The 57,671-nt window shown below is 41.4% G+C and carries 50 protein-coding genes and 1 tRNA gene (1 of these 51 running past the window's edge); 25 read left to right on the forward strand and 26 right to left on the reverse strand.

What is annotated here, in order from left to right:
- Positions 1 to 275, forward strand: a 275-nt coding sequence (locus tag N518_RS16050; protein ID WP_034593493.1) for an integrase core domain-containing protein, incomplete at its 5' end; no start/stop codon positions are given.
- 36 nt (positions 276 to 311) lie between these two features.
- On the opposite strand, the gene N518_RS0101150 is transcribed toward N518_RS16050, so the two are convergent.
- Entirely contained in the window at positions 312 to 1,292 is a 981-nt protein-coding gene (locus N518_RS0101150; RefSeq protein ID WP_026443920.1) for a hypothetical protein, read from the reverse strand.
- A gap of 86 nt (positions 1,293 to 1,378) precedes the next feature.
- On the opposite strand from N518_RS0101150, the gene N518_RS0101155 reads away from it, so the two are divergent.
- From N518_RS0101155 to N518_RS0101165, 3 genes are all read left to right on the forward strand, one after another.
- Positions 1,379 to 1,606, forward strand: coding sequence for a helix-turn-helix transcriptional regulator (locus N518_RS0101155; RefSeq protein WP_017400743.1), 228 nt, complete (start codon positions 1,379 to 1,381; stop codon positions 1,604 to 1,606).
- A 285-nt stretch (positions 1,607 to 1,891) separates the two neighbouring features.
- Positions 1,892 to 2,980, forward strand: a complete 1,089-nt coding sequence (locus tag N518_RS0101160; RefSeq protein WP_017400742.1) for a YagK/YfjJ domain-containing protein — start codon at positions 1,892 to 1,894, stop codon at positions 2,978 to 2,980.
- A gap of 71 nt (positions 2,981 to 3,051) precedes the next feature.
- A complete protein-coding gene (locus tag N518_RS0101165; RefSeq protein ID WP_026056625.1) occupies positions 3,052 to 4,056 on the forward strand; it encodes a hypothetical protein in 1,005 nt (334 codons plus the stop codon).
- 161 nt (positions 4,057 to 4,217) lie between these two features.
- On the opposite strand, the gene N518_RS0101170 is transcribed toward N518_RS0101165, so the two are convergent.
- Complete coding sequence (locus N518_RS0101170) at positions 4,218 to 5,108, reverse strand: hypothetical protein (protein ID WP_004842547.1); 891 nt, start codon at positions 5,106 to 5,108, stop codon at positions 4,218 to 4,220.
- A 214-nt stretch (positions 5,109 to 5,322) separates the two neighbouring features.
- On the opposite strand from N518_RS0101170, the gene N518_RS0101175 reads away from it, so the two are divergent.
- The gene (locus tag N518_RS0101175; RefSeq protein WP_000541018.1) at positions 5,323 to 5,544 is read left to right on the forward strand and encodes a hypothetical protein; all 222 of its coding nucleotides are present in this window, start codon (positions 5,323 to 5,325) and stop codon (positions 5,542 to 5,544) included.
- Here N518_RS0101175 and N518_RS0101180 read toward each other — a convergent pair.
- The 5 genes from N518_RS0101180 to N518_RS0101200 form a co-directional block, all read right to left on the reverse strand.
- Complete coding sequence (locus N518_RS0101180) at positions 5,537 to 6,736, reverse strand: tyrosine-type recombinase/integrase (protein WP_004890115.1); 1,200 nt, start codon at positions 6,734 to 6,736, stop codon at positions 5,537 to 5,539. The two genes, N518_RS0101175 and N518_RS0101180, sit on opposite strands and share 8 nt — an antisense overlap.
- 448 nt (positions 6,737 to 7,184) lie before the next feature.
- A complete protein-coding gene (locus N518_RS0101185; RefSeq protein WP_026443921.1) occupies positions 7,185 to 9,254 on the reverse strand; it encodes a putative bifunctional diguanylate cyclase/phosphodiesterase in 2,070 nt (689 codons plus the stop codon).
- A 589-nt stretch (positions 9,255 to 9,843) separates the two neighbouring features.
- Positions 9,844 to 10,860, reverse strand: coding sequence for a ketol-acid reductoisomerase (gene ilvC, locus N518_RS0101190; RefSeq protein WP_005016389.1), 1,017 nt, complete (start codon positions 10,858 to 10,860; stop codon positions 9,844 to 9,846).
- A gap of 34 nt (positions 10,861 to 10,894) precedes the next feature.
- The gene (gene ilvN / locus N518_RS0101195; protein ID WP_005016393.1) at positions 10,895 to 11,386 is read right to left on the reverse strand and encodes an acetolactate synthase small subunit; all 492 of its coding nucleotides are present in this window, start codon (positions 11,384 to 11,386) and stop codon (positions 10,895 to 10,897) included.
- Complete coding sequence (locus N518_RS0101200; RefSeq protein WP_005016394.1) at positions 11,383 to 13,110, reverse strand: acetolactate synthase 3 large subunit; 1,728 nt, start codon at positions 13,108 to 13,110, stop codon at positions 11,383 to 11,385. The genes ilvN and N518_RS0101200 overlap by 4 nt, the downstream gene beginning before the upstream one ends.
- A 641-nt stretch (positions 13,111 to 13,751) precedes the next feature.
- On the opposite strand from N518_RS0101200, the gene N518_RS0101205 reads away from it, so the two are divergent.
- The 7 genes from N518_RS0101205 (at position 13,752) to N518_RS0101235 (ending at position 23,309) form a co-directional block, all read left to right on the forward strand.
- Positions 13,752 to 14,156: a DUF4124 domain-containing protein gene (locus N518_RS0101205; RefSeq protein ID WP_005023440.1), complete on the forward strand. Its 405-nt coding sequence runs from the start codon at positions 13,752 to 13,754 to the stop codon at positions 14,154 to 14,156.
- A gap of 116 nt (positions 14,157 to 14,272) precedes the next feature.
- A complete protein-coding gene (leuS, locus tag N518_RS0101210; RefSeq protein WP_005023438.1) occupies positions 14,273 to 16,894 on the forward strand; it encodes a leucine--tRNA ligase in 2,622 nt (873 codons plus the stop codon).
- Positions 16,895 to 16,921: 27 nt separating this feature from the next.
- Positions 16,922 to 17,437 (forward strand): LPS assembly lipoprotein LptE, encoded by a 516-nt coding sequence (gene lptE, locus N518_RS0101215; protein WP_005023436.1) that lies wholly within the window; start codon positions 16,922 to 16,924, stop codon positions 17,435 to 17,437.
- Positions 17,438 to 17,456: 19 nt separating this feature from the next.
- Complete coding sequence (gene holA / locus N518_RS0101220; RefSeq protein WP_005023431.1) at positions 17,457 to 18,452, forward strand: DNA polymerase III subunit delta; 996 nt, start codon at positions 17,457 to 17,459, stop codon at positions 18,450 to 18,452.
- Positions 18,453 to 18,563: 111 nt separating this feature from the next.
- A complete protein-coding gene (locus tag N518_RS0101225; RefSeq protein ID WP_017400738.1) occupies positions 18,564 to 19,904 on the forward strand; it encodes a MacA family efflux pump subunit in 1,341 nt (446 codons plus the stop codon).
- Positions 19,905 to 19,906: 2 nt separating this feature from the next.
- Positions 19,907 to 21,895, forward strand: a complete 1,989-nt coding sequence (locus tag N518_RS0101230) for a MacB family efflux pump subunit (protein WP_026443922.1) — start codon at positions 19,907 to 19,909, stop codon at positions 21,893 to 21,895.
- 10 nt (positions 21,896 to 21,905) lie between these two features.
- Complete coding sequence (locus N518_RS0101235; protein ID WP_005023424.1) at positions 21,906 to 23,309, forward strand: efflux transporter outer membrane subunit; 1,404 nt, start codon at positions 21,906 to 21,908, stop codon at positions 23,307 to 23,309.
- Positions 23,310 to 23,593: 284 nt separating this feature from the next.
- On the opposite strand, the gene N518_RS0101240 is transcribed toward N518_RS0101235, so the two are convergent.
- The 3 genes from N518_RS0101240 to N518_RS0101250 form a co-directional block, all read right to left on the reverse strand.
- Positions 23,594 to 24,397, reverse strand: a complete 804-nt coding sequence (locus N518_RS0101240; RefSeq protein ID WP_005023422.1) for an enoyl-ACP reductase FabI — start codon at positions 24,395 to 24,397, stop codon at positions 23,594 to 23,596.
- Between the two features lie 147 nt (positions 24,398 to 24,544).
- Positions 24,545 to 25,276, reverse strand: coding sequence for a Bax inhibitor-1/YccA family membrane protein (locus tag N518_RS0101245; protein WP_005023419.1), 732 nt, complete (start codon positions 25,274 to 25,276; stop codon positions 24,545 to 24,547).
- A 211-nt stretch (positions 25,277 to 25,487) separates the two neighbouring features.
- Positions 25,488 to 25,919, reverse strand: a complete 432-nt coding sequence (locus N518_RS0101250; RefSeq protein ID WP_005023417.1) for an RcnB family protein — start codon at positions 25,917 to 25,919, stop codon at positions 25,488 to 25,490.
- Positions 25,920 to 26,083: 164 nt separating this feature from the next.
- Between N518_RS0101250 and N518_RS0101255 the strand changes: the two genes are divergently transcribed.
- Entirely contained in the window at positions 26,084 to 26,530 is a 447-nt protein-coding gene (locus N518_RS0101255) for a hypothetical protein (protein ID WP_005016416.1), read from the forward strand.
- Between the two features lie 52 nt (positions 26,531 to 26,582).
- Here the strand turns inward: N518_RS0101255 and N518_RS0101260 are convergent, their stop codons facing one another.
- Positions 26,583 to 28,046 carry a phospholipase D family protein gene (locus N518_RS0101260; protein ID WP_005023413.1) on the reverse strand — a complete coding sequence of 488 codons (1,464 nt, stop codon included), beginning with the start codon at positions 28,044 to 28,046 and terminating at the stop codon, positions 26,583 to 26,585.
- Between the two features lie 102 nt (positions 28,047 to 28,148).
- Positions 28,149 to 30,248: a zinc piracy TonB-dependent receptor ZnuD gene (znuD, locus tag N518_RS0101265; RefSeq protein WP_005023410.1), complete on the reverse strand. Its 2,100-nt coding sequence runs from the start codon at positions 30,246 to 30,248 to the stop codon at positions 28,149 to 28,151.
- Positions 30,249 to 30,378: 130 nt separating this feature from the next.
- On the opposite strand from znuD, the gene N518_RS0101270 reads away from it, so the two are divergent.
- From N518_RS0101270 to N518_RS0101290, 5 genes are all read left to right on the forward strand, one after another.
- Positions 30,379 to 31,143, forward strand: coding sequence for a DUF4184 family protein (locus N518_RS0101270; RefSeq protein ID WP_026443923.1), 765 nt, complete (start codon positions 30,379 to 30,381; stop codon positions 31,141 to 31,143).
- 206 nt (positions 31,144 to 31,349) lie between these two features.
- Positions 31,350 to 33,128, forward strand: a complete 1,779-nt coding sequence (gene aspS / locus N518_RS0101275) for an aspartate--tRNA ligase (RefSeq protein ID WP_026443924.1) — start codon at positions 31,350 to 31,352, stop codon at positions 33,126 to 33,128.
- A 138-nt stretch (positions 33,129 to 33,266) separates the two neighbouring features.
- Positions 33,267 to 33,485 (forward strand): hypothetical protein, encoded by a 219-nt coding sequence (locus N518_RS0101280; protein WP_001251491.1) that lies wholly within the window; start codon positions 33,267 to 33,269, stop codon positions 33,483 to 33,485.
- Positions 33,485 to 34,423, forward strand: a complete 939-nt coding sequence (locus N518_RS0101285; protein ID WP_001170031.1) for a CgeB family protein — start codon at positions 33,485 to 33,487, stop codon at positions 34,421 to 34,423. The genes N518_RS0101280 and N518_RS0101285 overlap by 1 nt, the downstream gene beginning before the upstream one ends.
- Positions 34,424 to 34,460: 37 nt before the next feature.
- Entirely contained in the window at positions 34,461 to 35,480 is a 1,020-nt protein-coding gene (locus N518_RS0101290) for a glycosyltransferase family 2 protein (RefSeq protein WP_000498151.1), read from the forward strand.
- Between the two features lie 27 nt (positions 35,481 to 35,507).
- On the opposite strand, the gene rfbC is transcribed toward N518_RS0101290, so the two are convergent.
- The 12 genes from rfbC to N518_RS0101350 form a co-directional block, all read right to left on the reverse strand.
- Entirely contained in the window at positions 35,508 to 36,059 is a 552-nt protein-coding gene (rfbC, locus tag N518_RS0101295; RefSeq protein WP_001195721.1) for a dTDP-4-dehydrorhamnose 3,5-epimerase, read from the reverse strand.
- Positions 36,049 to 36,939, reverse strand: coding sequence for a glucose-1-phosphate thymidylyltransferase RfbA (gene rfbA / locus N518_RS0101300; protein ID WP_000054001.1), 891 nt, complete (start codon positions 36,937 to 36,939; stop codon positions 36,049 to 36,051). The genes rfbC and rfbA overlap by 11 nt, the downstream gene beginning before the upstream one ends.
- The gene (gene rfbD / locus N518_RS0101305) at positions 36,936 to 37,829 is read right to left on the reverse strand and encodes a dTDP-4-dehydrorhamnose reductase (protein ID WP_000698332.1); all 894 of its coding nucleotides are present in this window, start codon (positions 37,827 to 37,829) and stop codon (positions 36,936 to 36,938) included. Before rfbD ends, rfbA begins: the two co-directional genes overlap by 4 nt.
- Positions 37,830 to 37,831: 2 nt before the next feature.
- Positions 37,832 to 38,899, reverse strand: coding sequence for a dTDP-glucose 4,6-dehydratase (gene rfbB / locus N518_RS0101310; protein ID WP_000670932.1), 1,068 nt, complete (start codon positions 38,897 to 38,899; stop codon positions 37,832 to 37,834).
- Between the two features lie 135 nt (positions 38,900 to 39,034).
- Positions 39,035 to 40,078: an ELM1/GtrOC1 family putative glycosyltransferase gene (locus tag N518_RS0101315; protein WP_000193719.1), complete on the reverse strand. Its 1,044-nt coding sequence runs from the start codon at positions 40,076 to 40,078 to the stop codon at positions 39,035 to 39,037.
- A 12-nt stretch (positions 40,079 to 40,090) separates the two neighbouring features.
- The gene (locus N518_RS0101320) at positions 40,091 to 41,074 is read right to left on the reverse strand and encodes a glycosyltransferase (RefSeq protein WP_000705222.1); all 984 of its coding nucleotides are present in this window, start codon (positions 41,072 to 41,074) and stop codon (positions 40,091 to 40,093) included.
- 2 nt (positions 41,075 to 41,076) lie between these two features.
- Positions 41,077 to 41,886 (reverse strand): polysaccharide deacetylase family protein, encoded by an 810-nt coding sequence (locus tag N518_RS0101325; RefSeq protein ID WP_000639362.1) that lies wholly within the window; start codon positions 41,884 to 41,886, stop codon positions 41,077 to 41,079.
- A gap of 13 nt (positions 41,887 to 41,899) precedes the next feature.
- Positions 41,900 to 42,790 carry a mitochondrial fission ELM1 family protein gene (locus N518_RS0101330; protein ID WP_005023403.1) on the reverse strand — a complete coding sequence of 297 codons (891 nt, stop codon included), beginning with the start codon at positions 42,788 to 42,790 and terminating at the stop codon, positions 41,900 to 41,902.
- Between the two features lie 63 nt (positions 42,791 to 42,853).
- Positions 42,854 to 43,780 carry a branched-chain amino acid transaminase gene (locus tag N518_RS0101335; RefSeq protein ID WP_026443925.1) on the reverse strand — a complete coding sequence of 309 codons (927 nt, stop codon included), beginning with the start codon at positions 43,778 to 43,780 and terminating at the stop codon, positions 42,854 to 42,856.
- Between the two features lie 26 nt (positions 43,781 to 43,806).
- Positions 43,807 to 46,557, reverse strand: a complete 2,751-nt coding sequence (gene glnE / locus N518_RS0101340) for a bifunctional [glutamate--ammonia ligase]-adenylyl-L-tyrosine phosphorylase/[glutamate--ammonia-ligase] adenylyltransferase (RefSeq protein WP_026443926.1) — start codon at positions 46,555 to 46,557, stop codon at positions 43,807 to 43,809.
- A 63-nt stretch (positions 46,558 to 46,620) separates the two neighbouring features.
- The gene (locus tag N518_RS0101345) at positions 46,621 to 47,898 is read right to left on the reverse strand and encodes a sensor histidine kinase (protein ID WP_005023400.1); all 1,278 of its coding nucleotides are present in this window, start codon (positions 47,896 to 47,898) and stop codon (positions 46,621 to 46,623) included.
- 202 nt (positions 47,899 to 48,100) lie between these two features.
- Positions 48,101 to 48,187: transfer RNA gene (locus N518_RS0101350), tRNA-Leu, on the reverse strand.
- A gap of 173 nt (positions 48,188 to 48,360) precedes the next feature.
- Here N518_RS0101350 and queA point away from each other — a divergent pair.
- The 7 genes from queA to secF all read left to right on the forward strand — a co-directional run bounded on the left by queA (position 48,361) and on the right by secF (position 55,677).
- Positions 48,361 to 49,401: a tRNA preQ1(34) S-adenosylmethionine ribosyltransferase-isomerase QueA gene (gene queA, locus N518_RS0101355; RefSeq protein ID WP_017400726.1), complete on the forward strand. Its 1,041-nt coding sequence runs from the start codon at positions 48,361 to 48,363 to the stop codon at positions 49,399 to 49,401.
- A 6-nt stretch (positions 49,402 to 49,407) separates the two neighbouring features.
- Positions 49,408 to 50,439 (forward strand): hypothetical protein, encoded by a 1,032-nt coding sequence (locus N518_RS0101360; RefSeq protein ID WP_017400725.1) that lies wholly within the window; start codon positions 49,408 to 49,410, stop codon positions 50,437 to 50,439.
- A gap of 21 nt (positions 50,440 to 50,460) precedes the next feature.
- On the forward strand, positions 50,461 to 51,027 hold the full coding sequence (locus N518_RS0101365; protein WP_017400724.1) for a LemA family protein: 567 nt from the start codon (positions 50,461 to 50,463) through the stop codon (positions 51,025 to 51,027).
- A 154-nt stretch (positions 51,028 to 51,181) separates the two neighbouring features.
- Complete coding sequence (gene tgt, locus N518_RS0101370) at positions 51,182 to 52,312, forward strand: tRNA guanosine(34) transglycosylase Tgt (RefSeq protein ID WP_017400723.1); 1,131 nt, start codon at positions 51,182 to 51,184, stop codon at positions 52,310 to 52,312.
- A gap of 105 nt (positions 52,313 to 52,417) precedes the next feature.
- Positions 52,418 to 52,747 (forward strand): preprotein translocase subunit YajC, encoded by a 330-nt coding sequence (gene yajC, locus N518_RS0101375; RefSeq protein ID WP_005016486.1) that lies wholly within the window; start codon positions 52,418 to 52,420, stop codon positions 52,745 to 52,747.
- A 54-nt stretch (positions 52,748 to 52,801) separates the two neighbouring features.
- Positions 52,802 to 54,703 carry a protein translocase subunit SecD gene (gene secD, locus N518_RS0101380; protein ID WP_005016490.1) on the forward strand — a complete coding sequence of 634 codons (1,902 nt, stop codon included), beginning with the start codon at positions 52,802 to 52,804 and terminating at the stop codon, positions 54,701 to 54,703.
- 8 nt (positions 54,704 to 54,711) lie between these two features.
- The gene (secF, locus tag N518_RS0101385) at positions 54,712 to 55,677 is read left to right on the forward strand and encodes a protein translocase subunit SecF (protein ID WP_100222127.1); all 966 of its coding nucleotides are present in this window, start codon (positions 54,712 to 54,714) and stop codon (positions 55,675 to 55,677) included.
- A gap of 49 nt (positions 55,678 to 55,726) precedes the next feature.
- Here the strand turns inward: secF and N518_RS0101390 are convergent, their stop codons facing one another.
- A complete protein-coding gene (locus tag N518_RS0101390; RefSeq protein WP_017400721.1) occupies positions 55,727 to 56,359 on the reverse strand; it encodes a 4'-phosphopantetheinyl transferase family protein in 633 nt (210 codons plus the stop codon).
- Positions 56,360 to 56,465: 106 nt separating this feature from the next.
- Positions 56,466 to 57,671, reverse strand: partial view of a ribosome biogenesis GTPase Der gene (gene der, locus N518_RS0101395; RefSeq protein ID WP_017400720.1) — the 3' portion only. Its footprint extends 204 nt past the window's final position; 1,206 of the gene's 1,410 nt are visible here — the last part of the coding sequence; its start codon lies beyond the right edge, outside the window; the stop codon is at positions 56,466 to 56,468.

The raw sequence follows: 57,671 nt of genomic DNA on the forward strand, positions 1-57,671 counted from the left end.
ATATTGATCACACGAAGACAAAAGCAGCTTCGCCGCAAACAAATGGTATCTGTGAGCGTTTCCATAAGACGATTTTGCAGGAGTTCTATCAAATTACGTTTAGGAAGAAGCTTTATAGCTCATTGGAAGAATTACAAGTTGATCTAGACGATTGGCTGAAATTCTATAATACTGAACGGACTCATCAAGGAAAAATGTGCTGTGGTCGTACACCACTTGAAACTTTACTTGATGGAAAACGGATTTGGGCTGAGAAGAATTTAGCTCAAATTTAACCTGACAGGCACAATAAAAAATGGGTAACTGTCAGATCAGGTTTGAGCTAGTACATCTAATTGGAATGGAATATGCTCTAAATTACCTTCACTAAGCTGTCGCCCCAAAATACTGTGCACATCAAGCAAAGAGAAATACATTGCATCATAGAATGAGAGCCCTTTATCTAGTGCAACTTGAAACGTTAATTTTATTTCTGGAATAGTGGCTGTATTCTCATCAATTTCTTCACCATTTAAAATACGCTGTGCTAATTTATTTTTTGGTTGTGCCCATACTTTATTCTGATCTTTTCTCAATGTATCCAACGGTGTCAAAAAATTAATCAATGAATGATAATGAATTAGTGACTCATGCTGAAAAGGTAATCGGGAAAAAGTTGTATGAAACTCTAAACACAGTGGCATTAAGAATTTGAGCGGATCAAATTGCATTCTAAAACTTAAAGCAGCTAAATCATAAATATCTGTAAGTGAGAATGCGCTCTCAAATAATTGATTATATTCTTTATCACCTCTAATAAAGTTCAAAGTTTGAAAGGCTCTGTCTCTAAATTCTTGATTCGAAATAATCTGAAAAAAATCTAAAATGGGTGATTTAAAATCAGATCCATATTGAGTATCCCCCCAAAATACAGCCAATAACTCTAACTCAAAAAACTTTTTGGAATCAAATTTCATAAAATTTGCAACAAACTTCATTTCAGGATGTTGTGCTAGAAAATCATTATATAAACTAGATTCTTCTAATTTTTTTTCTAGAGTCTCTTGATTCAATTCATTTTCAACAAACTTTTCTGATTCAATTTTCCTTTCAGAATGATGTGGTAAAAAATTACCAACCGCACCGATCTTTTGAGACATTCTCTCTACGATTAATTGATTTAATTCATTCAAGTCATTTAACTGTTTCTGATAGCGATGCATGAATGCATAACGCTCAAATTCCTGATCAATGAATTGTTTGGTACGAATGAAACATGCCGTTTTAAGAAATTCTATTGAATTTTTTTTCATACTTCCCCGTTTGGAATTACATTCGCTGTTTTTTTTCCAAAGATACGTTGTTAATTTTGGCTTATTCAATCACGGAGTCAAATCTTATGCAATCTAATACATTACAACCACCTACAATCCATCGACTAAAAAAGGTCATTGAAATTACAGGTGTAAGTCGTTCTGTCATATATGAAAAGATAAATGAAAAATCGAAACGTTATGATCCAACGTTTCCAAAACCTATCAAGCTTAGTTTGAACGCTGTAGGTTGGTTTGAGCATGAACTCATTCAATGGCTTGAGCTTAAAGCTGAGCAACGTTTTACCTGCTAACTTTCCAAATCGACTTTCGATTATGAAAATCGATATTACTGAGGAAAAGATGAAATGGATTATTGAAATCATCGTTGTCATATTTTTCAATAATTTAGGATTTTATATTTAATTAATAAGTACTAATAATCAATATATCCTATTGATAAATATTACATTAATTAGATTCATTATTCATCGTACAACTCTTCTAAAACCTATATCAAACTTATCACGACTCATACCAAGGCTACCAATGCCTTGGTAGGGATTCGCTTACTTAAAATTTACCTAAAAGAGAATTATATGAACACAGATCTAAATGACTATCATGATGATTATTATGAAAAGTATTCTATATGTGAAATAGATGAAGAGAATATTGTAATTATTGATGATGATGAAGCAATACACAAAAATACTATCATTCAACTCATTAAAAAGATGTCAACGTATGGAAATAACGATGTATATAGATCTCATCCAAAAAGAAAACAATCTTATCTAATAGATCATTCGGCAATACATAATACGTTTAAAAGAATTGACCCAAGATTTATATATGATGTCACGTACACAAGTGCTGAGACAGATCTATTTCGTAAGATCTGCGTGGAATACCTGCCTTCACATATTGTAAATGATACTTCTACAAACTTTTGGCAACTTGCTCACAACGAACCAATAGCGATCAGTACAGCTCATTACAAGCTCAAGGCTCAAATTTTAAACGAGTTCTACCAACATCTCTTTGAGGCATTATCGACTGATGCAGACTATAAAAAAGCAGTGCAACTACGCAAAGAAAAAAGCCTAAATCAGAACAAGAAAGCCAAACGGCTTATCAATAAATTAATTAGTAAATTCAGTAAATTACTAGTACTCAGGATTGATTTTTCAATTGATCGAAAATTTAACATCACACTTGAACTAATGAAAACCTACATGAGCATTTTCTTAAAAAAACTCCATACACTAAATGACAATGTACCTGCCATTGTCGGCTATATTTGGAAATTAGAATACGGAATAAAAAAAGGCTATCACTATCATTTTATCTTTTTCATGGATGGCAATATCCATAAAAAAGAGACTTTTTTTATAGATCAACTCGCTAAATTATGGAATGACATTACTCTAAATAAGGGTACTTACCATAGTTGTAACCACAACAAGAGTTCTTACAGAAAACTCGCAATTGGCACACTTATTCATGATGACCAAGAAAAAATCAACGCACTGTATATGGTCGTGGATTACATAACCAAAGTTGACCAATTCATCATTGAGAAAACGCTTAAGAACCATCGTACTTTTGGCTATAGCACTCGCAAGCTTGAAAAAAGCAAAGCAGGAAGGCCTCGTCAGATCACCGCAGGATCAATATTAGTCTAATTCAAAACATCCCACAGATGCTCTTCAACCTTAGAGAGCACAATACCCATATTTAAAAAAACGAGACCATTATGAACATGCTAATGCAACCTACGAATACTACAGAAAGCACCAATCTACCTTATTTTTGTATGGGTGAGTTGAACCTATCCATCATGCAAAAAGTTTCAGAAATCATAACCAATCCCAACTACCAGCCTTTCAAAAGAAAGACCAAAAAAAATGCTCAAACCGTTATCCAATACTATGTTAGTAATAGCCCACATACGGATCATGCTTTTTATTATTTGCAATCTATTCACCCCATCAGTACTCCGTTATTACAACATACTGCTTTCAACATCAGTCAGAGTGTCAAGGCTATAAATCAGGCATATACAAACTTGGGTTACGTTTCAGATGGACCTATTAATCCAACGCTATTACACAATGAACATTATGTTGAGCAGATAAAATCAGTTGTAGATGCATTCGTATATGAATTGAAAAATCATTCAACCAGTAAAAGTGCAATCGCTGATCGTGATAATCGTATTGCATTAATCAAAGAAATACGTACAGCCAATGTACCTGTAATGAAAAAGCTGTTTAAAACTCAACAACGATTTAATCTTAATCACTTTATCTATACATTTAATATGGAGAAATGTGAGTTGCATGATAAAGCATTTTTGGAACGAGAACTTGCAAAACAAATTTCAAATATGATTGAACAATTTCATGAAAATCATCAATCTGAAATTTTAGCTTTATTTTTTTGCGTACAACGTAATTTATCAAACAATTATGTTTTAAACGTATATTGTGCGACAGATCTTGAATATGAAAAGCTTTCTATGAAAGATTGCATTCAATTACGAAATGGCAATTATATGATTGTTGCACCAACTTCCAATATTTCGTTAAGTACTGAGGAATTCAACTACCCAATGGATCTTCAAGGCGCAGACGGCATAAATGAAAAGACATGGAAAGCAATCTTCGGAGAAATACTTTTTAAATACAACTATTTTTATTACGAAACTGAATACGTATCACCCAAATTTATTTACAGAAAATGTGACTCCAACCACTGAATTATATAAAGCTTAATTGACCATTATTTGAATCTGCATATTATATAAAAAACATATTTAATAGACTTCTTGCGTTAGTCAAAATTTAAATAGCCTAAAGCTACATTTAATAAGGTTTTAGCCAGTTCAAAAATTAGGTAAACGATACTTTCGCAAGAGGTCTAATCTTTATTAAATAAAATTTCCTTTAATATTTCAGGCTGATTTCTTAACTCATGGATGATTGTTTCAGCAATGTATCCACCACTGTAAGGCATCTTATACCCAAACTCCTCCATCTCTTTAGAGGGATATTTTGCCTTCAATATCTGTTTAAGATTGTTAAGTTGCAGCTGTAATTTTTCTATTTTTTTCGCAATTGATGCTGGCTTTCTTCGCAGGCCATCAGACTGAGCTTTAGCGTACAACCGCTTACTCTCCTGCTCTAATTCACTGAGCATTTTTTGCTTAAGCACAAGTTCAGACTGAAGCCATTCAATATCGTAAACCTCAAAAGCTTTGACTAGATCATCAAGCACAAAATTAACTGCTTGATTCAAATTATCCCATTTGCCACGACGCACCATCTGCTCTCTTAAAGTGCGATATAAAATTTCCCGTCTTGGATATAAATGCTTGTCGTAACGAGCTTTGACTGCAATGATTGCCTTTGCACTTTTGGCAAGTGTACGGTTCTGAATAAACTCCACCCCACCAAGCATTTGCACATAAGCAATTAAAATATCTGAATATTGCCTTTGGAAAATTTTGGCAGGCAAGTTATTCACCTCAGGTCTTAATGTATTTATCTGCATTAAAAGCTGTGCAATCTGGAATGGCTTGAAAGGGATTGAAACCACATCCCCCATCATTTCTAAATGAAAAGCTGACTGCTCACTCAATGGAAAATCATTCTGCTGCATTCTTTTTATGATTTTTTCTTTTTGATCAATATATGATTGATTCTCCGTTTCTATTAATTCATTATTCAATTCACACTGATAGTAGTAACAAAAGTTTAACCATATATCCTGCTCAAGCTGCTCTAACCTTGATAATTTTTTATCAATCATAATTCATTAAAATACAGACAATTACATAGCATAATACTACTATATTTTTAAAAGCTAGTACCAATCTACTTTTACAATTTTTTAAATTTTATAGTTACCCCATCAATGAACTGATCTAATAGTTTTAACATTATAGGTTGATCTCCAGCCAATATTTAAGGTTAAAAAATTAGTTCTTTTATCTAATTGCGATAATCACAAAAGGATCAAAGATATGGGCTACTTAACATCTAAAGAAATTCGCCACAAACTCAAAAATTGCTCTGCATCGACTTTATGGCGTTACCAACAACCTAATCAAAAAATGTTCGAGCAACCAATGCCTCAACCTATTAAGAAATGCGCTGGCTCTACTAGCCTTTGGGATGAAGAAACGTTTAACGAATGGCTAATCAAATATTTCAATAACAACCAAATGAGTAATCTGTCTAGCTAGACAGATTACTTAATTTTTTCCACCATTTTTTATAAGCCTTCGACATCTCTTTTTGATAATCATAATAGTCATATGTCCCCTGTTCCCCAGGCATCACATGACCAACCATCAGTTCCGCAACATCCCTACTTGTAAACGCACTGAAATTTGTCCTTGCTGTACGCCGTAAATCATGCATAGACCAATGATCCATTTCAATTTTATAATTCTTCCTTGCAAACTGCATGAAGTTATAAGGGGTATCTGTTGGCCCACTACGCCCCATTGGCTCTTTGCCATTTTCATGTGGGAAAATGTATTCAGAATTACTCAAATCCATTGCAGACTGAAGCCACGGTTTGATCTCATCAATAATAGGTCGAACAATGTCCCCTTTACTTTCTCCTGTCTTATGATTTTCATACGGTACTGTCCATGTATTTTTACTAAAATCGAAATCTGATTTCCGTGCAAGCCTCAACTCACTATATCGATTACCATAAAACAAACATAACTTGAGAAATAAAACATTCCTTAATGATGTTCTAGACTCATCACAAATCTTAAAAATTAAAGACAACTCATCATCTTGTAATACTCGAACAGTTTTATTTTTCTTAATATTCAAGTCACGCTTTCCAGTGATATGTCTTATGGGATTTTGCTCAATTAATTTTCGATTAATCCCCCAATCCAAACACTGCTTTGTATTCGTAAGAATGCGATCAGTTATCGATGGCGACTGTTTAAATTGCTCTTCTAGTAAATCTAACCACATATGTAATGTGATTTGCTCAGCAGGTATGCTACCTAACTTTGGGAAAACATAAAGTTCAAATGATCTTAAATATTGATCTGCATTCTTTTTATTAGGAATACTATATTTCGCATGCCACTCACGAAATAACGCTTCAAAAGTTATAGCCTCTGTGATCTTGTGAAGCTCTACTTTTTTATGAATACGGGGGTCATGTCCCTTTTCTAAAATTGCTTTCATTTTCTGCAATTCAATACGAGCCTCTTTAAGGCTCATATTTGGATAAGTTCCCAAGTCTAAACGAGCTTGCTTATCGTTATATCGAAAACGCATCTGAAAAGTGAGTTTTCCTTTTTGCGATACACGAACGCTCAATCCATCTTGATCAGACTCTGTATGTATAGCTGAACGTTCACGATCTAGATTCTTCTTAAGCCACGTATCTGTTAAAGGCATTTTACTCCACCTGTGTACATATTTTTTTCAAATAGAAAATTCTAGAAAATGTGTACACACATATGTACACAAACATACTGACTAGACTTGAAATCTATTGAATGGGGTTGAAAGATATACCAGATAAAGAATATCAATATTTTTATATTTTTACAGCACTTACAATGCTTTTATTATTATATTTGAAATAGGTTGAATGGGCTTGAATAGATATCAAATATTTGGGTGGGAAATGATGGCAAAAGTCCTGCGCGCCTTTACCTGACTGATTAATTCATCTTTAAACATTGATAAAAATCTGCATTTGTACACATCCTGTCTAAAACATCAACGTGATGTTCTGAAAGCATGTGAGAGAAAAATTTGAAATTGGCGCAATTGTAGCAGATCAAGACTGCTTTTAAATCGGTAGTTGTATGGCAGTTTTATTTTTGAGAGTTTTTATCTTTTAGAGTTGAACGCTTTGTTTATAAACTTTTAAGCGCTCAACCTCAACAGGCGCACCTAATAGATAACCTTGTAATTGCTGACAACCTAAACGTGTCAGAATTTCCGCCTGCAGTGGTGTCTCCACACCTTCGGCAGTGACAATCAAGCCAAGTTTTGTCGCTAACTGAATAATACTTTCTAGAATAATTTCTTCTTTATTCCCCGGCTTTAACCCGACAATAAAACCCCGGTCAATCTTCAATTCATCTACAGGTAAATCTTTTAAATACAGCAGACTTGAATGTCCGGTACCAAAATCATCAATCGCAAGACGAATTCCCATTTTTCTGAGTCGCTCAAAACTACGAATACTCAGTTCAATATGATGCATGGCAGTAGATTCAGTAATTTCAATAATCAGGTTATTTGGCTGGATCCTGTACTTTTCCAAGAGGTTTTCCAAGGTATCAAACAGCTTCTGATGCTCGAACTGGATTGCAGAGAGATTAACAGCAACCGGACAGAGGCTGATTCCATTTTGTTCCCAATACTGGATCTGTTTGCAAGCTTCCTCAAGCGCCCAATATCCCATCGGAATAATCAGACCGGTTTTTTCAGCCCCTTCTATAAACATATTAGGGCTAAGCAGGCCCAAGGTAGGATGCTTCCAACGAATTAAAGCTTCTACCCCACAAACTTCATAGGTTTTAGCTGAAAATTTGGGTTGATAAAACAGGATAAATTGCCGCTCTTCTACAGCTTTATACATATCATTAATCAGTTTAGACTGACTTTGAGCTTCATACTGATGCACAGAATAACTAAAGACAGCATAGGTATTGCGACCCTGTTCTTTCGAAGCCAGCATAGCAGCATCTGCATTGATCAACTGATCCTGCAAATTAGTACCATGCTCTGGATAAATCGCAATACCGATACTGCACGAAATATTGATTTCCTTGCCCGCGATCAGATAGCTTGCCTGAATCAGGCTTAAAACTTTTTCAGCATAATAAATGGCACGTTTACGCCCAGTATTTTCAATGATCAGGAGAAATTCATCTCCCCCTACACGTAACAGTTTAGCTTCAGGGCCAAGATTTTGATGAATACGAGCGGCTACCTGAATCAATAACTGGTCACCTACCTGATGGCCGAAAGCATCATTTACTGCCTTGAAACGGTCCAGATCAATATATAAAAAGGCAAAACTCTTTTTATTTATTTTATGCTCAATAAATAAACATTGGGCATAATCTAGCAGAAAAAGGCGGTTAGGAAGCCGGGTCAAATTGTCCTGAACAGCCAGATTGGCCAGTTCTTTATTAATTTCCATAAGGCGCCGGTTACGCTCTTCCAGACGCTCTTCCAGAATCGCTACCAGAAATGCTGTCATGAGTACCAGACAGGTAATAAAAACAATAGTAAATAATAAGAGTGTACGTCCTGCCTGGTAATGTTCCAGAACTTCAATCTGTCCACCGGTATAGAAAACGACACCAGCCATGGCAATATAATGAACACTGGAAATACTGAGTGCAAATACCAGTGCTACGCCCAGTTTAATCCAGAACCGATATTTAGTGGCATGCTGATATTTAAAAGCCAACCAGAATGATAATCCTGTTCCCAGTATTCCCACCAATACTGAAAGAATTACCAGCAAAAGCTGGTAATAGATCATATAGCCATGCAGGATGAGACCCATCATCCCGGTATAATGCATACCAGAGATTCCAAGTCCCATCACTACTGCAGCAAGTACCAAACGTGGTAGGGACAGAAATTCACGAGAAGTTAACCAGAGTGCAAAGATAGAAGCAGCGGAAGCAACTAAATATGAAACGATGGTTAAGGCAGGGTCAAATACTGACTCTTGGGAAAGATGCACAGCGAGAAGCCCGGCAAAGTGCATTGAACAGATCGCCAGGCCTAAAAACAAACCGCTCCCGGCAAGAACTACATTATGATACTTAGGAAAAGTATTTTGAATTAAAAGTTCACGTAGCGAGATTGCAATATAACAGACGGCTACGGCCACCAAGACCGAGCCTAACACCAGTATGCTGTTATAATGCATATGAACCATAAACAATCCAAAACAAAATGATAATTATTCTTCTTGCAAGTTAAGTACCTTAAAGCATACCTGTTATGTGTAGCGTAAAGAATTGGTAAGATTATTTATTCCTGCATTTAGGTTAATTCTTTTTATTTTCATTATCAATTAAATAATTTCTTAAATAATGCTTTAAAAATTACCTTTTATCTGGAAAATTCTATAGAACGTTAAAATAAAAATAAATGACCAGAAAAACAGCACGAAATAATAGATGATTTATTTTCCAGTCCTTTTTAGCTCATCATTTTAAAACTCATAATAGCCATACATCCAATATGAAATATGTATTCTGGAATCCGGTAAATTTTTTCCTTAACTTGGCCTGAAGTTATTTTTAAATTTGGTAGTTTATAAATCTTGAGAACAATTAAAACAGATCATTATTTAACAATTTTAAGCATCAAGATTTTTATCATGAAGTAGAATTTAAGAAAGAGTACTTAATAAAAAATTAAAAACAGAATATTTAATAATCACTAAATAGATATTCTGATTTTTTCACTCATAAAATAAAAACCCTACATAATGCAGGGTTTTTATAAATAAAGACAGAAACTTAGTTTTTTTCTTTATCAACAATCTTGTTAGCTTGAATCCACGGCATCATTGCACGAAGTTTATTGCCTGTTACTTCAATACCATGAGCAGCATTTTGACGGCGACGTGCGGTCATGGACGGATAGTTTAAGGCACCTTCCTGAATAAACATCTTCGCATATTCACCTGACTGAATACGTTTTAATGCATTACGCATTGCTTCACGAGATTGTTCATTAATAACCTCAGTACCAGTCACATATTCACCATACTCAGCATTATTTGATACTGAATAGTTCATATCTGCAATACCACCCTCAAACATCAAATCTACGATCAGTTTAAGTTCATGCAGACATTCAAAGTAAGCCATTTCTGGTGCATACCCTGCTTCAACCAGCGTTTCGTATCCCATTTTAACCAGTTCAACCGCTCCGCCACAAAGTACAGCTTGCTCACCAAACAGGTCAGTTTCAGTTTCTTCGCGGAAAGAAGTTTCAATGATACCAGTACGGCCACCACCTACACCCGAAGCATAAGACAGCGCAACATTACGTGCATTACCTGAAGCATCCTGATGGATCGCAATCAGATCAGGAACGCCTGAACCACGCTGGAATTCTGAACGTACGGTATGGCCTGGTGCTTTCGGTGCAATCATGATGACATCAAGATCTTTACGCGGAACAACCTGGTTATAAAGAACAGAGAACCCGTGGGCAAATGCAAGTGTTGCACCCTCTTTAATATTTGGTTCAATAACATCACGATAAAGTTGTGACTGGAATTCATCTGGAGTGAGGATCATAACCAAATCAGCCTGTTTGACTGCTTCAGGAACTTCTGAAACTTTAAGGCCAGCATTTTCTGCTTTTTTCCAAGAGGTAGAACCTGCACGCAGGCCAACCGTAACGTCTACTCCAGAATCTTTCAGGTTCAGTGCATGTGCGTGGCCTTGTGAACCGTAACCAATAATCGCTACTTTTTTGCTCTGGATGATTGATAAATCACAGTCTTTATCATAAAAAATTTGCATTTGTTATCTCCACTATAATGCTTTTTAAATTTAGTTAGATGGTTAAAACTTTTTCGCCACGCGCGATGCCTGATACACCAGAGCGAACCACTTCAAGAATGGTATTCTCTGCAAGTGCATCAATAAAACCATCTATTTTTTCTGTTGTCCCTGCAATCTGGATGGTATAGGTGGTCGGGGTTACATCCACTACCTGGGCCCGGAAGATGTCTGCGGTACGCTTGATCTCGGCTCGCGCTGCACCTAATGCTTTGACTTTAATCAGCATCAGCTCACGTTCAATATGAGCACCTTCAGACAGGTCGACCACTTTTACTACTTCAACCAGCTTATTCAACTGCTTGGTAATCTGTTCGATCTTATGGTCATCACCATAAGTTGTTAAGGTCAAACGTGACAAGGTTGGGTCTTCAGTTGGTGCCACGTTAAGGGTTTCAATATTGTAGCCACGCTGACTGAACAAACCGACCAGACGGGAAAGCGCGCCGGCTTCGTTCTCTACGAGTACAGAGATAATATGTCTCATTTCGTGCGCTCTCCTTTTGTCAACCACATATCTTGCATAGACTGACCTGCAATCAGCATAGGATATACATGCTCAGTACGATCTACCATGACATTGATGAAGACACACTTGTCATTGATCGCCATCGCTTCGGCTAGTTTAGACTCCAGTTCATCTGCATGATCAATTTGGATTCCAACATGACCATACGCTTCCATCAGTTTTGGAAAATCAGGTAAGGACTCGACATAAGAACTAGAATGACGACCTTCATAATTCATATCCTGCCACTGTTTTACCATACCAAGTGCACGGTTATTCAGGCAGAGAATTTTGACATTCAGGCCATACTGTTTACAGGTTGATAATTCCTGAATACACATCTGGATAGAAGCTTCACCAGTAATACAAACCACCTGCTGTTCTGGACAGGCCAGTTTGGCAGCCATGGCATATGGTAAACCTACGCCCATGGTACCCAGACCACCAGAGTTGATCCATTGACGTGGCCGCTTGTACTTATAATAAAGTGCAGCAAACATCTGGTGCTGCCCTACATCAGAAGTAATAATGGCATCTCCATTGGTCAATTTGCACAGGGTTTCTACTACCTGTTGCGGTTTCATTGAACCATCATTAGCCATTTGATATTTCAGGCCGTGTACCTTGCGCCATTCATTGATCTGGCTCCACCAGTCAGCAATTGCTTCAGGATTCGGCTTGGAAACATTCATCTGCTTCAACTGGGCCAGCATTTCCTGTAGTACCGGCTCTACTGCGCCTACAATTGGAATGTGCGCCATAATCGTTTTTGAAATGGTCGCAGGGTCAATATCAATATGAATAACTTTAGAATTTGGGCAGAATTTTGCCGGATTATTGGTAACACGATCATCAAAGCGCGCACCAATCGCCAGAATTACATCAGCATTATGCATCGCCATATTGGCTTCATAAGTTCCGTGCATACCTAGCATACCAATAAACTGAGGGTCATTACCCGGGAATGCTCCCAGTCCCATCAGGGTATTAGTTACCGGATAACCCAGAGTATGTGCCAGTTCAGTCAGCAGATGAGAAGCATTGCCCTGTACTACGCCACCGCCAGTATAAATTACTGGACGTTTAGCCGAGATCAGTTCGTCAATTGCTTTACGGATCTGACCTGCATGACCACGTGAAGGCGGCTGATAAGAACGCATCTTCACTTTTTCCGGATACTCGTAGGCAAATTTTTCAGCCGGATTGGTCGCATCTTTAGGAATATCAACTACAACAGGACCCGGACGTCCAGATGCTGCAATATAGAATGCTTTTTTAATAATTGCCGGAATTTCACTGGCATGACGGACCTGGAAACTGTGTTTTACGATTGGACGGGAAATACCGACCATATCTGTTTCCTGAAATGCGTCTTCACCGATGAGATGGCTTGCAACCTGGCCAGACAGAATGACCATTGGAATTGAATCCATATAAGCAGTTGCAATTGGAGTTACAGTATTGGTTGCGCCTGGACCTGAGGTAACCAGAACTACACCAGTTTTACCGGTAACACGTGAATAAGCATCAGCCATATGACCTGCAGCCTGTTCATGGCGCACGAGGTAATGCTTGACTTTGTCTTGTTGAAATAGCGCATCGTAGATATGTAAAACTGCGCCGCCTGGATATCCAAAAACATGTTCAACGCCTTCATCCGCGAGTGCGCGAACGAGCATTTCACCACCAGATAAAAGTTCCAACGTGATTCACCCTAATCTTATTTGCATTATCATATGGAAGGCATAGATAAGTGCTTAATTCATTAACTGTCTGCACTGTTATAGCACACATATTTCATAGTTTTTGCCGCAATAGGAAAAAATTCTGATCGGGCTGCTGTTTGAGCGGCACAGTGATCTAAAACATGCTGGGATAAACATATTTTACGGTTTTGTACATCTCCTCGGCTAGAGGAAATGCCCATTGCGTATCATGTCATTTATTCGAAGGGTGATCGAACAGATGCATATAAAACCTGAGCAAGCATTTTTCTTGTTTCAGACTGTAAAGTCAAGATGAAAGATTGGCTTTTTTTGCTCAATAAATAGTTCGAACAATTTTTCTACTATTTTCTTAAAAAAATTATAAATATATTTTTTAACAAATAGAATCAGTATTTTAATTATAAAAAAAAGTTTAAGCTCTCTTAAAAAAATTGAATATAAAAAGTTATATGTATAATTCTCTGTATAAAAAATTACCCATATTCTTCTTTCTAAATTAAATATAATGAGGCAGATTAGTCACTGATAATTACTACCTATTTAAACAGGTGTATTTTAATAGTATCTATTGCTTGGAAACGCTAAACCCTTCTCTGATTTTTATAAGGATGAAAGCCATGGTATTGAGTTCATTAAAGCGTAAAAGTTTGATACATCTAATTATTATCAGTATGGGTGCAGGCCTTAGCCAACCGTTATTAGCACAGCAATATTATAAATGGGTAGACCGTAAAGGGACAACTCACTATACGACCACTCCACCGCCCAAAACAGCCAAGAAAAAAGGCAAAGTGGAAACTTATGGCTGGCATAATTCAGCCCCACTCAATACAAACCAGCCTAATACTCAAGATAGCCAAGCTGTCGCATTGCCGCAGAATATGCAGACGCCACAAGTTAATTCTGTACCATCCAGTAATTCTCAGCAAAATGGACAAACGCAGGCTATTCCAGTCCTTCCTGCTGCTGCCCCTCAAACACTGGCAACTCCTTCAGAAAATGTGAATCAGCAGCCTCGTTAAGCCAATCTTTGATTAAAGTACAACTTTTCATAAAGAAAGCATCTGCAAAATTCACATTTAGGTATATTTTGCGCTATGCTTTCCACAAAATTTTTATTGCTGTTCATTAGACGTTTATGACTACTCACATTGACCCTGAATATCAAGCGAGCGCGATTGAACCTCAAGTCCAACAAGACTGGGATAATCGTAAAGTATTTAAAGTTGCCGATACGGTTGAAGGTAAGCACCGTTACATCCTTTCGATGTTCCCTTACCCAAGTGGCAAACTCCATATGGGTCATGTGCGTAATTATACGATTGGCGATGTCATTAGCCGATTTTATCGTCTGAAGGGTGAAACCGTGCTTCAGCCTATGGGTTGGGATGCGTTTGGCCTACCTGCTGAGAACGCGGCAATTGCACATAAAGTTGCTCCAGCAAAATGGACATTTGAAAATATCGCTTATATGCGAGACCAATTAAAAAAACTCGGCCTGTCTGTAGACTGGGATCGTGAATTTGCAACGTGTACACCAGAGTACTATCACTGGGAACAATGGTTGTTCGTTCAGCTTTATAAAAAAGGTTTGATCTACCGTAAGCTTTCAACAGTAAACTGGGATCCGGTTGACCAAACAGTTTTGGCCAATGAACAGGTAGAAAATGGCCGCGGCTGGCGTTCTGGTGCATTGGTTGAAAAACGCGATATTCCAATGTACTACTTCCGAATTACGGATTATGCACAAGAATTACTAGACGATCTGGACACGCTCAAAGACGGCTGGCCTCAACAAGTGTTGACCATGCAACGTAACTGGATCGGTCGTTCTACAGGTATGGAAATTACTTTCCCATCTGCCAATACCGAAATTTATGCTGACGGCCTAACTGTTTATACAACACGTGCTGACACGCTTATGGGCGTGACATACGTGGCGGTTGCAGCAGAACACCCTCTTGCGCTTAAAGCTGCTGAAAATAACCCTGAATTGGCTGCATTTATTGAAGAATGCCGCATGGGTTCAGTTGCAGAAGCTGACTTGGCTACAGCCGAGAAGAAAGGTATGACAACAGGTTTGTTTGCAAAACACCCTGTAACTGGCGAAGAGCTTCCTGTCTGGATTGCGAACTACGTATTAATGTCTTACGGTTCTGGCGCAGTGATGGCTGTACCAGCACATGACGAACGTGACTTTGAATTTGCTAACAAGTTCAACTTGCCAATTAAGCAAGTGATTGATGCCAAGGGCACTGATGATGCAGAGTATTCTGCAACTGAATGGCAAGAATGGTACGGTTCTAAAGAAGGTAAACTTGTTAACTCTGGCGAGTTTGATGGTTTAGAATTCCAGGCTGCATTTGATGCATTCCTTGCGAAATTAGAGCCACAAGGCTTAGCAAATTCTAAAGTTCAATTCCGTTTACGTGACTGGGGTGTTTCTCGTCAACGTTACTGGGGTTGTCCAATTCCAATGATTAACTGTGATACTTGTGGTCAAGTCACAGTTCCAGAAGACCAACTTCCGGTTGTATTACCAACTGATGTTGTTCCAGATGGCTCAGGTAACCCGCTTAATAAAATGCCTGAGTTTTTCGAGACCAAATGTCCTTGCTGTGGTGGCGATGCACGCCGTGAAACAGATACATTGGACACATTCGTAGAATCATCTTGGTACTACGCACGCTATGCATCTCCAGATTTTACTGGCGGTATGGTTAAACCTGAAGCTGCTCAAAACTGGCTTCCAGTCAATCAATACATTGGTGGTGTTGAACACGCGATTCTTCACTTACTTTATGCACGTTTCTTCCACAAGTTAATGCGTGATGAAGGTGTTGTACAAGGTAATGAGCCATTTACCAACTTGTTAACTCAAGGCATGGTACTTGCAGATACTTTCTATCGTGAAGCAGAAAATGGTAAGAAAACTTGGTTTAATCCTGCTGATATCGAACTCGAACGTGATGAGAAAGGCCGTATCATTTCTGCAAAATATACAGGGGATGGTCAAGAAGTGATTATCGGCGGACAAGAAAAAATGTCCAAGTCAAAAAATAACGGTATCGACCCGCAAGCGATTATTGACCAGTACGGCGCAGATACAGCTCGTGTATTCATGATGTTTGCTGCCCCACCAGATCAGTCACTTGAATGGTCGGATGCAGGTGTTGAAGGTGCAAACCGCTTCCTGAAACGGGTATGGCGTTTAGCCACTGGCTTCCTTGAAAAAGGTAACAATGCATCAAACATCGACAAAACTGCATTGTCTGCTGCCGCGCAAGACTTGCGTCGTAAAACACATGAAACCATCCAGAAAGTTAGTGATGATATTGAACGTCGTCATGCATTTAACACAGCCATTGCGGCAATGATGGAACTGTTGAATGCCAATAACAGGTTTGAGGCAAAAGATGATAATGATGTGGCAGTTGCACGTGAATCTATCATGGCACTGCTTACATTGCTTGCTCCTTTCGCGCCACACTTAAGTCAGACATTACTGGCCAAGTTTGGAAGTGATTTAACCGCTGCACTGTTCCCTGTTGTGGATGAGTCTGCATTGGCTCGTAATACGCAGACTATTGTGGTACAAGTAAACGGTAAACTTCGTGGCAAACTTGAAGTTGCTGTCGATATTTCTAAAGAGGAACTGTTGGCTCAGGCCAAAGCCCTGCCAGATATCCAGCAGTTCCTGACAGGACCAACCAAAAAAGAAATTGTTGTGCCAAACAAACTGGTTAACTTGGTCGTTTAATTAAATATATAGCAAAGGGGAAATGGCATGCACCTGGCCCAACGTTTAGCAGCAATTGTTTTAACTTTAGGCTTAAGTGCAGGCCTGGTTGGCTGTGGGTTTCATCTCAAAGGAACAGAACCTACAGCAATGCCTCTGGCCTATCAAAAATTAAGTCTTGTCTTGCCTGCAAATGCTGAAGAGCTACAGAGTCAGTTAAGTATTTATCTGACTGCCGCAGGCATTCAGCTGACCAATTCACCAAATGCTTATGTACTTCGGGTAGTAGAATATACACCAAGACGCCAACTGCTTAATGGTAAGCTCACGGAGGTTTTACTGCGTCTGACTGTCACCATCCAGATTGAAGATCATCAGGGTAATCCGGTCACCGAACCACGTACCCTTACTGCATCACGCAGCTACCAGTATGATGTGGAAACTGTAAATACAGATAATCAGGAAGAAGGCTATTTACAGCGGCTACTAATTGATGATATTGTCCAGCAAATCAGTCGCCAGATCAGCTCTAACCGCTTGCCGCGTATACAGAATGTATCCTGACAGCCTGTAAATACAGTTTATGAAAATTGATTACCTCCAAGCTTTAAAACGTGTCACGGATGCTCGCGGTACGTGGATCCTGCACGGGCAGGAACCATTACTGGAACAGAACCTGCTTGATGCATTTCGCCAGTCATGGCAGGTACAGGAAACTGAACGGCAGCGTTATGATATTTCCAGTGTTTCTGACTGGAAGCATGTCTTTAACGCACTTAATAGCCTGTCATTATTTTCACAGCATCTTGCCGTTGAAGTACACGGCAATATCAAACCAGATGCTGGCGCCCTCAAGCAGCTGAAAAACTATATCCAGCATAATGAGTCTAACCTACTGTTAGTGGTGATGCCAAAGCAGGACAGTAGCAGTCTCAAATCTGCCTTTTTTCAAGTAGTTGAGGCAAATGGTGTAGTGGTGCCACTAGTGGCGAATTATCCTAAGGAACGCCAGCAGATTTTAAGTATTGAGGCAGAAAAGCTAGGTATCCAGCTGGATCAGGAAGCCTGGCAGTGGCTCATGCAGCACCATGAACATAATCTGCTTGCTGCAAAAAACAGCCTGATGCGTGTTAGTGATACGTTTCCCGAACAGCGGTTAATTCTCACTGAACATTTATATGCCTGTTTACAGGACCAGTCACGTTATAGCACCTATGATCTGAGCGATGCTTTGTTAGCTGGCAATCTGGCACAGTCAATCCGTATTTTCCAGTATCTGCTGGCCTCAGGTGAACCCATGAGCCTAATACTCTGGACTATTAGCCGTGAAATGCGGCTATTGATGCAGTTATTTGAGCAACCACAGAATGCACTGCAACTGGGCATCTGGAAGACTAAAATCTCCAGTTACCAGCAGGCTTTACGCCGTCTTAATCCGAGACAGTTTTTAACCTGGCCGGGTTTGCTGTTGCACATTGATGCTGCAATTAAGGGCATGAGTGAAGAAAATGCCGAGCATCTCTGTCAGCAGGCAATTGCCGAACTATGCGGTGTTAGCCTATTTGAATACTCAGCCTGATTAAAACAGTTGAGTAAATGTAACTCATTATCAGATATTTAAAAAAATTCAATATTTATCCTCATTTTATTCTTATACTTAAACAAATTTTTTCCCTTAACCTGAATCATCATGCGAAAAATAAAGCCAACCAAAGCGATTATCATCGCAGTCAGTATTGCCATAATTGCAGCCCTTGCCTGGTATTTTCTGAAGCCGGAACCTGAACAGCCGCAATATATTACCGCTGAGGTCACACGCGGCAATATTGAAGATTCGGTACTGGCAACAGGTATCCTGGAAGCGACTCAAATGGTTAATGTCGGGGCCCAGGTTTCTGGTCAGGTCAAAAAAATGAATGTGAAACTGGGAGATCAGGTAAAGCAAGGCCAGCTGATTGCACAGATTGATTCGATTCGTCAAGAAAATGAAGTTAAGACTGCTGAGGCGAATATCAAAAACCAGCAGGCGCAGCTGGCGGTCAGACAGGCCAATCTGGCTAAAGTTGAAGCTGAGTACCAGCGCCAGCGGAACATGTACGCACAGGATGCTACCTCACGTGCTGAATATGAATCTGCTCTCGCCAGTTATCGTACTGCTCAGGCAGAAATTGCAGCAATTAATGCCCAGATTGAACAGTCGCGTTTAACCTTAGCTACTGCGCGTGAAGATTTAGGCTATACCCGCATTGTAGCACCAATGGATGGTACTGTCGTTGCGATCGTGACTGAAGAAGGTCAGACCGTAAACGCAAACCAGAGTGCACCTACCATTGTTAAGCTGGCAAAACTCGACAATATGACTATCAAGGCTGAAATTTCTGAAGCTGATGTAATGAAAGTAGAGCCTGGCCAAAAAGTCTATTTTACGACACTAGGTGATAGTGAAACTAAACACTATGCCAGCCTGCGTCAGGTTGAGCCTGCGCCAACCTCAATCAATTCAGAAACTACCAATAATACTTCAAGCTCATCCAGTACTGCGGTGTACTATAACGCACTATTTGATGTGCCCAATGAAGATGGCAAGCTGCGTATTGATATGACTGCACAGGTCTACATTATTCTGGCAGAAGCCAATAACGTGTTAACTGTACCGGCTTCTGCCCTTACAACTGCCAACCGTCCACAACGTACACGTGGTGAAGGCAGTAGCGCAGCAGGCGGTGATAAACGCCCAGATAGAAATACTGATAGTAAATCTGCAAACCCGAACCGCCCGCAACGTCTTAACCTGACTGCCGAGCAGCGTCAACTGGTGGCACAAGGTAAGGCCAAACTCTCGAGTGTCAGGATATTACAAGCTGATGGTAGTAGCCGTCCACAACAGGTACTGGTGGGTCTGAATAACCGAGTCACTGCAGAAATTATTGCAGGGCTCAAACAGGGTGATCAGGTCATCATTGCAGATGGTTCCGATAACTCGAATGAAAATGCCAAACGCAGTAATCGTGGCGGCCCAATGAGAATGTAAGCATGAGTCAGAATCAGCAGCAACCTTTACTGGAGGTCAGCCAGCTCACTCGTGAATTTCCGGCGGGTGAAGGCACTGTCCAGATTCTTAAAGGCATTGATCTAAAAATTTATCCAGGTGAACTGGTGGCTATTATTGGTCAGTCCGGTTCCGGCAAGTCGACCTTGATGAATATTCTGGGATGTCTGGACAAGCCCACACAGGGTAGTTACAAGGTCAATGGTAAAGAAACCCGTAAACTGGAACCAGATGAGCTGGCTCAGTTGCGCCGTGAGTATTTTGGCTTTATTTTTCAGCGCTACCATCTGCTGGGTGATTTGAGTGCAGCAGGGAATGTAGAAGTTCCAGCAATTTATGCAGGTGCAGACAGCACTGAACGGCATGAACGCGCACAGAAATTACTGACAGATTTAGGCTTAGGAGATAAGACCCAAAACCGTCCAAGCCAGTTATCTGGCGGACAGCAACAGCGTGTTTCAATTGCCCGTGCGCTCATGAATGGCGGTGATGTCATCTTGGCTGACGAACCAACTGGCGCGCTAGATAAGCATAGTGGTGTAGAAGTAATGCGCATTTTGCGTGAACTGAATGCCAAAGGCCATACGATTATTCTGGTAACACACGATATTAATGTTGCCAAAAATGCCACACGAATTATCGAAATCAGTGATGGACAGATTATTGATGACCGGCCAAACATACCGGAATATCAGGAAAATGAAGCAGCGCTAGAGCCAGTACAAACCTTAGTAAAAGAACCACAAGCAAAAATTTCATCTTGGCGCTCGGCCTTGGACCGTTTAGGTGAAGCATTTCGTATGGCCTTACTGGCCATGAATGCGCACCGGATGCGGACCTTTCTGACTATGCTGGGTATTATTATCGGGATTGCTTCGGTAGTTTCAGTGGTAGCACTCGGTAATGGTTCACAAAAACAGATCTTGGAAAATATCAGCAGTCTGGGTACCAACACTATTACCATCTATCAGGGTCGTGGATTTGGCGATAATTCGCGCTCTTCTCAGGTAAAAACCCTGATTCCGGCTGATGCCGATGCATTAGCAGATCAGCCTTATGTCCAGGGTGTTTCTCCGACAGTCAATAACAGTGTCACTGGCCGTTTTAAGGATACTGAGGCTTCGATTACTGTAAATGGAGTCAGTGATCAGTTCTTTGATGTGCGCGGTTTAAATTTCACTGCAGGGCAGGCATTTGACAAATTTGCTATTAATGAACGCTCGCAGGATGTGGTCATTGATAGTAATACTCAAAAGACCCTGTTTGCAGTTGGTTCCGATCCGATTGGACAGGTCATTTTGCTCGGAAGCGTACCAAGTCGAGTGATTGGTGTAGTCGAAGCCAATGCCGGTATGTTTGGTTCCGACAGTTTGAATGTATACCTGCCCTACTCTACTGTAATGAGCCGGATGCTGGGTCAGTCCAATGTACGTAGTATTATTGTACGGGTAAAAGATGAATATTCCAGTTCGGCCGCTGAAAATGCCATTCTATCTTTACTGGAACAGCGTCATGGTGCTCAGGACGTTTATAGTCAGAACTCGGATAGCATCCGCGAAACCATTGAGAATACAACCAAAACCATGACCCTGCTGGTGTCTGCAATTGCAGTAATCTCTCTGGTCGTGGGCGGAATAGGGGTTATGAATATTATGCTGGTTTCAGTCACCGAACGTACCCAGGAAATCGGGGTACGGATGGCGGTAGGAGCACGCCAGAGTGATATTCTGCAACAGTTCCTGATTGAAGCCATACTGGTCTGTATTCTGGGCGGGATTCTGGGCGTTTTGCTTTCCCTCGGTTTAGGCCAGCTGGTTACCAAGCTCTCTAACGGGTCTTTCCAGATGGCTTACTCCACCACCTCCATGATTGCAGCCTTTGTCTGCTCCAGCATGATTGGTATTGTATTTGGATTTTTACCGGCACGTAATGCTGCACAGCTTGATCCTGTTGCCGCCCTTTCAAGAGAATAAGGAGAATTTCATGTCTTTGCAGTTGACTAAACTTGCTGCCGCACTTTTTCTGACAAGTTCTCTGGTCGGCTGTGCGGCAATGGTAAAAACACCATATGAGCAGCCAAATATACAAATTCCGGGCAGCTTTCAGAACAGCCCGGTAAATGGCAAGCAAATTCATGCCAATGTTTATGCAGATCAATGGTGGACACTGTTTGGAGACCAGCAGTTAAACACTCTGGTAAATCAGGTTTTAGCCAGCAACACAGATTTAGCTGTCGCGGGACTAACTCTACGTCAGGCGCGTTTACGTGCCGAGCTGGCACGTAATGCCGAGTTACCCCGGGTAAATGCGGGTGTCTCGACAGGACATCGGATTGATCTGAATTCAGGCGATGACCAGTCGCAGGGGGTATCACTCAGCAGTGGAGTGAGTTATGAAGTGGATCTGTTTGGTCGCTTAGACCGGCAGACTGAAGCTGCACGCTGGGAAGCCGCAGCAACGGCTGAGGATTTACAGGCTACTGCCCAAAGTCTGATTGGTAACACAGCAAATCTTTACTGGCAGTTAGGCTATCTGAATGAGCGCCTGGTTGTACAGAACCAGAACCTGCAAAGCTCACAAAAGCTTTTAGATCTGGTCCGGGTACAATACCGTGCAGGTGCTGTATCTGGACTGGAAGTAGCCCAGGCAGAACAGGCTGTACAAAGTCAGCGGGCCAGTTTGAGCCAGTTACAACAACAGCTGGTGGAGACACGCACTGCACTCGCTATACTTCTACAGATTCCGGTACAGCAGTTAAATATTCAGGAACCGCAGCGCTTGCCTGTCATCCGCCTGCCTGTTCTTGGCGCGGGTCTACCTGCAGAAATTTTAGCGCGTCGCCCAGATTTACGCGCTGCCGAGTTACGTTTACGTCAGGCATTGGCAACCAAAGATGCAACTCGAGCCAGCTATTATCCTTCAATCAGCCTGACTGGAAATCTGGGTTCAACCAGTACTTCCCTGACCCAGCTTTTACAAAATCCTGCGCTAACGCTGGGAGCGAATTTAAGCCTGCCTTTTTTGCAGTGGAATGATATGAAGCGTGATTTAGCTATCAGTGAACTGGATTATGAAAAAAGTATCTTGAACTATCGACAGACTCTTTATCAAGCTTTCGCTGATGTAGAAAATGCACTCTCAGCCCGGACTGAACTGGATAAACAGGTTCGCTATCAGGAACAGAATCTGGCTTTGGCGGAACGGACTGAACGTTTATATGAGGTACGTTATCGCAATGGTGCTGTGGCTTTAAGCAACTATCTGGATGCTCAAGAAACTACTCGTAATGCTCGTATTGCCTTGGTTCAGGCTAAACAGAACCAATATAATGCTTATGTTACCTTAATGCAGGCTTTAGGCGGCAGTCCCATTCAACAGCTTCCTTAAACAGAGAAAAACTTTAAAAAAGCTCATTGTTGGGCTTTTTTACTGCTTAATACCTGTTGTTTTGAATTTCGTTAATAATCAGTTTTTAATTTCTCAAGTATTTATATATTATTCAGTATTTAAACTTAGCCATAAATTTTTATTTCATCAGCCCGTTCGATTCTAGAAAAACTTACTTTTATAAACGCCCTTAAGAACTTAAGACTAGCCCTTTTTAGATTTAATGAAAATAGGACTATAAAAATAAAAACGGCCTGTAATGGCCGTTTTTAAGTGAATATTTTTTATTCAGTTTCTAGTAAAGCCTGGCTCATGCCAACTGTATTAAAACCAGAATCAACATACAGGATTTCGCCAGTGATACCAGATGCCCATGGAGAACACAGGAATAAAGCCGCATTTCCGACTTCTTCAATAGTGACATTACGGCGTAATGGCGCAACACGTTCATTAGCATCTAGCATTTTACGGAAAGATTTAATTCCGGAAGCTGCCAGTGTACGGATTGGACCGGCAGAAATGGCATTGACACGAATACCTTTAGGACCCATGCTTGATGCCAAGTAACGAATACCAGCCTCTAATGAGGCTTTAGCCATACCCATGACATTATAGTTAGGCATCACGCGCTCTGAACCTTGGTAGGTTAGCGTGAGTACACAGCCCTGACGTGCCTGCAGTAAAGGCTTGGCAGCACGTGCCATGGCAATCAGGCTGTAAGCACTAATGTCATGTGCAATACCGAAACCTTCACGGTCTGTAACCTCGGTAAAATCGCCATCGAGTGTATGTGCCGGAGCAAAGCCAATTGAATGCACTAAACCATCCAGACCATCCCAGTGCTTTGCCAGCTCGGTAAAGGCTGTTTCGATTTCAGCATCATTCGCCACATCACAAGGAAATACCAGTTGAGAACCGAACTGTTCAGCAAAATCATCCACACGTTTTTTTAATTTTTCATTCGGATAGGTAAAAGCCAGCTCAGCCCCTTCACGATGCAGTGCCTGTGCAATACCAAATGCAATCGATAACTTACTCGCAATACCCGCAATTAAAAAGCGTTTACCTGCCAATAATCCTTGTGCCATGGGATTCTCACTTTAAATAATTTGTCTGCATAATGCCAAGTCTTGAATAATTGTGAAATTGCATAAAGCACCTTTTTTTATATTTTTTCTTTTTATAAAAAATTGCCTCAATACATGAGGCAATTTTTGCAAATTTTATAGAGAAGATCAGTCATTCGATAACAGACCGATCAAACGCAGGAATGATATATACATCCAGACTAGAGTAGCCAGTAAGGCAATACCACACAGCCATTCCATGGATTTTGGTGCACCTTGGGCTGCGGCTGTCTCAATCAGGTCAAAATCCAGAATCAGGTTTAATGAAGCAATGACTGCAACAAATACGGCGAAACCAATACCTAGCCAGTTACTCTCAAACAGGTAAGGAATGGCCGAGCCAAAGGCAAACTGCATGATGAGCTGAATGACGAAGACAATACACAGCGCCAAGGTTGCAGACATCACCACTGCTTTAAATTTTTCAGTCGCACGGATAATCTGCATACGGTACAGGGCAAACATGACCAGTGTAGTCACAAAGGTAGCCAGTAAGGCCTGAAGTGGTGCGCCTGGGTATTTCAGTTGAAATACAAAAGAAATACCACCCAAGAAAGCACCTTCAAATAAAGCATAAGGAACGGCCAGTGTGGGAGCAGTATTAGGCTTAAACGTTGTCACCAATGCCAGAATCAGCCCCCCGAACATACCGACCAAGGCTGCTGAATAGGCTAGGTTGGCATTGGCAGTCATAGCGCAGTAAAAGAACAGCGCAATACCGACTACAGCAGATACAACAGTCAGCATCACTGATTTTTGAATTGCGCCACGGATGGTCATAGGCCGGTTGAAATCACTATAGGTTTCAACCCGGGTTAATACAGGGTTATTACTTTGCATAATTGAACTCAACATTTATTGTAATTTAGAGATAATCAAATTTTAAACCGAATTTCTTTTGTGCCGATGAAGAGCTTGCTTCTTTTTGTTAATTTAAGCTATTTCATTATAAATAGATTTATCTTTTATTAAAGTTATCAAAATAAGCACTTGAATTACTTATCTCTATTTAATACTCATAAAAACTACTGGTCTCTGAATTTATACACAGTTATTGAACTGGAACCAGCTGATAGTAACCAGAGGATAGCACCCAGCGGTAACCTCTTGGTGGAGCAGGTAATTTCGGCTCACTTCCCTCATCAATAGTATATTGGCTTCCCTGATACTGAGTTGGAAATTGACTATTCAAGATCACCTGTCGCTGATTACTGTATTCATAGTGTCTCGGTAGCTCATAACGGTACTCAATATAAGGCCCTCTCTGCTGTGGATAAGAATATTGAGGATAAGGCCGATGTGGACCTGTGCCCCATTGTGGAGGTCTTTGATGAGGCGGACGGTACTGTGGCGGAGGCAATGGCTTGACAGGGCGCTCTACACCGCGATAATTTCCCCAGCGGTTACTGCTGTCAGCAAAAACAGATAATGCCATTCCCAGACACAGGCTGCCAAGGACAGCTAGACGCAATAAGTTATGCATGGCAGTACTCCAGATCCATATATTTCTATCTTAGCCCTAAAACATGAATAAAAAATAAACATTTTTTAAAAATCTTATGCTCCAAACTGAAAGAACTAGCTGAAATCGGGTAAAAGCAAAAATATGCTAAGATGCGTTTTTGTTTTGCTATGGGAAACAGGTCTGTGTCTGACTTAAGCTTTGAACGGCTCTATCAATTTTTCAGTAGGGTTCCATGTGTACAGGAACAGCGAATTGCAGCACATGGAAATGATGGTGAACATGCCTGGTGGTTCAAATTTTACATCGATATTGAACACCCGCTAGCTTGGCAAACCGTACAGGAACTGGGCCATGTTTTGAATTATCTATCGACCAATGAACGCCTGCCCACACAGTTTTTACCCGTTTCACCTCCACCTTACATGAATGGAGCAGCCAAGGACTTTCTCGCTTGGGTAATTCAATGTAATCATGTAGATTTTCCGCCTGATGTGGTTTGTGACTGGCTAGAAGCCCGCTTGCCGAATCCAGTGGATGATGAAAGTCAGTGGCATATTAAAACTGACCTGAGTGAACTGGAGAATTTGACACCTGCCGAACTTGATCAGTTGATCCCCCCCACTCACTGATTATTTTATCGGGCACGAGATTATATAAACCTCCTGCCCTTCTTAGAATATTCTAAAAAGTGGATATACCACTCCACTCCATAAAACGATATGTCCAGTATTTTAATTTTGAGTGATCAGCATATTGAGAATAAGGCACGCTCATAGACCGTCCATTCAGATTAGACCAAGCTGTATCAAAATAGCGTTGAGCATCAACAAAAACCTGTGCTTGCGGCTGACCAACTACTCTTAAATCTGTTTCCAGATTATAATTTTTCAAATTTCTTGCAGTAAAGTTAGCAGAGCCGGCAATTATTTCACTTTGATTCTCACCACGTTTCAACAGTATTTTGCTATGACATTGCTCGCCTTGGGTATTACACCAGCGTAAAGGAATCCCCACCTGATGCAGCTCCATTGCTACTTGACGGTTAGGTATACCATTTTTCTGGCGGCCAAAAGCATCTTTATTCGGATCAAGTAGTATCCGCAATTTTACCCTCCGCTCATGGGCAGCAATTAATGCCTTAATAATATGCCGTTCCGAAAGGTAGAACATGGCCAGATCAATCTGTTCATTAGCCTTGGCAGAATTGATTAAATCCAGAGCTTTCCGGTAAATTGCTTCTTCTGTAAGAACTTGAACCTGAGGATAATTTGAATCCTCTTCAAACTCACCGACTACTACAACTGGCGCTTCTCCTTGAGACATTCCGGCTACAGCCTGCTCAGTTTTCAGCACATCCATAGCAGTATTGCCTGTTACGACCAGTCCAATGTTGGAGTGACGTGAACTGCCATCATGCGGATTGGCTGAAGTAACCAGTGCTTTCCAGCCAGCTTCAGTGTCAACCACCAGTGTTTTACGATGATTGGCTTTAAAATTAATGAGATGCAAATAGCTGCGTAAAGTTACCTTTTCCTGCCCGAACGGGTTGGGAAGCCAGCCTTTCTCTGGATTATTCCCTAATCCCTGACAACAGATATACCAGAAACCTGACCATAATGGATTAGAAGCCCGCAATGGTGTTAAGTCAGTTTCTATAACCTCAATACCACTTTTACGCAATTGTCGGTAATGTTCAGGCGCAATTCCCCCATAGACTGAATTTATCGGGTCAGTAATCACGGTAATATCAATACCCGGAATTTGTCGGCGCTTACTGATCAGCGCATTGGTGAGTTCTTGGGTGAGAGGACGGTGCGTAGTCTTGGCGGCACCAATTTCGGGATTATATAAAAACATATCCAGCACAATGGTCGTGCGGGCTTCCTGAATCAGTTTCAGCATTTCATTGAATATCTGCTGGTCCGCCTGCTGCCGTCCCTGAATATCAATATAGGTTTCATCGGCAAGAAACTTAATATTGGCATGGCGCAACCGGCCTTCGAAGTCCAGTCCTTCTGGTAGAGGTTTATAAATATGATAAATGGCTGAAGCGAAGTACCCTACAGCCATTAAGGCTATAATCGTAGCGATATAACGGCGGCCTGACCAGTTCAGTTTATGATGAATTCGATGAAAGATACGCATATGATAAAACCTAACCCAATCGGTTCAGGCTAGGTTTTATCAGCTGATTTTTCAAGAGCTTTTTCGTGAGCCATTTTTATTTAAATAGCTCAAGCCTTTTATTTAAAAGTTAAAATCCAGCCCGACAGTAAAGTTACGGCCAACCTGTGGAATATTTGAAAGGAAAGAAGCGTGGTTATAAACCGTTTCATCCAGCAGATTATTGGCTTTCACATAGATGCGGTAATCGGTTTTATCTGTCGCTCGTGCCGAATAGGCCAAGCCCAGATTGACCATATTATAGCCTTCTGTTTCAGTTTCATACGCAGCAATTTTGTCTTGGGTAAAGACATGGTAATACTCAGCCATACCAGAGAAACCATGACCAAAGTCCGCATCAATCTTGCTACCTAGACGTCCGCCCGGAATCCGTGGTGCATTACCTTCTGTTTCGATCTTGCCACGAACATAATCACCAAATAGACTGGCTTTATAGCGTGGCGACAGCTGATAGGACACTTCACCTTCAGCACCATAAAAACGTGCTTTATCTTGTGTATATTCAACCAGGCGGAAGTTTTCGAAGCGGTCCAGTGTCTGAGCATAAATATAGTCATCAAACCAGTTATGGTAAGCATGAACATGATAATTCAGCTTGTCGCCCTCATAATGAAAACCCAGTTCGATGTTATTTGATTTTTCTATGTTCAGATTCTCATTACCGATTTCATAGGTATTGGTGGCCAAATGCTTGCCTTTGGCATAAAGTTCCTGAGCCAGAGGTAAACGCTCCTGATGCGAGGCAACCAGTGACAGTTTATAATCAGGCAAGAATTCCCAGTTAGCAGCGCCTGAATAAGAAAAGGCATGATCATCATAATTTTTTTGTGGTGAATCAATCTCAATCTTTTGCTGATCAAAACGCGCTGCCAGCTCAAAATGTACATCATTCCACTGGGTGTGTTCTAAAGCAAACAGGCTCCACTTATCTGTTGTGGTTGGCCCGGCAAATAAAGATTCTTCACCAGTAATATTCAGCTTCTGACGACCAAATTGCGTACCGATGACGCCTTCCCATGCTGCGACCGGCTGATGCACCATTTCCAGACGCGCATCATAACCCGTACTTTTAAATGTGGTAGCTGCTTCACCCTCTTCAATTTCATCATGTTTATAGTCGGTATAGCTGGCTTGAGCACGTAATTTTTTAAATCCGGCAAAAGGATCATCCAGCTCGGTTCTAAAATCATAGCGTTCAGACTTCAAATCAACCCAAGGACCGGCATGATCATGATCCTTTTCATGACTGTGCTCGTGTTCATGTCCCTCTTCATCATGATGATGTTCATCACCACAATGTAGATGAGGCCTACCGGATAAATAGGCTTCACAGCTTTCATATTCATGACTATGTCCAGGTAAACCATACTGGTCCTGGCGGTTCGTATAGGAAAGGCCGGTAAACCCGCGATCATGAATCCAGGAAAGTCCGACGCTGGCTGTATCGGATTGTGCGAAGGTATTATCAACCCTGCGTTCTTTTACCAGATGGCTGTGGTCGCCGTGGCTATGCTCATGATAATAGTCTGGCGCAATATAATTGTTGGCATCACGTTTTAGCCCTTCAACCCGAAGTGCCACCTGTTCTCCCAAAGCTAATGTCACACCTGCTGTTTCAAGCTTCTCATCATTACCACTGTTGTAACGCAGCCCTGCACGACCTTCATAACCATTATCAGGTATGCGTGTCGGAATTTTACTATCTGTAACATTAACCAGCCCTCCCACTGTACCGGCACCATACAGCAAGGTAGATGGCCCACGCACAATCTCTACCTGCTTGGCAAGCGCAGGGTCAACCATAACAGCATGATCAGGCGACAAGGTGGAGACATCCATGGTTTCTGAGGCATTTTGCAGTACCTTCACTCGTGCCCCCTCCTGCCCGCGAATTACAGGGCGGCTAGCACCGGGTCCGAACTGGTTGGAATATACCCCCACCTGATCACTTAAAGCTTCACCAATTGTTGTACCGCCCTGGATCAGTTGCTCTTTTTCAATAATATTATCTGCCGCCACGTAATCTACAGCGCTTTGTACCAGCGGATGAGCTGTTACCTGTATTGTTTCCAGCTGCTGAACAGAGCTATTTTCTTCAGCAAAAATTACCGGAGAAACCACCGCCATAATCGATAAAGTTAGAAAGTTCTTAGAAAACTGCATCTTGTTGACTCAAGTGTACTTTTAATAAAATGTTATATTATAACATTTCACTATTTTTGCAATAAAAAACATTCTAATAAAAAGTTTTAAGTAAACTGTGGTTCATTATTTTTAGTCTTTATCAGTTTTCATGCCTTTTACGCTCTCTCATGCAGTTTTGGCGCCACCACTAGCAAAACTTAGTGGTAACCGCCTGCCTCTGGCTGCATTAACCATTGGCTGCATGGTGCCTGACCTGATCCGTTTATTTGTTGCAGATGCTGCAGGTTATACTCACCAGTGGGCCTCAATACTGCATCCTAATTTATGGATTGGCCTAGCTTTCACGCTGGTTTGGTATCTGATTTACCGGCCTGCGTTATACCGTTTTTTAGGTATCCAGAAACCTCTAAATATTCATAGCCCTCTGCAAGCGCTTATTTTTTTAGTAAGCTGTAGTATTGCCATTTTACTGGGCACAGCAACGCATATCCTTTGGGACGGGCTAACTCATGCTGACTACAGAACTTTTGCCTTCTATAATTTTTTAAGTCAGGACATAACTCTTTTTGGTAATACTTATCCTGTCCATCTAGTGTTGCAGATTGGTACTTCAATATTGGCATTACCTGTTCTGTTTTGGTTTTCCTGGCGTTATTACCTGCATTATCGGCAGCACTTGAAAGTGTCTTCTAAAATTAAAAATTATTTTTGGATATTATTTGGTTTGGCATTCCTAGCTGGTGCATGGTCTGTTTATGACTACCTGAGCTATTTCAAGCCAGAGTTAATCTCATCTGAGCTTTATTTTTTTACTGGTAAATCTATTAACGAGTTCAGTCAGGCCTCACTGGCTATTTTCAGCTTGGGATGTATCCTGTTTTTAATTATAGATCGGCAACATCTTATGGATTAGTCATATTTTTTCTCTTAAATATTACTAATCTGACCAGAACCGATCCAAGATATTTCTCTTAAAAGCTATAAGCACAATTTATCAGGGTTTTTTGATCTAGTTCTTGTGACAGAATCTTCTAAGAGGCATAATCTCCCATTACCTTAAGGCGGTACGCTGTTTACGTATACGCTTTCACTAACCCATATAGTTGGATTTTAGACGCTATGATGCGAACTCATTACTGCGGTTCTTTAACCGAAGCTCAAATTGACCAAACCGTAACTCTGTGTGGCTGGGTACACCGTCGCCGTGACCACGGTGGTGTGATCTTCCTTGATATGCGAGACCGCGACGGTCTAGTTCAAGTGGTTATTGACCCAGATACACCTGAAGCGTTTGCAACAGCGGACAAAGCTCGTTCTGAATATGTATTGAAAATTACTGGTCGTGTACGTCGCCGCTATGCGGGTACAGAAAATGCCAATATGATCAGTGGCCAGATTGAAGTATTAGGTAAAGAAATTGAAGTTTTGGCTCAGTCTGAAACACCTCCATTCCCGTTGAATGATGAAAATACGAATATCTCTGAAGAAATTCGTTTGAAATACCGCTTTTTAGACATTCGCCGTCCGGAGATGCTGGACCGTTTACGTTTCCGTTCTAAAGTTACCAATCTGATCCGTAATTATCTTGATGAGAATGGCTTTCTTGATGTTGAAACTCCAATTTTAACTCGTGCAACGCCTGAAGGTGCACGTGATTACCTGGTACCAAGCCGTGTTTCAAATGGCAGCTTCTATGCCTTGCCACAATCTCCACAGCTATTCAAACAGTTATTGATGGTGGGCGGTATTGACCGTTACTACCAAATTGCAAAATGTTTCCGTGATGAAGACTTGCGTGCAGACCGCCAGCCTGAATTTACTCAAATCGATATTGAAACATCGTTCATGAGTGACGATGACATCATGGATTTGATGGAAGGTATGACTGTTAAGATGTTCGACGAACTTCTGGGCATCAAATTCGACAAATTCCAACGTATGCCGTATAGCGAGGCAATGCGTGACTACGCGTCTGATAAACCAGACTTGCGTATTCCCTTGAAACTCGTTGACGTTGCAGATTTAATGCAAGACGTTGAGTTCAAGGTATTCGCAGGTCCTGCAAAAGATCCGAAAGGCCGTATTGTCGCACTTCGCGTCCCAGGCGCAGGCTCACTTCCACGTAGCGCAATTGATGAATATACCAAGTTTGTTGGCATCTACGGTGCAAAAGGCTTGGCTTATATCAAGGTCAACGAACTTGAAAAAGGTATTGAAGGCCTTCAATCTCCAATCGTGAAATTCATTGAGCCAATCGTGCTGGATCTGTTGAAACGTGTTGGTGCTGAAAATGGTGACATCGTATTCTTCGGTGCGGATAAAGCGAAAGTCGTCAATGATGCAATGGGTGCACTTCGTGTGAAAATTGGTCATGACTTGAATCTTGCGACATGTGAGTGGGCTCCGCTTTGGGTGGTTGATTTCCCAATGTTCGAAGAAACAGATGATGGCAAATGGACCTCTGTTCACCACCCATTCACGCTGCCTAAATCAAGTGTTGAGGAAGTGAAGAACAATCCAGGTGAAGCATTATCTGTTGCTTATGATATGGTATTGAACGGTACTGAAATTGGTGGTGGTTCACTTCGTATTTATACTTTAGAAATGCAAAAAGCGATTTTTGAGGCTTTAGGCATTGAAGAAGAAGAAGCCGAAGAGAAATTCAGCTTCTTACTAAATGCGTTAAAATACGGTGCGCCTCCGCACGGTGGTTTAGCATTTGGTTTAGACCGTTTGGTGATGTTAATGACAGGTGCATCGTCTATTCGTGATGTAATTGCCTTCCCGAAAACCAAGACAGCTGAATGTCCATTGACTCAAGCACCAGCACCTGTTGAAGCAAACCAGCTTCGTGACTTGGGCATCCGCTTACGTGAACAACAAAAGAAAGAAGCTTAATTGCTCTTTAATAAAAAACCCTGCAATTGCAGGGTTTTTTATTAGAAATAAGATATATATTCGACTTACCTAAGCTATGCTTTGCGAATAAGCTGGTCAGTGGCATAATAAGGAGCTTTTAATTTAGAGGTCAGCTTTATGGCTATGCGCCCAGATGTACGACGACATGCTTTAGTCGTGATTGTATTCTCCCTCGCACAATGGTTTTTCATGCGCTACATCCTTGCGAATGAATTATTTAACCTCACGACGAACCAACGTATTCTTTATTTCTGTGTAAGCAGTTTAGTCGGTGCATTACTTATCTTTGTTGCACTGATTTATATGGTGCTCAAAGGTAATGCGGATAAAAAGTAATGCAAAAGAAACTGCTCATCATTGGTAAACGCAGCGGTATTTTGCAGTGGTACGAAAATATTCTTGCTGCTGCCCATCAAAGCCCTGATTATGAAATCCAAGGCTTTGCCTTAAATCATAACAATACCACCGATCGGTTTCTGAAAAAGCTATTACCAAACAAAGATATATATACGGCAAATTTACTCAAAAAGAAACTGCAAACGTTTCAGCCAGATTTGATTCTCATTGCCGATCTTTTTTATTTTAATGATCATTTACTGCAAGTTTTGGCAGACTTTCCATGCAAAAAAGCACATTGGATTGGTGACTTTTTTGATGAACGCTTATTAAAATCTAAAGACGTCATTGATTTATATTGCTTTACCGATTCTAGCTTTATCGAAGATGCGAGAGCAATGGGACTAAATCATGCCATTTATCTGCCTCTTGCTTATAATCCAAATGTCTTCTTTTCTAGCAATGAACAAAAAGATGATCGTCTTTTATTTGTAGGCGCATGGTCGCCTGATCGACAAGAGCTCATTGAACAGATTCCCCTTCCCCTCACTGTCTATGGGAAAGGATGGGATAAACTCAGCAAATCAAACAGTATTGTTCACCCTCACAATATTCCTTTGACTGAAGTTGCCGAACTCTACAGAACGCATCGTTACATCTTGAATGTCATTAACAAGAAAAATATTCGTCAAGGTATGAATATGCGTTGTTTCGAAGCTCCGGCTTGTGGTTGTATTTTGGTAAGCGAGTATGTTGAAGATCTAAACTATGCTTTTGATATCAAAAATGAAATTATTTCATTTGAGAATCCGCAAGAATTGCAATTGAAGTTAAAAGATCCAATAATCAGCGCTGAAGCAGCCATGTATAAAGTTCAACAGAGTCATACTTATAAAAATAGGATAGAGACCGTCGTTGACTTATTGCTTCAAGCTTAAGTTTTAGCTTTTTTAATTTTGTATAGGCCACCCTCACGTGTTTGTTAGTGTTATTGTTCCAAGTTATAACCATGACCAATATTTAGAAGACAGAATTGAGAGCATTCTTAACCAAAGCTATTCGCAATTTGAAGTGATTCTTTTAGATGATCTATCACCCGATCATAGTGCCGAAATTTTAGCGAAATACAAAAGCCATCCGAAAGTTTCACATTGCATCATCAATGAACAAAATTCAGGCTCAACATTTTGCCAATGGAACAAAGGCATGCATCTAGCAAAAGGCGATCTGATCTGGATTGCAGAGTCTGATGATGTTGCCGACTTACAATTTTTGGAAAAATTAGTCCCTCATTTTGAAAAAAATCCTAAGCTTGTTCTTGCCTACAGCCAATCTCATCGAATGAATGCACAAGGTGAAGTCACGGGTTCATGGAAAGATTTTACTGATCAAGTTGATTCAAAATTATTTGAAAATGATTTTGAAATGAATGGTCTCGAATATATCGAAAGATTTTTAAATGCTCAAAACACCATTCCAAATGCCAGTGGTGTCATTTTTAAAAAACAGACTTATTTCGATGTAGGTGGAGCTAATCCAAGTCTACGCTTTATTGGTGATTGGGAAATTTGGGCAAAAATCGTATCGCAAGGTGACATCTTCTTTACGCATGAGTGTTTAAATTATTTCCGCTACCATGACACCAGTGTTATTGCCCAAGCCAAAAAGAAAAAAGATCATTTTGAAGTAAGACGGCAAGTGATTTTGCTCCGCCAAAGCATGTCTCAATTCTTAAAAGACTATTCCAAGACACATCCAGAAGCCAAAAAGGCTTACTGTATTAACCAGCAGAGCTTATCTAAAGAATTGAGAAAAAATGCTTCTTTGGCAATTCGTCGTCGCTATTATGATCGAATTATTCCAACGAGTATCACTGCACTACAGACTCTACCTTTTTATGTTGTCCCTTTTTACATACTCAAATTACTTATTCAGTTCATTTTATCAACCTGTTTAGTCGCACCATATAAAATAATATTGAAACAGCCTCGATAAAAAAAGAGGAGATAAACTCCTCTTTTTTTATGCTTTAAATGCATCTGCAATTTGATCTTTATCACTCACCAACACCTCACCAACCTCATCAAGAGGCCAGTTAATCGCTAGTGTTGGATCATTCCAAATAATAGCGCCTTCACTTTCTTTATTGTAGTAATTGGTGGTTTTGTACAAAAACTGGGTATTGTCTTCAAGTGCGATAAAGCCATGAGCAAAACCTTCCGGTATCCAAAACATGGTTTTATTTTCTGCACTCAGTTCAACACCAACCCATTCACCATAAGTTTTTGAGTCAGGTCGAATATCTACCGCAACATCCCAAACACGACCTTGTACAACACGTACCAGTTTTCCTTGCGCATAAGGTGCATTTTGATAATGCAACCCACGTAACACACTCTTTTGAGACAATGAATGGTTATCTTGTACAAAAGTTGGAACAGGCAAGTTTAATTGTTCAAGTGCTTGTGCAAAACGTTGCTGATTAAAGCTTTCCATAAACCAGCCGCGATCATCACCAAATACATTTGGATGTAGAATCAAAAGCCCTTCTATTTTAGTCGTTTCAACCTGCATTTGACTCTTCCCAGATTTTTTTCAAATATTGACCATATTCTGTTTTTTTCAAAGCTTCAGCACTTTCTAAAAGTTTCTCTTTGCTAATCCAACCTTGATTGAAACCAATTTCCTCTAAACATGCGACTTTTAATGACTGACGCTTTTCTACAGTATAGATAAAGTGACCTGCTTCTAAAAGCGATTCATGCGTGCCCGTATCCAACCATGCAAACCCTCGCCCTAAAAGCTCCACATTCAATGAACCATCTTTCAGATATGCATTATTGATGTCAGTAATTTCAAGTTCGCCACGTGCAGATGGCTTCACTTGTTTAGCAAACTCTACAACACGATTGTCATAGAAGTACAAACCCGTCACGGCATAAGGTGATTTTGGCTTTAATGGTTTTTCTTCAATGCTGAGAACTTTTCCAGTTGGGTCAAACTCGACAACACCAAAACGCTCTGGGTCTGTCACATGGTAACCAAATACTGTTGCACCATGCTCTCGATTACTCGCAGCTTCTAATTGTTTGCCAAAACTTTGACCATAGTAAATATTGTCACCCAAGATCAAACAAACATTATCTTGACCAATAAACTCTTCACCAATTAAAAATGCCTGTGCCAAACCATCTGGAGAAGGTTGTACTTTATAAGTAAGTTCAATACCAAATTGAGAACCATCACCGAGCAGTTTTTCATATTGGGGTAAATCTTCTGGTGTCGAAATCAATAAGACTTCACGAATACCGGCAAGCATCAATACAGACAATGGATAGTAAACCATTGGTTTATCGTAAATTGGCAAAAGCTGTTTCGATACACCTTTGGTAATTGGATGTAAGCGTGTACCTGAACCACCCGCTAAAATAATACCTTTACGTTTGAGACTCATTTATTTAATAGCTCCACTATGGTTCGCTTTACACCATCTTGCCAGTTAGGTAGACAGAGTTTAAAAACATGCTGTATTTTTTGGTTGTTCAATCTTGAATTGTGTGGTCTGGTTGCTGGTGTTGGGTAAGCCTTTGTTGGAATTGGATTAACCTTTTGTACAATCAGCGCCTGTCCTAATGACCGTGCTTGCTCAAATACATAACTTGCGTAGCCAAACCATGATGTTTCACCACTCGCCACCAAATGATAGACACCAGCTTTACTCACATCGGCTACGACTTGAGGAATAGCATGTGCGGTAATATCAGCAATTAGCTCAGCAGAAGTTGGAGCACCAATCTGATCATCAATAATCGACAACTCTTCACGTTGCTGAGCCAAGTTCAACATCGTTTTCAAGAAGTTTTTTCCTTTACTTGCATAGACCCATGATGTTCTGAAAATTAGATGCTGACAGCCACTCTCAACAATTGCCTGTTCGCCTAATGCCTTGGTTTTACCATAGACATTTAATGGTGCAATTGCATCTGTTTCAACAAAAGCTGTTTCACCTGCCCCGTCAAAAACATAATCGGTAGAGTAATGCACAAATAAAGCTTTAATTTGCAAACATGCATCGGCTATAGCCTTTACAGTTTGATGATTCACAAGATCAGCCGAATCCTGCTCAGTTTCAGCCAAATCAACAGCTGTATAAGCAGAAGCATTAACGACTACATCGGGTTTTAGCGCCACAATCGTGTCAAAAATTGCCGATGGTTGAGTCATATCGCCAGATAGACCATTTAAACCATGACGGTCTAATGCAACTACCTCGCCCAAAGGAGCAAGCGCTCGCTGTAGCTCCCACCCAACTTGTCCATTTTTTCCAAGCAATAAGATCTTCATAGTTATCCTTGATATTGCTTGTTTAACCAAGACTGATATTCGCCACTTTGAACGTGTGCAACCCATTCAGTATTACTTAAATACCATTCAACGGTTTTACGCAGGCCCGTCTCAAACGATTCTTGCGGAACCCAGCCTAAGTCATTTTTAATTTTTGTCGCATCAATTGCATAGCGCACATCGTGACCTGGGCGATCTTTGACATAGGTAATTAAATCTTTGTACTGTGCTACACCTTCCGGCTTATTCGGTGCCAATTCTTCAAGTAATGTGCAAATCGCATGAACAACTTCGATATTGGCTTTTTCATTGTGACCGCCAATATTATAAGTTTCCCCAACCACACCTTGCGTTGCAACAGTAAAGAGTGCTCGTGCATGGTCTTCTACAAATAACCAGTCACGAATTTGCTGACCATTGCCATATACAGGGAGTGGCTTGGCTTGCAAAGCATTTAAAATCATAAGCGGAATCAATTTTTCCGGGAAATGAAATGGCCCATAGTTATTTGAACAGTTGGTCACCAACACCGGTAAACCATAAGTACGGTTCCATGCACGGACTAAATGGTCTGAGCTGGCTTTGCTTGCAGAATATGGTGAACTTGGTGAATACGATGTTGTTTCGGTAAATAGGTCGGTTGTACCTTCTAAATCACCATAGACTTCATCGGTTGAAATATGATGGAAGCGGAATGTTTCCTTTTTTGAACCATCAAGGGTTAACCAATAAGTACGGCTTGCTTCCAACATTTGGTATGTACCAATAATGTTGGTCTCAATAAAAGCATAAGGTCCTGAAATTGAACGATCTACGTGCGATTCAGCAGCAAGATGCATCACTACATCAGGTTGAAAACTTTTAAATAATTCATCTAAAGCTGTACGGTCACAAATATCGGTCTGAGAAAACTGATAACGTGGGTGATCGGCAACAGAGCTTAAAGACTCTAGATTTCCCGCATAAGTGAGCTTATCGACATTTAATACTTCATGTTCAGTATTTTGAACAATATGACGAACCACCGCCGAACCAATAAAACCTGCACCACCAGTAACCAAGAACTTCATAATAAATCATGTAACTCCATTTTCTTAGTCACGGATTTTATCACCTATTTCCTATTTAATTTAGCGTTAACCTCAGAAAGCCCTACGCAGTTTGACCATTATTACAAAAAATAAAATATAAATACTTAGCTAAACTTATTTGTCCAAAACCCGATTTAACTTCCGAGTTATTTCGCTGGTATGATCTTGCATCTCTAACTCTTGAACAACCTGAGAGATTTGATAAGAATCTGAAACAGTTAATAAATATAGCCAATGTTGCTGTGCTAAAAACTTTAATTGGTGCTTAATCTGTTCATCCTGCATGGACTGCTCATCATAAAGTACCAGCAACTTACTTCCTGACATGACCACTTCTGCCACCATCGAAGTCGAGTCCGGACTCGTTAGAATCCAGTCAGCTGCTTTAATATAATCTTTGATATCACAGCTTTGGCCTTGTGCTACCCATGTTAACTGGTCATGAGGCTGAAAAATGCCGTACTGCTCAGCAAGCTGCTGTAATTCTTTTTCAAAAGTAATCGGTGTTCTTCGTGATGTTGTCAGTAGCAATCTCGCTGTAGGATATTGCTTTCGAACCTGCTGTAAAACAGTTGCCCATTGTGCCGCTTCACCAATTTTTACTGTTTTAGTGTCAGCACCAATCAAAATTGCAATCGTTTGCTCAGCATTTTGAATACCCAAATGTTCCCGCGCCCGCTCACGTGTTAGAGGTAAAGCACTCATTTTATTCGGTGCAATTGGATAATAAAAATAATGAGGCAATACGGCTTGTTGCTCATGAATGGTAAATACCACATCAAACAAGTCAGCACGAATCCCCCGTAATGAACTTGCGACCAGATTTTTTACAGGCTGATCTTTGAGCAAATGTTGTTTGAGCAGTAGATTGGCAAGTAGAGTGTTTCCCCCTGCCGATACAATATAAGCAACCTGTTTCTGCTCTAATGCACTTAGGGTTTGGGAGTCAAGAAAATAACGTAACCACTCTGTATTTATTGAAAACTTGATCAATAACTTGAGAACACGATACAACCATTTTTTAGGTAGATTTAATTGAACCCATTCCACCTGATAATCTTGTTGTTGATTCAGTAGCTGAACTATTCCTTGTGTTTGAGTTTCATGGCCTGCTTTACCATCGGTCAACGCTAGGATGAAAGGTTTTTGTTGTGTCATCAATCCATCATCCTATGCTGAAAGCAATGATTGATAGACTTTGACCGTATTATCGATCATTTTTGTAAAAGTCAATTGTTCTTGTGCCAAGGCATAAGCCTGTTTAAAACTTGCTTCAGGGGCTACCACATCCAAATAGTTTTGAATCACTTGTTGCAATGCTTCAATATTATTTGGTTCACATAGAAACTCAACAGGAATAAACTCAGCCATCATTCCGACATCAGTCCCTAACACAGGACGTTGAAGCAATAAACTTTCAGCAAGTGTATACGGGCCCCCTTCACGCAAGGAAGACACAATCAAAGCCTCATGGTCTATAATCAATGGGTGAATATTGTCGCTATACCCATACAAGTGAACCCGATCAGCTAATTGGTACTCTTGAATCAATTGCTCTAACTTCTTTCGTTCTTCACCATCACCAACAATAGTTAATTGGTGTGAAATGTTCCGCCAAGCAGCCAGTAAAAGATCAAAACCTTTCACTTCATTTAAACGTCCAATGGCAATAAATTTTCTATTTTTTACAAATGATTGAGCAGGCATATTCAAAGAAATACCATTATAGACCACACTGAGTTTTTCCGGCTGCCCCACAATCTGCGCGAGTCGCTTACTCACACAAATGATATGATCAAATGCCAAGTAAGAATCAATCTTTTTCTTTGCACCATGGATAGTCACCACACAAGGGAAATTAAAACCTGCAATCATGCCTTGCAACAGTTTGGCCGTTTTAGAAGCATGAGCATGTAGCACTTGTGGTTCTGTCCCCAATATTGTTTTTTTAAGCAGATATTTCGTCCACGGGTTATAACGACTGCCACTCATATCAAAAGCAACAAAGTTCACCGAACTTTCTACCCGACTTTGATATTTCTGATGTGCAATTAAAGAAACTTCATGTGCTTGTGATAAACCAGCAGCCAGCTCAAGTACATGCTTTTCTAGGCCACCTTCCTCATCACTTGCCATCACAAGCGTAATTTTCATGATTAGCCCTCACGCGTACCAAGTTTTAAACGAAGCTTGACGGCAAATAATGAATCTTTTCCGCTGATCTTAATACGTTGTAGTTGCATAAAGTCCGGCTGTTCATCATCAATGCCTTCGATTGTGGTCACTGCATTGCTATACCCTGACTGTTTTGCCAGTTTAACATCTCGGTCTGAGTAAATACCAAATGGGTAAGCAAAACTGGTTACTGGCTTTTCTATCAGTTGTTCAAGCCACTGCTTTGAATCAGTTAGTTCTTTTAAACAATCCGTATCATCCAGTTTGTTTAAATTAGCATGCGTTAACGTATGTGAACCAATTTCGATCAGTTCGCTATCTGCCAGTTGCTTGACTTGAGCATCATTCAACTTAGCTTCACGCATGAGTTCACCACTATTATGATGTTCTTTTTTATAGGTTGACCAATCACGATCATGACGATCAACCACCACATATATGGTTGCCTTGGCCTGATATTTTTCTAAAATCGGATAAGCATTTTGTAAGTTGTCTAAATAACCATCATCAAAGGTAATGGCAACTGTTTTGGCTGGGTGATTTCCCCAGTTCTCTTGCAATTCGTGCATCGTTACAAAATGGAAGCCTTGCGCTTTCATCCAAGCAACTTGCTTTTCAAACTCAGCGGGCTTGACCCGAAGCTTATTAAATTTGGCACCATTAATATGGTCTCGTACCATGTGATACATCAATACACGTGGTCGATTCCAATCCACTGCTGGCTTCCACCACGCATACTTATAGCTAAATAAAACGGTAAGCAAAACCAGTAAAATCAGGATATAAATCACAATGCCAAACTCATTATTTCGCTAAAAGATATGTTGCCACACGGTCTGCTTCTTTAAAAGCATAAGGTTGTGGTAACTGTACGACACAAGTATTCTGTGAGATTAGTTGTGATTCTATCATTTGATCAATCGAGTGCGTAATTCTATCGTCTTTCAACCGATCGATTGCTATGACCCCTACGCGACAACCCGCAGTAAGTGCTTCAAAAACCATAGAAACGCTATCTTCTGTTACCCATACAGCTTCTGCTTTTTGCATCTCTTCAAAAATCCAGCCTTGAGGTGTTTGCTCAACCGGAAATATTTGTAAATGCTGGGCAAAACTTTGTTGTCTTAAAATATCAATAAACTCTGCTGGTGTTCGACGTGAAGTCGTTAGAATGATTTCAGAGGCCGGATTATACTCTACAATGTCATGAATGGCTGTGAGAACTTTCTGTTCATTCCACTGATGGCGTTTTGATGTGCCTCCCAGCGCAATCAAAATACGATCCGTCTGGTGTCGTTGTTCATTCACAATTGGGTTTAATGCACCTTGAGTGAGAATAATATTGTTCCGTTTAGCTAGCCCATCATGCTGTGGCACCACTACATAATCAAACCATATATATGGATAATTAGGTTTCATTAAAATAACAGTTTTAGCTTTTGGGTAAATTTTTCCTAAAAGCAGCACTCGAAGCTGGGTATGACTTCCCACCCCAACAATATAATTAGGCGTCTGTTTTAAAAAAGGAGATTGTTTTTTGAGAACAGAAAGAAATAAGCTGATTAATGGCAGCTGTTCAATTGAAATTTCCTCAAAACTGACTTTATGCACAGATTGCCTTTCTATAGCGCGGTAAAGTCCCAGCGCCTGTGAACGGTGCCCCGCCTTTCCATCACTAACATAAAGAATATGCATAACCCAATTCCATAATAAAAAAAGGCGAAATAAAATTTCGCCTTTTAATCATATCGGCTTTACTTATTTTACGTAAGTTAACCAGTGTGCATATTTCGGATCTTTACCCTGCACTGCATTAAAGAATGTACTCTGGATCTGTTCAGTGATTGGCCCACGTGCACCACAACCAATCTCACGGTCATCATATTCACGGATTGGTGTAACTTCAGCTGCAGTACCGGTGAAGAATGCTTCATCAGCAATATAGAATTCATCACGGGTAATACGACGTTCTACCACGTCATAGCCTAAATCCTTAGCAATTGTAATGACGGTCTGACGGGTAATACCATCCAATGCTCCACCCGCAATATCCGGAGTGTGCAGCACACCATCCTTAACTAGGAAAACATTTTCCCCTGAACCCTGACATACATAGCCTTGCGGGTCCATCAGCATAGCTTCATCATAGCCTGAATGTGCTACTTCTTGGTGCGCAAGAATAGACAGCGTATAGTTACCCGAAGCCTTGGCCTTACACATGGTCACATTCGGATGATGGTGAGTAAAGGAAGAAGTTTTTACACGAATACCTTTAGCCATTGCCTCTTCACCCAGGTAAGCACCCCAGCCCCAAGCTGCAACTACCGCATGAATCGTATTATTGGTTGCAGCAATACCAAGTTTTTCAGAACCAATCCAGATTAATGGACGTAAATAGCAAGATGCCAGCTTATTTTCACGAACCACATCGATTTGCGCCTGCTCTAATGTTGCCTGATCAAATGGAACTTTCATCTGATAAATTTTTGCAGAGTTTAACAAGCGCTTGGTGTGGTCCTGTAGACGAAAAATGGCTGTGCCTTGTGGAGTTTCATATGCCCGGACGCCCTCAAACACGCCCATACTATAGTGTAAAGTATGAGTCAGGACGTGAATTTTTGCATCACGCCAGTCAACCAGTTGTCCATCTTGCCAAATAAAACCATCACGATCAGCCAAATTCATGGCACACACTCCAAATTTTTACACAGTCAGTCACTATCCAAAGCAAGTATTGCTGTGGGATCTATTAATCTTTGCCATAACTTGCAAACGATCTCGCGGGTATCGTGCCAGTCCGCAGCATTGACTTGCATGGATTGATTTGCAAGTGCTAAACGGTGGCTCTCGGCTCGTTCACTGAGATAAGCCTGAATCAGTGCTGTTGCATCGTCACTGGATAAGTAACCGGCTTTCGCAGCATCTTCTAGGATTCTTACATTGTCGGAATAGTGAGCGAGATCCGGTTTCGCCCCACCCCATGCCAACACAATATACTGTGCCATAAATTCGATATCAACGATACCACCCGCATCCTGTTTTAAATGAAAAATTCCACCTTTTTTCTGTTCTTTGGAAGAACCCAGATGGGCTTTCATCTTCTGACGCATTTTTAAAACTTCAGTACGCACAAATTTTTCATCACGCGGCAGAGTTAAAATACGGCAGCGTAACGCCTCAAATTTTTGGCGTAAACTGTCATCCCCAGCAATCGAACGGGCCCGAACCAATGCCTGATGCTCCCAAAGCCAGGCATTTTTTAATTGATATTGTTCAAAGGCTTTTAAACTGGTCACCAGCAGACCAGCTTCTCCAGAAGGGCGTAACCGTGTATCTACTTCATATACTCGTCCATCTAGGGTCTGAGTCGTCATAAGAGATATAAATTTTTGCCCTACTCGCATGGCAAACTCGAAACCGCTGATAGGTCTCAGGCCATCTGTATCCGCCTGTTCGCTCATATAATGAATAAACACCAGATCCAGATCTGAGCCATAACCCAGCTCAATACCACCGACTTTACCATAACCCACCACAGAAAATCCGAGATAGTCCAAGGAGCAGCGTCGTCCGTCAGCGTCTAGTGGATAACCATGTTTTTTTGCCACGATCTGATAGGCCAGATTCAATGCAGCAATAATAGAAACTTCAGCAATGTCTGTCAGGGCATCAGATACTTTCATAAGCGGACTTTCTGCCAGTACATCGCTGGCTGCTACAGCCAAGACATTAGATTTTTTAAACAGGCGCAAGGCCCGCATCTGGTCTTCAACCTGCTCAAGCTCAATGCGTATGAGCTGCTGCCGTAGTGAATCTTCAAGATCACGGCGTTTGGGCAACTCGAAGTCCATTGTGAGAAACTCATCCAGCAATACCGGGTAATGAGTCAGTTCCTCCAGTATCCATGGACTCACTGTGGCCATCTTTACCAAACGCTGTAATGCCCCCTTACTTTCAATCAGCATCACCAGATAAACCGTACGGCGCATTACAGATTCAATTAAAGGCATTAAACGTAGTAATGCAACTTGTGGTTTATCCGACTGTAATACTGCATCGACCAGATAAGGCCAAAAAGTTTTTAAACGTTGAACGGCCTTAGCTGGTAACTTATTCAAGGCGTGGCCATGCCAAAACTCATGAATCAGTTTTTGTGCATTGGAATCAAGCACACTTTCCAGTTCTTCTTCGAGATGCTGAAAGTTCTCTACTGGTGTTTCCCTGTCACGCTCCTGAATCAGATGTGCAAACTGGTAAGAGACTTTAGACCGTTTCTGGTTAAGGACTTCCAGAAAACTTTCCCAGCTATCAAAGCCCAAGGTATCAATCAATCGCTGCCGCAGCTCCGGCTCAGTCGGCAGGGACTGGGTCTGCTGATCATTCAGTGCCTGAATGGCGTGTTCCAGACGACGCAGAAACAGATAGGTATCTTCCAAGTCCGCTACAGCTTCTGGCTCAAGCAGACCTGATTCGCTCAGATGCGTCAAATTCGCCAGACACTGGCGTTCCTGTAGTTCAAGTTTGGAACCACCATAAATCAGCTGAAAAACCTGCACAATAAATTCAACTTCACGGATACCACCGGCACCCAGTTTAATATCGTCTTCAATATTGCGACGCATAACTTCACGTTCAATCATGACCTTCATTTCACGCATGGCCTGAAACGCAGTGTAATCAACATAACGCCGAAACACGAAAGGACGGGTCATTTCCAGTAACTCTTCGCCCGCCCTTCCACCGGACACAATACGGGCCTTGATCCAGGCATAGCGTTCCCATTCACGCCCATGCTGGCTTAAATATTTTTCTAATCCTGCATGGCTAATGGCCAGTGCCGAACCATCTCCCCAGGGACGTAAGCGCATATCTACACGAAAGACGAAACCCTCAGCAGTGATATGCTCCAGCAAATAAATAATTTTCTGGCCCCACGCAATACAGAACTGTTGTACATCAATACATTTACGGCCATTGGTCTCGCCTTGCTCATCAAAGGCAAAAATCAGGTCAATATCGCTCGACAGATTAAGTTCCTGTGCTCCCAGTTTTCCCATAGCAATAATAATCAGGTCCTGGACTTGGCCCGAATAACCGATTGGTTCGCCATGCTTTAATACCAGTGGAATACGGGCGAAGGCCTTTGCTGCACAAATACAGGCATCAGCAAAATCTGAGAGTTCTTGTGTAAGTGTAACTACATCAGTCAGGTGGTTAGCATCTTGCCAGATCCAGCGAAACATGAGACGAGCACGGAGTATTCGGATCGCTCGCATCCATGCGTGCTCATCCTGAATTGAGTCAAGTACAGAAGACACCCGATCTTTAATCTGTTCATGTGATAGCGGGGTTGCAAACTGATCTACAGTATAATCTTGTTCAAGTTCGTTTTGATAAAGACCTAGTATCTGTTCAGCATATTGACTGGCTCTTAAAGTCTTTTGCAACTGCTTCGCGTTCATAAACCACCCTTCACCTGTATTTATATGTAGTTATAACAGGTGAATTTGGCTTTAGGAAAATAATTATACTAAATTTGTAGTGCTGTCTGACTTCGCCATATCAAGTGGCAAAACCGTATGCTGGTCAGTTGCTTCCGGCAAAGTAACTTTGAAAGTAGTACCTTCACCTTCCTTAGACATGACACAAATTTCACCTTTATTCAGGTCTACAAACCGCTTACAGAGTGTCAATCCCAGACCTGTTCCTTTTTCACCCGCCGTACCTTTAAGGCTGACAGTAATCCGCGGCTGAAAAATATTCGCTATTTGTGCTTCAGACATACCTAGGCCGGTATCCCGGATATAAATTTCCACCCCATCTGGGCCGGGCTGTGCTTGAATGGTCACTTTACCCGTACCGTCCATTGGCGTGAATTTTAATGCATTTGATACCAGGTTCTGGATAATCGAAGTCAGCATATTAATATCTGCATATACCTTGAGATCATCCGGCACTTCATCAATTAACTGAATGTTTTTCTTAATCGCTAGTGTATTAAGTACATCACGAACAATTTTGGTGACCTGCTTTAAATTGAAGTTGATCGGATGATAGACAAACCGGCCGCCTTCTGCCATTGCCCAGTTGAGCAGGCTTTCTAAAAGGTTATAAGTCGACTGTGCAGTATCATAAAGATAATCTGCAATATTCTGGATACTGGAGTCGTCAAGCGTATTGCGCTCTTGTGACAATACTTCAGAGAAACCGAGCAACCCATGAAAAGGTGCACGCAGGTCATGCGCAATAATCTGGAAAAACTTGGTTTTACTAAAATTTAATGCCGATTGCTGTTCATATAATTCCTTAAGTTCAGCATGCTCGAATTTTAACTCTAAATAGCGAACCAGACGTTCACAGTAATCTTTAACTATCTCAATATCTTCATTTTCAAAAGGCTCAGAGCTGTCATCAAAAAACAGAATCTGTCCAATTGATTCTTTATCAGTCTTGAGCATATCAAAAGCAACCATGCGCTGATGCTCTACACCCAAGTGACGAATATGCTGACAAAAACCGTGATAATCAGAATGTTGCTGGTCTATATAAGGTTGACTATTGAAATAAGGTCCTAAATCTGCATCAGGATGGCTATGAAAAAGTCTCATACCCTTTGAAGAAAGATACCAAATATAAGGCTCTGCCTTAAAAGTTAAAATAGCGTTTTTACTTCTTAAAATACGTCGAGCAAAACGTAAACAGGATTCCACCTGGTTATGCGGTTCGAAGATACCCAGTAATAACGATAATTTACAAGCACTGAGCTGATCAGCCTGATCTAACTCTAATAATTGTAATGTCATGCTCGCCTCATTAAAAATATTGTAGGTAATAAACGCAACTTCAGTAAAAATCAGTTAAAAATAAATCTTTATTAAACAATTAGCAAACTTTAGACATAGATACAACGGCAATAATAACAATTAAGAAACAAAACATGTTATATACTGGTAAATATTTGAAATAAAGAAAATTATAAAAATAGATATTTGGATCTAATTATTGTGGTCCCGAGGGTCGGACTCGAACCGACACGTCATCTCTGACAGCGGATTTTGAGTCCGCCGCGTCTACCAATTTCACCACCTCGGGAAGAAGAGTGGGTGTGTGTATAATAGCGTCTTTCCACATGTTGTCAATGTAAAGTACTGACTGTTTGCCTATTTTTAAGTCACAATAAAAGCAATAGCTGAACAAAACTGTATTTTTTCCATCATTAATCAAAAAGCACTATACTAGGTACAATTTTTTAATTGTTTTATGTCATGCAACTTTCTGACTTTTCTTTTAACCTCCCCGATGAATTAATTGCGCGTTACCCTCTAGCACAGCGTAGTGCTTCAAGGCTTTTACACTTAAATAGTGAGGGCCAATATAGCGATCGTCACTTTACCGATATTCTGGAATTGTTTGAACCCGGTGATCTGCTGGTCCTGAATGATACCAAGGTTATGAAGGCTCGACTTAAAGGCAGGCGTGCAACTGGTGGAGCAGTTGAAATACTGGTAGAACGTATTTTTGATCAGACTATTGCCCACTGTCATATTAAAGCCAGTAATTCACCTAAAGCTGGTGCAGAGCTGTTTATTGGTGCAGATGAGGTTAAAGTCACTGTACAAGGCCGCCATGAGAACCTGTTCGTTGTCGAGTTTTCACAACCGATTTTGCAGGTCCTGGATCAGCACGGGCAATTACCCATTCCGCCTTATTTTAACCGTGAAGCAGAGACGATTGACAATGAGCGTTATCAGACGGTATTTCACGATCCAGAGAAAATTGCCAGTGTTGCTGCACCTACTGCCAGTCTGCATTTTGATGAAGTACTTTTAAACAAATTATCAGAAAAAGGTGTACAGCAAGCATTTGTTACCCTGCATGTAGGCGCTGGTACTTTTTTACCTGTTCGTAGTATAGATATTGAAAATCATATTATGCACAGTGAATGGTGTGAAGTGCCCGAGAATACGGTAGAGCTGATTAAGCAAGTACAGGCTCGCGGTAATAAAGTTATTGCAGTAGGTACCACTGCTACACGTGCACTTGAAAGCGCAGCGCAGGCTCATAACGGTAAAATTGAGGCATGGACTGGAGATACCCAGATCTTTATTTATCCGGGTTATCAGTTCTGTGTAGTAGACCGGCTGATTACCAACTTTCATTTACCGGAGTCTACCCTGCTGATGCTGGTTTCAGCACTTTCAACACGTGATCATATTCTGGCAGCGTATGAGCATGCCGTAAGAGAGCATTACCGTTTCTTCAGTTATGGTGACGCCATGCTGATCGATAAAACAGTGAACAGGTAAATAGTTATGCCGGTTGAAACTGTTAAATATACGCTACGTATTCATCGCAAGATCAACCGGCAGGTTCTGGATAATATCGCCCGGCTGTGGCAAGTGGGCCAACAGGCAAAAACCTATCAGGATATTCTAGATGAACTCCATCCCTGGGGAGATCATCCTGGCCTGAAATTCAATAATGTATTACCTTTCACACTACTCGTTATAGCAAGTGGCTTTATATTATTTGGAATATTTTTTATACAGCACGGCCTTATTGCCGGATTAAGCTTTTTAACTGCCTTTGCTTTGGGATTATTTGCCTATTTCTGTTATGAGTCGGATCAGCCACTCACTGAAGTGATTCAGTTTCTGGAACAGCAAATACTCGAGAAAAAATATCAGCTCAACTTTCAGGAATTACCCCCTCATTTTCCAGATTCTACGCAGCCTTTTTTCTTCATCGCCCGGCTTAAAAACCTGTTTCCTGTATTTCAGCAGGGTTCTGTATCAAATATGCTACCTGTATATGCCAGCACCACTTGGAAAGATCAACAGGGCCGAGAGCGGCCAATCATGCTTTTTCAGTACGATTTCATCAATGAAATAAAAATCGCCGGGCAGGATACACAGCAAGTAGCGGTACAAAGAACGCAGAAGACTTTATGGGGAATCTTTGTTTTTGAAGCTCCCGCACTTGGGCTGGCAGTAACAACATCCAATAAAGAGTTTGATCCTCCGTATAGCTCTGCCTGGTATAGCAGTGACCTACAGATTAACCAGAAATTACGTATTTATGGTCTTGAACCGCTTGAGCTCGCTAAAACCATGACTCCAGCTATGACTTTACGTTTAGATCAGTTCTTTACACAACATTCTGGCGAGCTGCTGTTTCATCATGAACATCATATAATGTGCTTTTTAAACCGGCAGAACCTTTTTAAAATTCATACAAAAGCGCAAAATAGAGAAGATATCTCCAGTTTGCGCGGTCACTTGCGAACCTTGCGTTTAGGCGCCTATGAAAAACTGCTAAATAACTTAGAGCAACTTTTACAATAAATAGACTTGAGGAAAATAATGATGGGGTTAGGGCTCTTTATTTTATTTTTTGTGGTTTTGATCATTGCAGTGATCTATATCCGGAATTCGATTGTCCGGCATTATAATGCTGCGCAGCGCGCCTGGGCAGATGTAGCCACCTATGAACGGCAGAAAGTCAAGGTTCTTGACGGACTGGCCCCATTAGTCGAACAATACGCAGGCTTTGAAAAAAGTACCCTAGAGCGGGTTACCGAACTACGTCAGCAGATTATGCAACTTAATCTTAAAAGCACTGATATCTCTCAGCTACAACGGGTAGAAAGCTTGAGTCATGAACTCATGCGTAATCTGAATGTTATAGTTGAGAACTATCCTGAGCTTAAAGCTAATGAAATTTATCTGCGCATGATAAATGAAATTGATGAGCAAAATGAAAATGTCAGTGCCGCTATCAGTATTTTTAACCGTAATGTGGAACTGTTTAATAACCATATTCAGATATTTCCGAATAATATGATCAATACGCTGACTACAGGTAAAAAGGCTATTCGCCCGTTTCGCGACCAGTCTACCCTGCAAAACTTTGACTATCGTCCAAACTTTTAAATACGCATTGTTTTGCAACATATCGGTCTGTCTAGTTTTTCATATGCTGCGGCTACATTTAACAGTAGAACTCCATGACAGAATCAAGGACAATAGACCTCTTTTTTATTTTGCACATCAGCGAACTGTTTTTTCGCCTTGATTTGGACATGGTATGAAGTTTGAAAAATTGGGTCAGTCGGGTCGTGCCCGCCGTGGCCGTTTAACACTTGAACATGGGGTGGTTGAAACACCGGTATTTATGCCAGTGGGTACTTACGGTACTGTTAAAGGCATGCTTCCACGTGATATTGAAGAAATTCAGGCACAAATCATTTTGGGAAATACCTTTCACTTGTATTTGCGTCCGGGCCTGGATGTTGTAAAAGAACACGGCGGTCTGCACGAATTTATTAAGTGGGATAAGCCTATTTTAACTGACTCTGGTGGCTTTCAGGTATTTAGTCTGGGCGCCATGCGCAAAATCAAAGAAGAAGGTGTGACTTTTCGCTCACCTATTGATGGCTCAAAAGTTTTTCTCTCGCCTGAAGTTTCTATGGAAATTCAGAAAGTTCTGAACTCCGATATTGTCATGATTTTTGATGAATGTACGCCTTATCCAGCGACCCATGAAGAAGCGCAGAAATCATTGCAGCTGTCTTTACGCTGGGCTAAACGTTGCAAGACCCACCATCATGAAGTTCTGGACAATAAAAATGCGTTGTTCGGTATTATTCAGGGTGGCATGTATGAAGATCTTCGGGATGAATCACTAGAAGGCCTGCTTGAAATCGGGTTTGATGGCTATGCAATTGGTGGCTTATCTGTTGGTGAGCCGAAAGAAGAGATGATTAAAGTGCTGGATTATCTTCCTAACAGAATGCCGCATGATAAACCGCGCTACCTCATGGGTGTTGGTAAACCTGAAGATATTGTTGAAGGTATCCGCCGTGGGGTTGATATGTTTGACTGTGTCATGCCTACCCGAAATGCGCGGAACGGTCATTATTTTGTGACAGATGGTCTGGTCCGTATTCGCAACAGCAAATACCGTCATGATCAGAGCCCGCTTGACCCGCACTGTGACTGCTATACCTGCAAGAATTTTACCCGGGCTTATCTGTTCCACCTCGAGAAATGTGGTGAAATGCTGGGCTCCATGCTAGGAACCATTCATAACCTGCGCTATTACCAGCGCTTCACTCAAGACATCCGTGATGCACTCGACAATGGTACCTTTGAAGCTTTTGTTGAGGACTTCTATACACGTCGTGGAATGGAAGTACCGCCTTGCCCTGAAGATTGAGAAAGCAGTATTTGCGCTCAACAAAAAGACAAGGTAAATTGCAGGTCAACTCAATTTAAATGTCATGACAATGGCAACAGTTTTAATATTTAATAGGAAATCGACATGAGCTTTTTAATCTCTACTGCTCACGCTGCGCCGGCGGCTCAGCAAGGCCCGAGCATGATGGCTAACTTATTGATGATTGCAGTATTTATTGCAATTTTCTATTTCCTGATCTGGCGTCCACAGGCCAAACGTGCCAAAGAACACCGTACCCTCGTTGAAAGTCTGGGTGTAGGCAGTGAAGTGGTTTTTGCCGGTGGCTTGATGGGCCGTATTACCAAGCTTGAAGGCGATTTTGCAGTAGTAGAACTAAGCCGCGGTGTAGATGTAAAAATCCAGCGTGCTAGTGTCATTTCAGTTTTGCCTGAAGGCACCCTGAATAACCTTTAATCATAAAAACAGTCGTGCACCCCGCACGGCTTTTTCATTTTAAGAAGACAGCAAATGCGTTACCCTGCATGGAAATATCTGCTGATCCTGGTGGTTCTGGTGATCAGCACCCTGTACGCACTGCCTAGCTTGTATCCCGATGAACCGGCGGTCCAGATTTCTGGTGCAAAAGCCGGCACTCAAATTGATCAGAGTGTGATACAAAAAGCAGAGCAAATATTGAAAGAGGCGAACATTCCGTCTCATGACAATACCTTTACCAATAACGCTGCCCTATTGCGTGTAGACTCTACTGATGCACAACTCAAAGCAAAAGATGTGCTACGCCGCGCTCTGGGTGAAGAATATGTTGTGGCCCTGAATTTGGCGCCTACTACACCTGAGTGGCTACAGAAAATTGGCGCAAAACCAATGAAACTGGGCTTGGACTTGCGTGGTGGTGTACACTTCCTGTTAGAAGTGGATATGGATAAAGCCCTGTCACAGCGTATGGAAACATCCGCGACCGACTTGCGCCGTCAGCTTCGTGAAAATAATCTCAAGTTTAACAGCCTGACTCTGAATAATAATCAGATCAATCTCCAGTTTGCACAAAATGACGACCGTGAAGCTGTAATGGACTTTTTACGCCGCAATGGCAATGAGTTCACCCAGCAAGCACTGGCTAGCAGTACTGGTCCTATGTTGCGCCTCACGTATACTGATGCACGCAGACAGGAAATCCAGTCATATGCTGTTAACCAGAACTTAACCACACTGCGCAACCGTATTAACGAACTAGGGGTGGCGGAAGCACTGGTTCAGACCCAAGGCAGTAATCGTATCGTAGTCGACCTGCCAGGTGTACAGGACACAGCAGAAGCAAAACGGGTACTTGGCCGCACAGCTAACCTGGAGTTCCGCTTAGTTTCCGACTTAAATGATCAGTATATTGATCCCTATACCGGGAAATCTAATGGCCAGCCGTTACCTCCTGGTACAGAACTGTTTGCTTATGAATCGCTAGACAGCGGTCGCCAATTACTGTTACAGCGTAACCGTATCTTGACAGGTGAACGGGTCCAAAATGCCTCTTCAGGCTTTAGCCAGGATACAGGTGGTGCTGAAGTTAATATTACTTTAGACAGTGCTGGCGGCAAACTGATGGCAGATGCCACCCGTAATGCTGTGGGTAAACGCATGGCTGTACTGTTTATCGAAAACAAACAGCGTATCAGCTATGTCACTGATCCGGTTACCGGCACACAGACCGAAGTACGTACACCTTATGCAGAATCTGTAGTGATTAACGCTGCAACCATTCAGGCCGTACTAGGGTCGCAGTTCCGTATTACCGGACTCGATTCTCCACAAGAAGCGTCTGAACTGGCACTTATGCTACGTGCAGGTGCACTTGCTGCTCCAATGTACTTTGTTGAAGAGCGTGTAGTTGGCCCGTCACTAGGTCAGGAAAATATCGACAAGGGTGTGCTTTCTACTCAAATCGGTTTCTTGCTGGTCGCTATCTGGATGGTGGTCTTCTTCCGTTTATTTGGTCTGATTGCCAACTTTGCTTTGGTTTTTAACCTGGCAATGACTTTAAGCATCATGTCATGGATTGGTGCCGCACTAACCTTGCCGGGTATTGCAGGTATTGTTATTACAATCGGTATGGCCGTCGATGCGAACGTACTGATCTGTGAACGAATCAGAGAAGAAATGAAATGGGGGGCCTCGCCCAAACAGGCCATTGTGGCAGGTTATGATCGAGCCTATAACACCATTTTTGACTCAAACCTGACCACCTTCCTCGTCGCCTTTATCCTGTTTGCAATCGGTACTGGTCCAATCAAAGGTTTTGCTGTAACACTCATGATTGGTATTGCCTGTTCGATGTTTACTGCAATTACGGTAACGCGTGCGATCGTACAGATCATTTATGGCAAGCGTCGTAACTTGAAGAAGTTGAGCATTTAAGGAGATCGATGATGACTGAGAATACTCAACCAAAGCAAAAACAGTACGGCCGTCCTGATAATGAGCGCGTTATCGACTTTATGAAAATTGCCTTACCGGCAGCTATTATCTCGATAATCCTTACTGTTGGTAGCCTGTTTTTTATCGTTACTAAGGGCCTAAATCTCGGGCTAGACTTTACAGGCGGTATCTCTGCCGAGCTGAACTATAAACAGGCAGCCAATCAGGGAGAAGTTATCCGTGCGCTAAATGATGCCGGTTTTAAAGATGCAGTTGTACAAACCTTGGGAAGCAATAGTGATCTCTTGATACGTATGCCCGCACAAGACATAAATGTTGAAGACCTCAACAGTGCCTTGACTAAAGCAGCCCAACTGCCAAATAACCCTGCTGAAGTTAGCAAGATTGATTCGGTAGGGGGACAGGTTGGTAATGAACTGTATGTACGCTCAGCAGGTGCAGTAGCGCTAGCACTTGTCCTGATGCTGATTTATGTCACCATCCGTTTTGAGTTCAAACTGGCAATCGGGGCAGTATTATCCTTGTTTCACGATATCATCGTGACAATCGGTATTTTCGCCATGATGCAGTGGCCATTTGACCTGACCGTACTGGCAGCACTTTTGGCACTTATCGGCTTTTCGCTAAATGACAATATTGTAGTCTCTGACCGTATTCGGGAAAACTTCCGTAAAATTCGTGGTGCTGAGCCACGCGAGATCGTTAATATTGCGCTTACCGAAACCTTGCGCCGTACCGTTCACACCTCAATGACCCTGTTACTCGTGGTTATTGCCATGATGCTCATGGGTGGTGAAGGTCTGCACTGGTTCTCTGTAGCCATGTTTGTAGGCGTATTTGTAGGTACTTATTCTTCTATTTATATTGGTACTTCATTTGCACTGTGGCGTGGTCTGAACCGTCAGGACTTTATCGTACAGGTAAAACCAGAGTTCGAGGATGAAATTCCATAATTTCACCCAAGAGCAATATTTCATTAAAGCCTATCTCCGGATAGGCTTTTTAATTCCGATAAATCTGAATACGCGGGAAAATAAATTCACCACAGCCCTGTCCGGTGCGCCAAGCGACGGTGATCAGGCTCTGGGCAACTTCAAAATGCTGGTAAGCAAAATACCCAAGAGATTCATGCTGCATCTGTGAGTTATCATACATGGGATGGACTTTGGTATTTATATCTTTCAGACTTAAACGGATGCCTAAACCACTGGCCTTTAAAATTGCTTCTTTCGCTGTCCAGACTTTAAACCAGTACAGCCTGTCTTTATCCATAGACTTCCAGGTTTGATATTCTTCTTCATGAAATGCATGTTGTGCCAAAGCATCCAGCTTTACTTGACGTTCCAGATCTTCAACATCAATTCCTATGTCCTGCTGCTCAGAACTGGTCACTAATGCATAGATTTTTTTACTATGGGTATGATTGATTGCCAGATTATGTTCTTTTAAGTACGGTTTACCGTGGCATGTACAAGCAAAACTTAAGGCAGTGATGGGCTGTCCCAGTATTTCACTCAGCAGACGATTTCGATAAGCGTAAATAGCCTGCTTACGCTGCTGGATTTGCTGGCGCAGTTCCTGTTGTGGATCAACCTGTTCGAAATGCTTCATAGCACAGATATCAACACGCAGCATATTTTATCCGGTTCACTAAATTACAAGCAGTATAACGGTTCATGATTAAACAAAAAAACCCAAATCGAAATTTGGGTTTTTAAATTCTGTTAAAGCACTATTTAGCTTAACGCTTGAATTTTTTCTCAGCTTTTTTAAATTTCTGGATATAACGACGGCGACGTGCAGCAGTACGCTCATCAAGCTGTGATTTACGTCCTTCGAATGGATTTTCTGAAGTTTTAAAATCGATTTTAACCGGTGTACCTTCAAGCTTATAAACTTTACGGAAAACATTTTCCAGATAACGGCGATAATCTGCAGGAGTCTTGTCGACCTTGTTACCGTGAATCACAATCGTTGGCGGATTTTGTCCACCCATATGAGCATAACGCATTTTAATCCGGCGGCCACCAACCATAGGTGGCTGATGTGCTTCGGTTGCATCATTAAGTATCTGTGTTAATTTAGCTGGTGATACTTTCAGGTGAGATGAATCATAAGCCCGATGGATTGAAGGATAAAGATCACCTACACCAGTACCATGTAATGCTGAAATCAGATGGATACGCGCCCAAGGAATAAAATCAAAACGGCGGTCTACATCCAGTTTACACTGCTTGCGATCATATTCAGACATGTTGTCCCATTTGTTGATCGCAATTACCATGGCCCGGCCAGCTTCAAGTGCATAACCGATCAGGTGTAGATCCTGCTCTACCACGCCCTCACGGGCATCGAGCACCACTACCACTACATGTGCATTTTTTATGGCTTGCAAAGTCTTTACTACCGAGAATTTCTCGATCATTTCATCGACTTTACCTTTACGGCGTACACCAGCAGTATCAATGAGAGTATATTGACGACCATCGCGCTCAAATGGAATATAGACTGAATCACGTGTAGTTCCAGGCTCATCATATGCAACTACGCGCTCTTCACCAAGCAACCGGTTAACCAGAGTAGATTTACCGACATTCGGACGGCCAATAATAGCCAGACGCAGGCCTGTAGCTTTATCAAGTTCTTCCGGATTCTCATCTTCAGGTACATCTGCCAGCACTTCTTCCAGCATCTGTGCCACACCGCGACCATGACTTGCTGCAACATGCATGGGCTCACCAAGACCGAGTTTATAAAACTCGACCACAGCTGCTTCTGCATGTACGCCATCTACCTTATTGGCTACCAGAAAGACTTTTTTGCCAAGTGTGCGTAGTTCACGCGCAATCTGTTCATCAGAGGCCAATAGCCCCGCACGCGCATCAACTACAAAAATAATGAGATCGGCTTCATGAATTGCAGTTTTAGACTGCTCTGCCATGTAAGA

The organism is Acinetobacter sp. UNC436CL71CviS28, assembly GCF_000620525.1.
In the GTDB taxonomy this organism is placed as follows: domain Bacteria; phylum Pseudomonadota; class Gammaproteobacteria; order Pseudomonadales; family Moraxellaceae; genus Acinetobacter; species Acinetobacter radioresistens.

Coding starts and splice junctions, on each gene's coding strand:
- secD (WP_005016490.1), top strand. CDS start 52,802: ATGCGTTACCCTGCATGGAAATATCTGCTGATCCTGGTGGTTCTGGTG.
- N518_RS0101165 (WP_026056625.1), top strand. CDS start 3,052: ATGAACATGCTAATGCAACCTACGAATACTACAGAAAGCACCAATCTA.
- N518_RS0101240 (WP_005023422.1), bottom strand. CDS start 24,397: ATGGCACAAGGATTATTGGCAGGTAAACGCTTTTTAATTGCGGGTATT.
- N518_RS0101245 (WP_005023419.1), bottom strand. CDS start 25,276: ATGCAAAGTAATAACCCTGTATTAACCCGGGTTGAAACCTATAGTGAT.
- N518_RS0101180 (WP_004890115.1), bottom strand. CDS start 6,736: ATGCCTTTAACAGATACGTGGCTTAAGAAGAATCTAGATCGTGAACGT.
- N518_RS0101250 (WP_005023417.1), bottom strand. CDS start 25,919: ATGCATAACTTATTGCGTCTAGCTGTCCTTGGCAGCCTGTGTCTGGGA.
- rfbB (WP_000670932.1), bottom strand. CDS start 38,899: ATGAAGTTCTTGGTTACTGGTGGTGCAGGTTTTATTGGTTCGGCGGTG.
- N518_RS0101170 (WP_004842547.1), bottom strand. CDS start 5,108: ATGATTGATAAAAAATTATCAAGGTTAGAGCAGCTTGAGCAGGATATA.
- N518_RS0101150 (WP_026443920.1), bottom strand. CDS start 1,292: ATGAAAAAAAATTCAATAGAATTTCTTAAAACGGCATGTTTCATTCGT.
- N518_RS0101270 (WP_026443923.1), top strand. CDS start 30,379: ATGCCTTTTACGCTCTCTCATGCAGTTTTGGCGCCACCACTAGCAAAA.
- yajC (WP_005016486.1), top strand. CDS start 52,418: ATGAGCTTTTTAATCTCTACTGCTCACGCTGCGCCGGCGGCTCAGCAA.
- N518_RS0101225 (WP_017400738.1), top strand. CDS start 18,564: ATGCGAAAAATAAAGCCAACCAAAGCGATTATCATCGCAGTCAGTATT.
- N518_RS0101315 (WP_000193719.1), bottom strand. CDS start 40,078: ATGACACAACAAAAACCTTTCATCCTAGCGTTGACCGATGGTAAAGCA.
- N518_RS0101175 (WP_000541018.1), top strand. CDS start 5,323: ATGGGCTACTTAACATCTAAAGAAATTCGCCACAAACTCAAAAATTGC.
- glnE (WP_026443926.1), bottom strand. CDS start 46,557: ATGAACGCGAAGCAGTTGCAAAAGACTTTAAGAGCCAGTCAATATGCT.
- leuS (WP_005023438.1), top strand. CDS start 14,273: ATGACTACTCACATTGACCCTGAATATCAAGCGAGCGCGATTGAACCT.
- N518_RS0101345 (WP_005023400.1), bottom strand. CDS start 47,898: ATGACATTACAATTATTAGAGTTAGATCAGGCTGATCAGCTCAGTGCT.
- N518_RS0101330 (WP_005023403.1), bottom strand. CDS start 42,790: ATGCATATTCTTTATGTTAGTGATGGAAAGGCGGGGCACCGTTCACAG.
- N518_RS0101280 (WP_001251491.1), top strand. CDS start 33,267: ATGGCTATGCGCCCAGATGTACGACGACATGCTTTAGTCGTGATTGTA.
- N518_RS0101235 (WP_005023424.1), top strand. CDS start 21,906: ATGTCTTTGCAGTTGACTAAACTTGCTGCCGCACTTTTTCTGACAAGT.
- secF (WP_100222127.1), top strand. CDS start 54,712: ATGATGACTGAGAATACTCAACCAAAGCAAAAACAGTACGGCCGTCCT.
- holA (WP_005023431.1), top strand. CDS start 17,457: ATGAAAATTGATTACCTCCAAGCTTTAAAACGTGTCACGGATGCTCGC.
- N518_RS0101205 (WP_005023440.1), top strand. CDS start 13,752: ATGGTATTGAGTTCATTAAAGCGTAAAAGTTTGATACATCTAATTATT.
- N518_RS0101365 (WP_017400724.1), top strand. CDS start 50,461: ATGGGGTTAGGGCTCTTTATTTTATTTTTTGTGGTTTTGATCATTGCA.
- ilvN (WP_005016393.1), bottom strand. CDS start 11,386: ATGAGACATATTATCTCTGTACTCGTAGAGAACGAAGCCGGCGCGCTT.
- N518_RS0101160 (WP_017400742.1), top strand. CDS start 1,892: ATGAACACAGATCTAAATGACTATCATGATGATTATTATGAAAAGTAT.
- ilvC (WP_005016389.1), bottom strand. CDS start 10,860: ATGCAAATTTTTTATGATAAAGACTGTGATTTATCAATCATCCAGAGC.
- tgt (WP_017400723.1), top strand. CDS start 51,182: ATGAAGTTTGAAAAATTGGGTCAGTCGGGTCGTGCCCGCCGTGGCCGT.
- aspS (WP_026443924.1), top strand. CDS start 31,350: ATGATGCGAACTCATTACTGCGGTTCTTTAACCGAAGCTCAAATTGAC.
- rfbD (WP_000698332.1), bottom strand. CDS start 37,829: ATGAAGATCTTATTGCTTGGAAAAAATGGACAAGTTGGGTGGGAGCTA.
- N518_RS0101260 (WP_005023413.1), bottom strand. CDS start 28,046: ATGCGTATCTTTCATCGAATTCATCATAAACTGAACTGGTCAGGCCGC.
- lptE (WP_005023436.1), top strand. CDS start 16,922: ATGCACCTGGCCCAACGTTTAGCAGCAATTGTTTTAACTTTAGGCTTA.
- N518_RS0101390 (WP_017400721.1), bottom strand. CDS start 56,359: ATGCTGCGTGTTGATATCTGTGCTATGAAGCATTTCGAACAGGTTGAT.
- N518_RS0101285 (WP_001170031.1), top strand. CDS start 33,485: ATGCAAAAGAAACTGCTCATCATTGGTAAACGCAGCGGTATTTTGCAG.
- znuD (WP_005023410.1), bottom strand. CDS start 30,248: ATGCAGTTTTCTAAGAACTTTCTAACTTTATCGATTATGGCGGTGGTT.
- N518_RS0101320 (WP_000705222.1), bottom strand. CDS start 41,074: ATGAAAATTACGCTTGTGATGGCAAGTGATGAGGAAGGTGGCCTAGAA.
- rfbA (WP_000054001.1), bottom strand. CDS start 36,939: ATGAGTCTCAAACGTAAAGGTATTATTTTAGCGGGTGGTTCAGGTACA.
- rfbC (WP_001195721.1), bottom strand. CDS start 36,059: ATGCAGGTTGAAACGACTAAAATAGAAGGGCTTTTGATTCTACATCCA.
- N518_RS0101230 (WP_026443922.1), top strand. CDS start 19,907: ATGAGTCAGAATCAGCAGCAACCTTTACTGGAGGTCAGCCAGCTCACT.
- N518_RS0101360 (WP_017400725.1), top strand. CDS start 49,408: ATGCCGGTTGAAACTGTTAAATATACGCTACGTATTCATCGCAAGATC.
- N518_RS0101335 (WP_026443925.1), bottom strand. CDS start 43,780: ATGAATTTGGCTGATCGTGATGGTTTTATTTGGCAAGATGGACAACTG.
- N518_RS0101185 (WP_026443921.1), bottom strand. CDS start 9,254: ATGGTTCATATGCATTATAACAGCATACTGGTGTTAGGCTCGGTCTTG.
- queA (WP_017400726.1), top strand. CDS start 48,361: ATGCAACTTTCTGACTTTTCTTTTAACCTCCCCGATGAATTAATTGCG.
- N518_RS0101155 (WP_017400743.1), top strand. CDS start 1,379: ATGCAATCTAATACATTACAACCACCTACAATCCATCGACTAAAAAAG.